The sequence below is a fragment of the Sphingopyxis sp. A083 genome, assembly GCF_001468495.1.
In the GTDB taxonomy this organism is placed as follows: Bacteria; Pseudomonadota; Alphaproteobacteria; order Sphingomonadales; family Sphingomonadaceae; genus Sphingopyxis; species Sphingopyxis terrae.
Genome location: NZ_LNSK01000015.1, coordinates 1 through 53,219, shown reverse-complemented (window position 1 = coordinate 53,219; position 53,219 = coordinate 1). Strand labels below are relative to the sequence as shown.

Here is a 53,219-nt window from a genome sequence, read left to right as displayed (position 1 = left end):
GGTCGGGGCCTCCTCGTGCCGTTCGGGCGCCTTGCTGGCGTGTTCGGGAGCTTGCTCGGCGGCTTCGCTGGCCTCCAGGCTCACCATGGTGATGCGTTCCTGCTGCTTGTCGGGCAGCGATCCCAGACCGGTGGTGAGCAGCAGCAGGAGCAGCAGCGCCGGAATCAGGACAGCGAGGCCGATCGCGAACAGCCGGCGCCCCGCCCCGATGCTGAGCTGTTCGACGTAGGGAGTGGCTGGAACAGGGTTCAGCGGACGCAATCTTCGGTGGCGGCGCGCGTTGGTCGCGGCCGGGGAGGCACGCGCGAGCGATAGGCGGGAGGGCAATTTTTGACAAGGGTGCCTGCAAGCCCGCAGCGGGCATGCGGTCAGCCGCGGTCCCGGAATCAGACCGCGCTGGCGCCGACGAAGCCCAGACCCGCAGCGAGCTGGATCGACTGGGCGCGGCCCGTTGCGCCGAGTTTCGCGGCGGCGTTGCGCAGGTGAAAGCGCACCGTCGATACCGACAATGACAGGATGATGCCGATTTCCCCGTCGGTCTTGCCCGCCGCGGCCCAGCGCAGGCACTGCACCTCGCGCCGGGTCAGCGTCTGCGGCACGGTTGCGTTGCGCGGCCGTCCGCGCGCTTCATTGTGCGTGGCGACGAGGCGAAGCGCCAGGCTGTGCAGACGGTCGGCCTGGTCAGCGAAAATATCGGCGACGCCCATCGGCTCGCGCGAGCACCAGAACACGGCGCCGACAAGTCCGCGCGGCAGATGCACCGGCGCAACGATCGCTTCGCCGAACAGCGGACTGTTCTTCGCCTGCTCGCAATCGACGGCGTCGAGCAGGCCGGTGGCCCGCCACGTCTGCAAGCGCCCGTCGCTGTAGAAAAAGGGTTCGGCGGTCAGGCGCGCGGCGGTGAGGAAGGCGACGTGCAGCGCCAGCTTGCGATCGCGCCAGTATCGATGCGTCGGATCATACCATTTGAAGCTGGTTTCGGCATAGGGACGGCCCTGTTCGTCGGCCATCGGATCGGGATCGCCAAGATCGGCTTGCGCTGCGATGAAGGGCAGGCCGATTGCGTCACCCGCCGCCTGCACCGCCTCGATCAACGCCGGAAGCTGTTGCCAGCAAACTGTCCGATAATCCGTCACGCCGCCTCTTTCCGAACCCGCATACTGACACAGATGCCAGCTTGTCGGGCGGCCCGCAATTATATCCTCTGCGGGCGTTCGGACTGCGCGCCACCCGCGATCAACGACGGGGACGCCGCGGCCGCTTGAGGGAGGATGACATGAAGGCTTTTCGCTTGTTCCTGCTTGCCGGTTCGGCCGCAAGCTTCGCCTGCGCCGCACCGGCCTTCGCCGCCGATGCCGCCGCCGAAGCGGCCGACAAGGCGCAGCCGGCCGAGGGCGAGATCATCGTCACGGCACAGCGCCGCGCCGAATCGATCAATGATGTCGGCATGGCGATCCAGGCGGTCGACGGACAGACGCTGGAGGATCTGCGGGTCACCGACGTGCGCGACCTGACCGCCGTCGCTCCCAGCTTCACCGTTTCGCAAAGCTATCAGGGCGTACCGACCTATACGCTGCGCGGCATCGGCTTCAACACGATCAACCTGTCGTCGACCTCGACCGTCGGCACCTATGTCGACGAAGTCGCCTACGCCTATCCGATCATGAACACCGGGCCGATCATGGATCTGGAACGGGTCGAGGTCTTGAAAGGGCCGCAAGGCACGCTCTATGGCCGCAACACCACCGCGGGCCTGATCAACTTCATCACCGCGAAGCCGACCGACAGCTTCGAAGGCAGCATCAGCGCCGATCTCGGCAATTATCAGACCTGGAATATCGGCGGCCACCTGTCGGGCCCGCTCGCCAACGGTATAGCGGCGCGCATCGCGTTCCGTAGCGAGAACAGCGACAAGGGCTGGCAGGTCAGCAACACGCGCGGTGAGCGGCTCGGCGAAGTCGACAAGCTGGGCATCCGCGGTTCGCTGGCGATCGATCCCGGTCCGGACACCCATTTCGACCTGTCGGTGACTTGGTGGCGCAACAAGTCCGATACCGTTGCGGGGCAGGGGATCGGCTTCACGCCGGCGACTGATCCGGTGACGGGGACAAGCAATTCGCGCTTCTTCAACGCCGCGGGGCTTGCGACCTATATCGCGGGCAACGCGCCGACCAGGGCAACGCAGGCCGACTGGGCGCCCGAGGCGGCGCGTTCGGCGGATATCGGCACCGGGCTGGGCCTCGACGGCCCGCTGCGCGAGGATAATCGCTTCTGGGGTCTGAAGCTGCGCTGGGACCAGGATATCAGCGACGGCGTCAAACTGGTGTCGCTGACCAGCTACAATGATTTCAAGCGCAACGCACTGTCCGACTGGAGCGGCGCGCCCTTTGAAATCCTGCTTCAGAATACCGTAGGGCGGATCAAGAGCTTTGCGCAAGATCTGCACGTCGAAGGCGAATCGGGCGCGGTGAACTGGCTCGTCGGTGCCTATTACGCCAATGACCGGATCATCGATTCGAACCGCACCCTGCTGGGTCAGAACGCCAATGTCGGGCTGATCCGCGCGGCGGGCGTACCGCTTCTGGCGAGTCCGATTTTCAATTCGGACGGTTATACCGCGACCGATCTTGCGCAGGCGTTCCGCACCTATGAAGATTTCGGGCGCATCCGCACGAAGACGTGGAGCGTTTTCGCGAATGCCGACTGGCAATTGTCCGACCAGCTCAAGCTGACGACCGGGCTGCGCTATACCGAGGACAAGCAACGCTACAACGGCTGTTCGCGGGACTTCAACGGCAATATGCTGCCCAACGTCAATGTCGTGAACCGCGCGCTGTACCTCCAGACCTATGGCGTGCTCGCCGATCCGATCACGCAGGGACAGTGCAACACCTTTGATCCGGCGTCAGGCACGTTCGGCGAGGTCAGTTCGCTTCTCAAGGAGAATAATCTCGCGTGGCGCCTCGCGCTCGACTGGTCGCCCAGCCCCGACACGCTGCTCTATGCGTCGGTCTCGCGCGGCTATAAATCGGGCACGACGCCGATCAACGCCGCAAATCTCGCGCGTCAGAATGCGCCGGTAAAGCAGGAAAAGCTCACCGCTTATGAAGTCGGGCTGAAGGCGACGCTCGCCGACCGCATGGTGCAGGCCAATGTTTCTGCCTTCTACTACGACTATGCCGACAAGCAGATCAGCACCTATTTCGCCGATCCGATCTACACCGCGCTGTCGCGTCTCGACAATGTGCCCAAGTCGAAGGCCTATGGCGTCGAGGGCGAGCTGATCGTGCGGCCCGCGCCGGGCGTGTCGCTGTCGACCAACGCCTTGTGGCTCAAGACACGGATCAACGGCTATGCCGGCACCAATGCGGCCGGCCAGTCGCAGAATTTCGACGGCGCCGAATTCATATATAGCCCGCGTTTTCAGGGCAGCGTCACGCTGGCCTATAATACGCCGGTCAGCGACAGTCTCGGCCTGACCGGCGCCGTCAGTGCGCGCTATCAGAGCAAGTCGAACACGATCTTCGAGGATCTGCCGCTCTACAAGATCGATGCCTATGGCACGGTCAATGCAAGCCTGGGCCTGAAGAGCGATGCGGGCTGGTCGGTTCAGCTGTGGGCCAAGAACCTGTTCGACAAATATTATTGGTCGGCGGTGGCGAGCAACGCCAATGTGGTCGTGCGTTTTCCCAATCCGCCGCGAACCTATGGGTTGACGCTGGGCTTCGATTTCTGAGCTCGCGAGAAGGGTGCAGGCAAGGCATGCAGGAAAATTATCTGGGCACGATAATCGACTTTTCCTCTCCAGTCGGCGAAGCGGCCCTGCTTGCACCCGACAGCGTCCAGTGGCGCGTCTACAAAAACCCGATCGCGCTGGGTATCGGCGGGATCGCGGCGGTTCTGCTTGAATTCGCCGAACCGCGCATCCGGTCGGGGGTATGGGATCATTCCACCTACAAGGCCGATCCGATCGGCCGGTCGCGGCGCACCGGGCTCGTGGCGATGCTCGCCTGCTATGGCCCCGCAAGCGTCGCGCGCGAGGTGATCGGCAAGGTCAACCGGATGCATGGCGCGGTGAAGGGGCAGACGCCGGCGGGGGAGGCGTATCGGGCGCTCGACCCGGTGCTGCTCGACTGGGTAGCGGCGACCGCGGCCTATGGCTTTCTGACCGCCTATGATCGCTTCGTGCGCCCGGTGAGCGATGCCGACAAGGATCGCTTCATGAGCGACGGCGCGGTGATCGGACGGGCGTTCGGCGCGCTGCATACGCCGCCGACGATCGCCGACTTCATGGACATGATGGCGCGGCTCGAGGCGCGCTTCGAACCCCATCCGATCCTTTTCGAATTTCTCGACATCATCCAGTCCGGCCGCGCCGCGCCCGGCGTGCCCCGCCTGCTGCACCGTGCGATCGCGCGGGCGGCGGTGTCGCTGCTGCCGCCGCATATCCGGGCGCGGCTCGAACTCGGACGTTCCTATGACCTGACGCGCTTCGACCGGTTCGCGCTCAAGGTGGTCGGGCGGCTCGCCGACCGCCATGTCGATCGCAGCGCGCCGGTCTGCCAGGCGAGCGAGCGGCTGGGCCTGCCGTATGATTTCGCCTTTCGCCCGGCGGGCGAACAGCGGGCGCTGCTCGCCAAGCGGACGTTCGCCGCGACCTGAGAGCGCCGACAGATGACCAACTTGTAATCCCGCCGCCATCGGCCGGGCAGGGGCCCGGCTCTATTGATCGGTCGTCGGGCAAGGCCGATCCGAACCGTTCCCCCCCTCCCTGGAACGGATCGGCCGCCCTGACAGCCCCCGATTGCGGGTGGTTGAACTGTCAAGGAGTGGAAGTCTCATGCGTAACTATAGCAAACTCGCTGCCGCCGCCGTCCTTTCGCTCGCCATGGTGAGCGGCTCGGCCTTCGCTGCCGACGCGACGCCGACCAAGGCGGCGACGTCGAAGCCAGCCAAGAAGGCGACGCACCACGCGCACAAGATAAAGAAGGCCGAAAAGAAGGCCGCAACCAAGGGCTGATCGCCAGCGTCAGTTCCCGGTTGCCGAGGCCGGCCCGCCGACGCGGGCCGGCCTTTCGGCGTCCGGCGCCGGAAGATTATCGAGCGAGCAGCGGAAGCGCGCTCAGAAAGGCGCGTGCGAGGTTCCTTGCGGCGGTGTCGATTCCGGCGCGGTCGGCTTCGTCGCCGGCTTCGTAGGTGTAGGCGGGGATGCCATAGGTCGCGTGAAACCAGTTTTTCGACGTGCCCGAGCCGGGGTTGGCGTTGCGGCGCTCGATCGTGAAGGGATAGCCGGAGAGCGCCTTCTCCTTCCCGCCAAGCCATGCCGCGAGGAACGCCTCCTCCGCGGGCGTCGTTTCGTCGGCGCCCTGCACATAGAAGAGGCTGTGCTGCGTCGAATGGAAATCGACCATGGCAATCGGGCGCACGCCTGCGGGCAGGCGATCGAGCCAGGTTTTGACCGCGCGCGTTTCGGGCTGCGAAAAGATGCCCCAGTCGCGATTGAGATCGACGCCGCCGCGGTTCGCGCGCCAGTGACCCCGCGCGACGCCGTCGGGGTTCAGCAGGGGCAGGATAAGGAATTGTGTCGCTGCGGTGTCGACGCGCCCCGCGGCGATCTCGTCCGCGAGCGCGCGCAAAAAGGCATCCATCGCGAGCGCGCCGGTAATTTCGGGCGGATGGGCACGTCCGATCAGGACGACGAGCCGCGGCGCCTTCGCGTCGCCGATATGGACCGCCGATAGCAGCCGACCGTCGAGCGACGCGCCAAGGGTCAGCCGCTCGGCTGCGGGTAGCGCGGCAAGCCGGCCGAGCAACGCATCATAGCGGTCGCTGCCGAACAATTCTTGTCCGCTGACGATCCCTTCGCCGGCGGGCAGCGAGAGCGTGGCGCTCATCCCGTCCGCCGCAACGCTGGCGGACAGGGGCGCGACGGTGCCGCCTACGGTCAATTTGGGCGCATAGCGATGCGCCGCGCCAAGATAGTCGAGTTCGACCGAAATATCGGCCGACCCGCTCGCCCGGTAGCGAAAGGCGTACCAAGGACTCGGGTTGATCGGCGGCGCATGTTCAGGGCCGATCAATATCGCGAACGACCGCTCGCCCCGGATGACGCAGCGCGATGCGGGCGCTTCGTCGAAATCGAAGTCGATCCGTACCGTGCGTGTCGCGCACCCCGAACCGCGCTCGACCGGCGCGGCGGCGAGGGACGGGGGAAGCGGGGGTGTGCCGCTGCACGCCCCCGTCCCTCCGATGACCAGCGCAAGCGCGACGCGCTGCGCCAGGGCGCTGGACAGCCGCATTGCGCTAGAACTTCTTGCGCAACTCGACATGGAACACGCGGCCGCGCGCGGTGTAGAGATTGCTGAAGAAGCCATAATCCTCGTCAGCAAGTGGCGGATCTTCGTTGAACAGATTGTTGATCGCGAAGCGCAAGCGGGTGCCGTCGAGCGGGGTGTCATTCTTGATCGTGTAGGCGATCGAGAGGTTCAGCGTAAACTGGTCGTGCACCGGGTAATAGTTTGCGTTCGGGTCGTCGGAATCGATCAGCACGTCGCGGATCACGCTCGTGTCGTAAACCTTGCCCGTATATTGGCCGAACAGGCCGATATCGACCGGGCCGCTTCCCCAGTTGATCGCGCCGGTCGCGCGCCATTTCGGCCGGCCCTCGATCTCGACCAGTTCGCCCAGACCGCCGACAGTAACGTCGAGCGGCAGGACGCCCGAGGCGATGCCATCGATGATTTCCTGACCGTCGGGACCCGCCGACTGGACGAAGCTCATCAGGTGCGCGACGTTGAGGCTCAGGCGGAATTTTCCCATGCCGAAATCAGGCACCTTGTAGAACAGGCCGAAGTCCCACCCCTTCGAGACGCGGCTGTCGAGGTTGAGATAGGGGTCGAGCACCTGGGTGATCTTGCCCGCGGGGGCGAGGCTGGTGCCGGTGAACAGCGCAACGTCCTCCGCGGTCGGATCGGCGCGGATCACGTTGGGGTTGCTGCTGCCGTTCAGGCGGCGCAGCAGGTCGAGCGCGATGGCATTGTCATCGCCGAAGGTGCCGACCAATCCGGTCTGCTTGACGCGCCAATAATCGGCAGTCAGCGTCAGCCCCGGAATGAAGCGCGGTTCGAGCACGATACCCAGGTTGATGCTGGTGCTGTCCTCGGGCTTAAGGTTCTCGGTTCCCGAACGATAGCTGATCGTGCCCGCGCCGGTGCAGGAACCGAGGCTGGAGATCAGCCCCTTTTCGAGCTGCGCCTGGCACAGGACGAAATCGTCGCGCGTGTTCGACCGCGTCGTTCCGGCGTCATTGACCTGCACCAGATTGGGCGCGCGGAAACCGCGCGACCAGGCGCCGCGGAAGGTCACGCCGGGAAAGACCGACCAGGATGCGGCGATGCGCGGCACCGCGGCGGTTGCGTCGATATCCTTGAAATGCTCGACGCGGCCGGCGAGCTGGACATCGAAGCGGTTGATCAGCGGGATATTCATTTCCGGGCTGACGACCGGCACGAGAAGTTCGGCGAAGGCCGAATAGACCTCGCGCGAGCCGCTGGTATCGGGCGAGGGGCTGGTGCCCGCAACGTCGCTGCCATTGACATCGCCGGTCACGCTGTCGGTGAAGGTGATCGTCCCGTCGAGCCGCGGATCGCGGTCATCGTAGAAGGTTTCGCGGCGCCATTCGACGCCTGCGGCGATACCCAGATCGCCGCCCGGCAGCGACAGGAGGTCGTTGCGGCTGATCTTGAAGTCGCCGAGCGCGAGGCTGGTACCGCCCTTGCGGTAGACGTCGATACGGAAGGGATCGATCGAAGAGGCCGGGTTGGGGGTGCAGTCGCCGATGCCGGGATCGGAGGTGACGCAGCCGCCGTTGAACGGATTATAGGCGTCAGGCGTCGTCAGGTTGATCTGGTTCTGCATCAGCGTGAGCGACACACGGTTGCGCGTTAGGTCGTTGAGCTTCGCTTCGGAATAAACGAAGCCGGTGTCGAAGTCCCACGCGCCGATATTGCCGCGCAGCCCGCCGACGAGGCGATAGACATTCTTGTCGACCGACACGTCGCGATTGCCGACATCGACGAAGCGATAGCGCTCCATGATGACGTCCACACCGCTCGCGGCGATGGTGGTGCCGGGCAGGCGGTTGGGACTGCCGACCGGGCCGAACGGGTTCCAATAGGCATTTTTCGAAATGCCGACCGGCACCGCGCTCAGGATGGCCGAAGCATCGAGCTGGCGGTTGTTTTCCGACCGGTAGAAGCTGCCTTCGAAATAGGCCTCGACATTGTTGCTGAGTTCGTAGCTCAGCAGCGCCATCGCATTGTAGCGACGCTTCTGGCTGATCAGGCTGTTGCCATAGATTGTGTTGTAGCGGACCGCAGTGGTCGGCGTCGTGCCGTCGCGGGCGCAGAGACCGTCGCCGAAGCTCAGCTTGCAACCGGGAAAGCTCGACGGCTGGAGGTAGAAATCATCGTCGCCGATCGGCGTCCGGCTCGACGGCGACGAACCCTGAATATCGAATTGCCCAAACGGACCGAAGGTGTTGCGATTGTTGAACGACGCGTCGCCCTCGAAGTCCGTGCCTTCGACCAGCGGCAGGCGATTATCGTCCGCGGCATAGTCGCGTGCGGCATTCGACAGGCCGTTTTCATAGAAATAGCCGCCATAGACGGTCAGGTTGCCGCGTCCGCCGCCGAAGTCGAAACCATAGCCGCCGGAAATCTGGTAGCTGTAGAGGCTGGTGCCGTCGGAGGCGCGCCAGTCGCCTTCAAGGAAGCCGCCCTTCATGTCGCCCTTGAGGACGGTGTTGATCACGCCCGCTACCGCGTCCGCGCCATAGATCGCCGACGCGCCGTCGCGCAGCACCTCGAGCCGCTTGACGCTGCCGGGCGCGATTTCATTGGTGTCGGAGCTCACCACCGGCACGAGCAGTTCGGTCTGAAAGCCGGGGTGAAGCGTCATCCGGCGGCCGTTGATCAGCAGAAGCGTGTTGCCGGTGCCGAGGTCGCGCAGGTTGATCGAGCCGACGTCGCCGCGGACATTGTTGACGGTCGACGAATTCTGTTCGTTGAACGCGACGGTGCCGGCCTGCGGGATCGCCCGGAACAGCTCGTCGCCCGACGACGCCCCGGTGTTTTCGATCGCCGTTTCGTCGAGCACGGTGACGGGCAGGACGTCGTTGATCTTCGCACCCTGAATCTGCGACCCGGTAACGACGATCGCCTCATTCGCGTCTGCGGGCGGTGCCGGCTGGTCCGCGCTCTGGTCCGCCGCGGTTTCGGCGGCGAGCGGTTCCTGTGCCTGTGCGACGGTAGCCGCAAGCAAGCTCGGTCCGCAGAGTAGCGCCAGCTTTGCGATGGTGATTGCACGCATGGATATTTCCCTTCCCCTCTTGTCTGTATTCATCGATCGAATGGCCGCCTGGTCATCCAGGCTTCGAACAGATCGGGCCATTGGCTTAGGATCTGGTCGGGCGTGCCGAGACCCCATCCGTGGCCGCCCTCCTCGAAAATGTGCAGCTCGGCCTTCGCGCCCTTGGCGAGCAGCGCCTGGAACAGTGACAGATTATGGCCGGGCGGTGCGATCGGATCGTCGGATGCCGAAAATAGGATCATCGGCGGCGCGTCGCTGTTCGCCAGCGTATCGAGCGACCAGGCGTCTTCGGCGGCTTTGGTCGGATGCTCGCCGATAATCTCGCGCCGCGTCCGCGTCGTGTCGAACGGCTTGCGCAACTGCACCACCGGAAAGAGCAGCGCCGCGAAGTCGGGGCGTGCCGGGGCGTTTTCGAAACGATCGGTGCCGTCGTAGAATTTCTGGTCGGGCCGCAGCGCGGTGAAGCCTGCGAGGTGCCCGCCAGCCGACATGCCCATGATTCCGATGCGGTCGGGCGCGATGCCGAAATCGGCGGCGCGCGTGCGCACGATCTTCATCGCTCGCTGCGCGTCGGCGAAGGGCGCGCTCGCGTCCCAGCCGTCGCGCGGAAGGCGATAGATCAACTCGAACACGGTATAGCCGTGCAGCTGGAGCCATTTCGCCGCGGGCGTGCTTTCCTTCCACAGCTGGATACGGAAATAGCCGCCGCCACCGCAGACGATGACCGCGCGGCCGTTGGCGATATTGGGCCGGTAGACGCGCAGCCGCGGGGTCGCGATATTCGATACCGCGCCATAGCCGGTCCCCGCGCCGCCGATCTTTTCGGGGCCGCTGGGGCCGTTGCTGCCCGGCGGTTTGCCGGGCCAGAGCGGAATTTCCTCGACCGCAAAGGCAAACGCCGGGGCCGATCCGGCAGCGCCGACGGCACCTGCGAGCGCCGCGCCGCCGGCAAGGATGGACCGCCGCGAGATCATGCGCTTTCTCCTGCTTTGCTCATCGCAAGGCTGTGCGGGCCGGAGCGTTCGTGGCGCTCGCTATCCTCGCTCGGTAGCGCCATCGGCGTGCCGGCCATCGCCGCCGCCAGCCGATCGGTATCGAGCGCCTTTTCCCATTTGGCGACGACGATCGTCGCCACCGCATTGCCGATGAAGTTGGTGAGCGCCCGGCATTCGCTCATGAAGCGGTCGATCCCGAGGATCAGCGCCATACCCGCAACGGGAACCGACGGGACGACCGAGAGCGTCGCGGCAAGGATCACGAAGCCCGCGCCGGTCACCCCGGCGGCGCCCTTCGAGCTGATCATCGCGACAAGGACGAGCGCGAGCTGCTCGCCGAGCGACAGGTGGATGCCCGTCGCCTGCGCAATGAACAGCGCGGCGAGCGTCATGTAAATGTTGGTACCGTCGAGGTTGAACGAATAGCCGGTCGGCACGACGAGTCCGACCACCGTCTTGCGGCAGCCGGCGACTTCGAGCTTTTCCATCAGGCTCGGCAGCGCCGCTTCGGATGACGAGGTGCCCAGCACCAGCAGCAGCTCTTCGCGGAGATAGCGGATCAGCGCGAAGATCGAAAAGCCGGTGAAGCGTGCGACCAACCCGAGCACGACGACCACGAACAGCAGCGAGGTGAGGTAGAAGGTCGCGACGAGCGTCGCGAGGCTGGCGAGCGACCCGATCCCGAACTTGCCGATGGTGAAGGCGATCGCGCCGAACGCGCCGATCGGCGCGAACTTCATCAGCATGTGAACAAGCTTGAAGATCACTTCGCTGAACGACGTCAGCAGATCGAGCACCAGGTCACTCTTGGGGCGCGTCGTGAAGATTGCGACGCCCGAAAGGATCGCGACGAGCAGAACCTGCAGGATTTCGCCGTCGGTCATCGCGCTGAACAGCGTCGTCGGGATGATGTTGAGCAGGAAGCCGGCGAGCGATTGTTCCTCGGCGGTGTGCGCGTAGGTCGCGACTGCGGTGGTATCCAGCGCGGCGGGATCGATGTTGAGGCCGGCGCCGGGCTGCACGATGTTGGCGACCGCCAGGCCGACGATGAGCGCCAGCGTCGAAAAGGTCAGGAAATAGATGAAGGCCTTGGCGGCGACGCTGCCGATTGAGGACATGTCCTTCATGCTGGCGATGCCGGTCGCGACCGTCAGGAAGATCACCGGCGCGATGATCATCTTCACCAGCTTGATGAAGCCGTCGCCCAGCGGCTTCAGCGCCTCGCCGGCATCGGGATAGAAATGCCCCAGCAGCGCGCCGAGCAAAATCGCCACGACAACCTGGAAATAGAGCTGGCGATAGAGCGGTACGCGCTTGCGTCCGCCCATGCCGTCATCTGCCGCGATGCTGATCGACCCCATGCCATCCTGTCCCCTGTCCGCCGGCTCGAACCGGCCGTTGCGGGAATTCTAGGATGGTTCGCGGCGGGCGCAACGATCGCGCTCCCTCCCTTCGGTTCTATATAAAACAACGGCTTATGATGATCTCCGATCAAATTTGTGCAGATTTCCGCATATTTCGGATATACAAAGTGCGGATATTCGCACATCAATCGAGCGATGACGGTGCTGGGAATCGATCTGCGCGCGCGGCGCTGGGCCTTGGCTGCGGGGCTATGCGCCTTGCTCGTCGTCGCGCTCGCGGTCGCGATCACCGATCGGGTGATGCACGATCGCGCGCTGTCCGAGCAGGCCGGACTTGCGCGTAACGACGCGGCGATATTGGCGTCGAGCCTGCGCAGCGAGCTCGACAAGTTCAGCCTGCTTCCGATCGCGCTCGCCGACGATCCGCAGGTGCGCGCGCTGGCTGCGGGCGACGGCGCTTCGGTGGCGGCGCTCAACGGGCGGCTCGAGGCGCTTGCGCGCCAATCGGCGGCGGCGGCGATCTATGTGATGCGCGCCGATGGCACGACGCTCGCGGCGAGCAACTGGCGACTGCCGACCAGTTTCGTCGGGTCGAAATATGCCTTTCGCCGCTATTTTCACGATGCGCTGGCCAACGGCTCGGCCACCCAGTTCGCGCTCGGGACCGTCAGCCGCGAGCCGGGGCTCTATATCGCGCGGCGCATCGGGACGCGCGCCGCGCCGCTCGGCGTCGTCGCGGTGAAGGTCGAGTTCGACGGGCTCGAGAGGAGTTGGCGCGACACGGCCCAGCGCGTCTATGTGACCGATCGCGACGGGGTAGTGCTGCTGGCAAGCGACGAGCGTTGGCGGTTTCATCTGGCCCAAGGCGCGAGCACCGACGCGCGCGATGCCGAGGCCGATCTGCGACAGTTCGGCATCCGGACGCTGCGCCCGCTCGCGATCGTTTCGCCCAATGAGGGCGAGGCGGTGCGTATCCCGCTGCTCGACACGCGGCAGCCGATCCTTCCCGACGGATGGGTGCTGCACCTGCTCGCCGATCCGGCGCAGCGCGTCGATGCGGCGGTGGCGACCGGGCGGCTGGCGCTGGCGCTCGGCTTTCTGGTGCTGGCGGTTCTTGCCGCGACGGGCGTCGTGATGCGCCGACGCCGCGATGCGCGCGCGCAGGCGCTGCTCGACGAGCGAACCCGCACGCTGCGCGAACAGCTATCGCAGGCCAACCGACTGGCGACGCTCGGCCAGATATCGGCCGGCGTCGGGCACGAGATCGGGCAGCCGGTCGCCGCGACGCGGGTTTTTGCGGAAAATGGGCAGAAGATGCTCGCGGCCGGCGAGGTCGAGCAGGCGTCGGGCAATTTTGCCCGCATCGTCGATCTGGCGGATCGGATCGGACGGATCACCGGCGAACTGCGGCGCTTCAGTCGGCGGCAGCCGGCCGACCGCCGCGAAATGCCGCTCGGCGAGGCGATCGACGGGGCGCTGCTGCTGCTGCGAGATCGCATCCGGTCGATGCACGTCGCCATCGACCTGCCGCCCGAGGAGGCAACGCAGGTCGTCGTCGCCGCCGAACATGTCCGGCTCGAACAGGTGCTGGTCAACCTGCTGCAAAATGCGCTCGATGCCGCCGGAGAAGGGGGCAGGGTGACAGTCGCCGTCGATGCGGGCGGCGATGCCGTCTGCCTGCGCGTGATCGACAGCGGGACGCCGCTTTCGCTGGTGCAGGCCGACGATCTGTTCCGGCCCTTCGCGACGACCAAGCCCGACGGCCTCGGCCTCGGCCTTGTCATCGCGCGCGACATCATGCGCGATCTTGGCGGCGAGCTTTCCTATGATGCGGATGCATCCGCGACGACCTTCGTCATGACGATCCCGCGCGCATGACCGGCGTGCGGCCAACGGTCCTTTTCGTCGAGGATGACGAGACGCTGCGCGAGGCGACGGTGCAGGCGCTGACGCTCGAAGGTTTCGAGGTCTCGGCCCATGCCGACGCCTTATCTGCGCTGCGCGCCGTCACCCCCGCCTTTGCCGGCGTGATCGTCAGCGATATCCGTATGCCCGGAATGGACGGGATCGCCTTTTTCGACCATCTGCGCGCGCTCGATCCCGAAATGCAGGTGATTTTCACGACCGCGCATGGCGATGTCGCGATGGCCGTCGAGGCGATGAAAAATGGTGCGGCGGACTTTTTCACCAAGCCCTATTCGGTCTCGCGGCTGGTGCATGCGATCGGCCGGGCGCACGACAGGCGGGCGCTGGTGCTCGAAAACCGGCGCCTGCGCGACGCGCTACGCGAACGGGAGCATCGGCGGATCGGCGGCTCGTCGCAGACCGCCGAGCGGCTGCAGCGCCTGATCGCCGAAGTCGCGCGTGCCGATGTCGACCTGATGATCTCCGGGCCGACGGGCGTGGGCAAGAATTTCGTCGCGCGGCTGGTCCACGACCTCAGCCCGCGGCGCGACAGGCCCTTCGTGACCGTCGATGCCGGCGTTCTGATGCACGACGACGCGAATCTGATCCTGTTCGGGCGCGATCCTTCGGTGGCGCTGTCACGGTCGGGCCTCGTCGAACGGGCGCAAGGCGGCACGCTGGTTCTCGACGAGATCGAGAGCATTCCCGAGCGCGCCAAAGCCCAGTTGCTGAGCCTGATCGACACGCGCCGTTTTCTTGCGATCGGTGCCGAGCGGCCGCGTTCGGTCGACGTCCGCATCATCGCCATCTCGCGCAGCGCGGGTGAAGGAGAGCGCGCGCGGCCACTCGATCCCGCGCTGCTCCACCGGCTTGGCGGCATCGCGATCGCGCTGCCCGAACTGGCGAACCGGCGCGAGGATATTCCCGATCTCTTCCGCGAATTTGTCGCCGCCTTCGAGGCCGAACTGGAGCTTGAGACGAGCGATCTCGGCGAAGCCGAGTGGCGCCATCTGCTCAGCCACGACTGGCCGGGCAATATACGCGAACTGCGCACCTTCGCGCGCAACTTCGTCACGGGCCTGACGCGCATCGCGCAAGGCTCTGCCCGCGGCGCGGAACCGCAAAGCCTGCGCGAAATGGTTGCCCGCTTCGAACGCGCGGTGATCGAGGACGCGCTGCGCGACGCAAAGGGACAGGTGGACGAGGTGCAGCAAAGATTGTCGCTGCCGCGCAAGACGCTTTACGACCGCCTGACGAAATATGGCCTCAGGGCCAAGGATTATCGGCGGTAAGGCGGCGCGATGATCGTTCACAACGGACGGCAAGTCGCGACATATGGTGTTTCGGCCGGTGTCGGCCGAAACGCCGGTGCAGAGCTTGCGGCGTGCAACAGAGGCCGGAGGGGGCTGTCATGAATCCCGATGACATAGCGCTGGACGTGAATTTCAGAAACCGACCGGCAAATGCGCGGGGCATTCGTATTGCCACGATCAGATTCGGCATCGCGTTCTGGGTTTTTGTCATGATCGTTGCGGCATTCATCATCGGCGCGACGAGCGACGTCTCACGATCATTCCTGTTTTACAGATTCGTCGATTTTGTATCGCTCTCTGCGTTGGCGCTTGCCCTGTCGTATCTCATCTTTTTGCTGCACGAGAAATCGGTACGGCGCCGCACTTCGGAAGATTCGCTACCTCTCCTCATCATAGCGTCCTTTTTTCTATCGGTTGCGCTGGCTGCATTATGGGCAGGCTCCCATGCTCTCTACCCTGTAATCGCCGCAATTCTAAGTCTCGTGCCAACGGGGACGACGAACGTCATGGTCTACTTCGGAGCTGCGTGGGGGATTCTTTTTGCGTGGGGCTGTCTGTTCGTCGCGTTGATCTATGCGTTCGAGTTGAACGACCGCAAGGTGCGTCTCGCCGCCATACGAGAAGAGGCGCTGAGTGCCCAGATGCGCGCGCTGCGCTATCAGATAAATCCGCATTTCCTGTTCAATACGCTCAATTCGATTGCCGGGCTGATCGAAGAAGGTGCCGCTACGCAAGCCGAACGCATGGTGCTTTCCCTCTCCATCTTTCTGCGGACCACATTGGCGCTTGATCCGTTCCATGACGTTCCGCTTGCCGATGAAATCGCACTGCAGCGAGAATATCTGGAGATCGAACGCGAGCGGTTTTCCGACCGCATGAGCTTTTCGATAGCCACCGACGCCGATGTGGCCGATGCGTTGGTCCCAAGCCTTATCCTGCAACCGCTCATCGAAAATGCTCTCAAGCATGGCGTGGGTGCGACCCGCGGCAGGGTTGAAATATTGGTCAGGGCCTGCCGGGCAGGGGATCGGCTGTGCATCGCGATCGAAAACGACATGCCCCGGAATGATGACGGGGATATGCCGAAGACGTCGGGTTTGGGAGTGGGCCTCAAGAATGTGGCCGAACGATTACGCGCTCGCTTCCAGGGCAATTACGCGATGAAGTCCGGGCCTGTTGGCGAGGGCCGCTTCGGTGTCTCTCTGGAACTGCCTTGGCGACTGGCGTGACCGAATGCATCGGCTTTCAATGCAAATTGCGGATGGCGCGATGAGCCTGTTATCGGGCGCGATGGTGCCGGCTGTCAGACTCGAACTGACGACCTACCGCTTACAAGGCGGTTGCTCTACCAACTGAGCTAAGCCGGCGCGTTCGCGCCCCTTGCGTCAAATTATGCCAAAGGTCCAGCCCTCGGTGCGTGCGATCGCCGGGGTGAGCGGTGCGGGGGACCAGGGTGCGGCATCGGCGGCGATCGCGCGGAGCCATGCGGCGCTGAGCAGCGCGTCGCTCGCATGGTCGCTGACCGGCCCTGCGAGCCCAGCCGGCGGCGAACCGAGCGCTGCAAGCGCGGTATCGAGTGCGGCGCCGTCGCGGATCTTGCTGCGCCCGGCGGGCACGCCCGCGGCGCGGGCGGCAAGCGCGGTGTAGATTTCGACGAGCAGCGGGCCGCGCGGGGGCGCTGGATCGAGCGGCCAGAGCGGGAGGGCGCCGCCGAGATGGTGGAGCAGCCGCATCCCCGACAGGCTGGCCTTGCCGACCTGTGCCGCGCCGACGAGGTTGAAATTGCTCACGCTAGCCGCCTGGCGGGTCGCGCGCTGATGCTGTTCGACGATACGCAGCCGTCCTGCGCCACCCTCGAACAAGTCGCCGACATCGCCCTTTGCGTGACGGAAATGGCGGCGGGCCTCCGCATGATTGAGAAAGCCATGCGCCTCGAAATGCGGATCGTCCGCCGCATGGCGCGCGACGAGCGCCCATAGCGCGCGCATATCGGGCGGACTGTCGGGCCATTGGGGGAAATAGGCGTCGCGGTCGGCAAAGGCGAAAGCAGCCGAAAAATCGAAGCCGATCAGCATGTCGGTGCCTTGTACTGCGACGTCGCAGAGCCAGTCGAATATTTCCGCGCGCGACCAGACATGCCCCGGCCGGACGAGCGCGGGCGCCGCCGCGCCGCTCGCCACGGCGAGTGCTATACCACGCTGGCGCGCGCCGCGGGCGCCCGACCAGTCGATGGCGGCAAAATGGGTGAATGGGCGCATATTTGGCGTGTAGCGCGGCGCGGCGCCTTGCACAAAGGGCCGCCCGGTCCCAAATGCGACCCATGCTGATCGAAACCGAATCGACGCCGAACCCCGCGACGCTCAAATTCCTGCCCGGCCGTCCGGTCATGGAAACGGGAACCCGCGACTTTGCCAGCCCCGAAGAGGCCGAAGCCTCGCCCTTGGCGCAGGCGTTGTTCACCCTCGGCGATGTGAGCGGCGTCTTCTTCGGGCGCGACTTCGTGTCGGTGACGATCGCGCCCGGCGCCGAATGGTCGATGGCGAAGCCCGATGTGCTGGGCATCATCATGGATCATTTCCTGGGCGATATGCCGCTGTTCAACCCGGCGAGCGCCGCGGGGATCAGTGTTCCGGGCGAGGCGGAGGGGGGCTTTGCCGACGACCCGGCCGATGCCGACATCATCGACCAGATCAAGGAACTGATCGAAACGCGCGTCCGCCCGGCGGTCGCCAACGACGGCGGCGATATCGTCTATCGCGGGTTCGACAAGGGCAATGTCTATCTGAAGATGCAGGGCGCCTGCGCCGGCTGTCCCTCGTCGACCGCGACGCTCAAGAACGGGATCGAGTCGCTGCTCAAACATTATGTTCCCGAAGTCACCGCCGTCCACGCGGTCTGATCTGATCCCAGCCACAGGAGTATGTCCCGATGAGCGAGCCGCTTTCCGACAGCGCCCTCGACCAGCTTTTCCGCACCGCGCGTACCTATAACGGCTATCTCGACAAGCCGGTGTCGGACGCGCAGCTTCGCGCGATCTGGGATCTGATGAAATTCGGCCCGACGAGCGCGAACAGTCTACCGGCGCGCATCGTCTGGTGCGTTTCGGACGATGCCAAGGAAAAGCTCGCTGCGCTGTCGATGCCCGCGAACGCCGAAAAGATATTGAAGGCGCCGGTCACCGCGATCATCGCGATGGACAATGAATTCTACGAACATCTGCCCGAGCTGTTTCCGCACACCGACGCGCGGAGCTGGTTTGCGGGCAATGCGCCGCACGCCGCGACCACCGCGTTCCGCAACTCCAGCCTGCAGGGCGGCTATTTCATCCTAGCCGCGCGGGCGCTCGGGCTCGATACCGGGCCGATGTCGGGGTTCAACAACGACGCTGTCGACGCCGCCTTTTTCGCCGATACGCCCAATGTGAAGAGCAATTTCATCTCGACGCTGGGCTATGGCGATCCGGCGAGCATCTTCGACCGCAGCCCGCGGCCGGACTTTGACCGCTTCAACCGCATCGCCTGACGCGCTCCGGCTCGTCATCGATTGTGCCAGCGAGGCCTGCACGGTCGCGCTGATCGATCGCGCGCGCGTGGTCGATGCGCGGCACGAGGTGATCGGACGCGGCCATGCCGAGCGGCTGGTTCCCCTGATCGCCGAACTGCAAGGCGGGGGACGAGCGGCCGGGATATTGGTTGGCTGCGGGCCGGGCAGCTTTGCCGGCGTGCGCATCGGCGTCGCGGCGGCGCGCGCGCTGGGACTGGCCTGGGGCGTCCCCGTGCGCGGCTTTTCGACCCCGGCCCTCGTCGCCGCGGCGGCGGCCGAGCCGATTGCGGCGGCAGGCGGCGCGCTCGTCGTCATGGAGGGCGGGCACGGCCAATGGTTCGTCCAGCCCTTCGACGCCGACCTGACGCCGCGCGGGCCGGTGCAATCGCTGTTGCCCGACGCCGCCATCGCGAACGGGGATGCGTTGATCGTCGGCAATCGCGCTGAAGCCTTTGTGGCGCGCCGCGGCTTCGGCGAGGCGCTGGCGATGCTGCCCGACGCGCGTGCGCTGCCTGCGCTGCCGGCGGAAGCCCTGTTCGACGACCCCCGTCCCATTTACGGGCGGGCACCCGACGCAAAACCGATGGCGACGCCATGAGCGAGGCGGTGCGGATCGCCACCGCGCGCGTCGCGGACCTGAACGCGGCGATGCGGATCATGGATGCGGCGTTCGATCCCGCCTATGGCGAAGCGTGGAGCGCAGGTCAGTTGCTGACGCTGTTCGCGCTCCCTTCGGCACGGATTTGTCTGGCATGGGCCGGGGAGCGGGCGTGCGGCTTTTATGCGGCGCGGATCGCCGGTCCCGAAAGCGAGTTGCTCCTGCTCGCCGTCGACCCGGCCTTTCGCGGCCGCGGCGTCGCAAAAAAACTCATGACCGACTGGCAGAATTGGGCATCGGGCGAAGGCGCCGAAGACTATTTCCTTGAAATGCGGGCCGACAATGATGCGATTCATCTTTATCGCGCAGCGGGTTTTACGGAGTGCGGACGGCGCCCTGCTTATTATCGCGGGCGCGATGGCGTAATGCGCGATGCGATTACGATGCGGCGCCCAGTCAAGGACGCCGATCATTAGCAATTGAGGCATTGCGAAATTCCCACCAAAATGGCATGAATTTCCTCGGGGTATAAACCCCCCAATAATCAAATCGCTGATTATCCGGGTCTTTATATGGGGAATGAGTTTCATGTCGGAGTCTGCCGATACAAATGAAATGCTCGTCACACTGACTGCCGACATCGTCGCGGCGCACGTCAGCAATAACAGCGTCGCGATTTCCGATCTCGCGATCCTGATCAATAACGTCCACACAGCCTTGTCGAACCTTGGCGAAAAGCCGGTCGAGGAAGAAAAGCCGGTGCCCGCGGTGTCGATCCGCGCGTCGGTGAAGCCCGATCACATCGTGTGTCTGGAAGACGGCAAAAAGCTGAAAATGCTTCGCCGCCACCTGATGACCCACTATGGCATGACCCCCGACGATTATCGCGCAAAGTGGGGCCTTCCGGCCGATTATCCGATGGTTGCGCCCAATTATGCCGAACGCCGGCGCGCGCTCGCCAAGGAGATCGGCCTGGGCACCAAGGGACGCGGCGGTGGCCGCAAGCGCAAGAAAGTCTGAGCTTTTCACGGCGCAGAATGCAGGGGCGGTGCCGGGGGGCGCCGCCCTTGTTCTATGCGCGGGGCGACCCTATACAGATTGAAGAAACAGGACGCGACCTGCGCGCTTTGCACGAAAGGCCATCATGCCCGGTTCCATCGATCTTGAAGCCCTTTGCCACGAAAAGGGCCTGCGGATTACCGAACAGCGTCGCATCATCGCGCGCGTGATTTCGGATTCCGAAGATCATCCCGACGTCGAAACGCTGTACGAGCGCGCGTCGAAGATCGACAGCGGCATTTCGATCGCGACCGTTTATCGCACCGTGCGCCTGTTCGAAGAAGCGGGCATCCTCGACCGCCATGATTTCGGCGACGGCCGTTCGCGCTACGAAGCCGCGCCTGAGGCGCATCACGATCATCTGATCGACGTCGAAACGGGCAAGGTGATCGAATTCGTCGATCCCGAACTCGAAGCGTTGCAGAAGGTGATCGCCGAACGGCTGGGCTTCCGCCTCGTCGATCACCGCATGGAGCTTTACGGTGTCGCCATCGATCGCAAGCGCGACTGATCGCGCCCGGATCACCTGGCGCTCGGTCTTTCGCCTTGCGCTGATGGTGCTGACGCTCCTTTTCCTGATCGTCCCGCACCTTTTCTACCGCGCCATCGGGCGGCCATCGCCGATGGTCATGGCCTTTCTGAATGCGGTCGGCTGGATCGCGGGATTGCGGATCACGACGACCGGCACGCGGCTGCGCCGCGATGTCCTGTTCGTGTCGAACCATGTCAGCTGGCTCGATATATTGGCGCTCGGCGGTGCGGCGCGATCGGCCTTCGTGTCCAAGGCCGAGGTGGGCACGACGCCGCTCGTCGGCTGGCTCGCCGACCAGAATCACACCATCTATGTCCAGCGCGAGGCGAAGCGCGAGATTCACAATCAGACGAACGATCTGCGCAACGCGCTCGCGCGCGGGCGCCCGGTGACGCTGTTTCCCGAGGGGACGACGGGGCCGGGCGACGGCTTGCTGCCATTCCGGCCGTCGCTGTTGCAGGCGGTGATCCCGACGCCGCCGCGGCTTCAGGTGCAGCCGGTGTTCCTCGACTATGGGGTCGATGCGCCCGATATCGCGTGGCTCGATCCCGAATCGGGCCTCGACAATTTCAAGCGTCTGCTGGCGCGCAAGCGGCCGATCACATTGACCATCCATTATCTCGATCCGCTGCCCAACGATGCGGAGGCGGACCGCAAGCTGCTGGCCGAGGCGGCGCGGGCTGCGATCGCCGGCGCCATGGCGGAGACGCCAAACCCTTCCGCGATCAGCCGCCATCGCCTATAGGGCGCCGATGACATCCGACTCCCCCGCCAAAAATCCCGCCAAGACCTTCCACGTCAAATCCTTCGGCTGCCAGATGAACGTCTATGACGGCGAACGCATGGCGGAGATGCTGGGGACGCAGGGTTATGTTCCCGCCGCCGATGGCGCCGACGCCGATCTGGTCGTGCTCAACACCTGTCACATCCGCGAAAAGGCGGCCGAGAAGGTCTATTCGGACATCGGCCGACTGAAGCGCGAGGACGGGAGCACGCCGACGATCGCGGTCGCAGGCTGCGTCGCGCAGGCCGAGGGCGCCGAGATCGCGCGTCGCGCGCCGAGCGTCGATGTCGTCGTCGGCCCGCAGGCCTATCACCGGTTGCCCGACCTGATCGCGCGCGCCGAACGCGGCGAAAAGGCGATCGACCTCGACATGCCGCTCGAAAGCAAGTTCGGCGCGCTGCCGAAGCGCGCGGGTGGTCAGCGCCCGACGGCCTTTCTGACCGTGCAGGAAGGGTGCGACAAATTCTGTACCTATTGCGTCGTGCCCTATACGCGCGGTGCCGAGATCAGCCGGCCGTTCGCCGACCTGATCGCCGAGGCGCGCGCGCTCATCGCGGGCGGGGTGCGCGAAATCACCCTGCTCGGGCAGAATGTGAACGCGTGGGACGGCGAGGATGACAAGGGCCGGGCGATCGGCCTCGACGGCCTGATCCGCGAGCTTGCGCGGGAGGACGGACTGGAGCGCATCCGCTATACCACCAGCCACCCCAACGACATGACTGACGGGCTGATCGCGGCGCATGGCGAGATCGACAAGCTGATGCCCTTCCTTCACCTGCCGGTGCAGGCGGGCAGCGATCGCATTCTGGCGGCGATGAACCGCAGCCATAGCGTCGACAGCTATTTGCGCGTCATCGAGCGCGTTCGCGCGGCGCGTCCCGATATTGCGATCTCGGGTGACTTCATCGTCGGCTTTCCCGGTGAGAGCGAGGCCGATTTCGAGGCGACGCTCGATATCGTGCGCGCGACCAATTACGCGATGGCGTACAGCTTCAAATATTCGCGCCGCCCCGGCACGCCCGCAGCGACGATGGACGAACAGATCGACGAAGCGGTGATGAACGACCGCCTCCAGCGGCTGCAGGCGCTGCTCAATCAGCAGCAACAGGCGTTCAATGAAGCGACGGTCGGGCGCGCGACGCGCCTGCTGCTCGAACGCAAGGGCAAGCATGACGGCCAGTTGATCGGCAAGTCACCCTGGCTGCAATCGGTGCATGTGACGGCGCCGGGGCTGGCGATCGGCGACATGACCGATGTGCGGATTACATCGGCCGGGCCCAACAGCCTTGGCGCCGAGCCGTTGATGGAAGCGGTTGCCTAGTGCCGGCTTTGAGTTTGGGTGTCCCCGCGAAGGCGGGGACCCATCTCTTTTCGCCGCATTCCGGTGCCACGGGAGATGGACTCCCGCCTTCGCGGGAGTACACAGGTTGTTACTGAAAGAAGGAGCCCTGCCCACGTGTCGAAACGCCCGCTGACCGCCGCATCGCCCGCCGAACCTGGCGACCGCGTCCGATTGTCGGTGGAGTTCGAGCGAACCCAGCTTCTGGGCATATTGTTCGGCGAGTTTGACCGTAATCTGGTGGCGATCGAGAACAGGCTCGGCGTTTATATTTCGGCGCGCGGCAACCGCGTGCAGATCGAAGGGGAGGCCGAAGCCGCGGCGCGGGCGCGCGATGTGCTGACCGAAATTTATACGCGGATCGAACGCGGCGAAGAGATCGACAGCGGGCTGGTTGACGCGGTGATCGCGATGACGGCGCAGCCGACGCTCGACGGCATCATCCGCCACGAAACCAGCGACGCGCCGCCGGTGATGATCCGCACGCGCAAAAAGACGATCGTCCCGCGTGCGCCCTCGCAAATTCCCTATATGCAGGCGCTGGCACGCGACGACGTGATTTTCGCGCTCGGTCCCGCGGGCACGGGCAAGACCTATCTTGCGGTTGCGCAGGCCGTCGCGCAGCTCATCACCGGCAGCGTCCAGCGCCTGATCCTGTCGCGCCCCGCGGTCGAAGCGGGCGAGAAGCTCGGCTTCCTGCCTGGCGACATGAAGGAAAAGGTCGATCCCTATCTGCGTCCGCTCTACGACGCGCTGCATGATTGCCTGCCCGCCGAGCAGGTCGAACGTCGCATCGCGAGCGGAGAGATCGAAATTGCCCCGCTTGCCTTCATGCGCGGGCGCACGCTTGCCGATGCCTTCATCATCCTCGACGAAGCGCAGAATACGACGATCCCGCAGATGAAGATGTTCCTCACCCGCTTCGGCATGAACAGCCGCATGGTGATCTGCGGCGACCCGAAACAGGTCGACCTGCCGCTGCCCGCGACATCAGGCCTCGCCGATGCGGTCGCGCGGCTCGAAGGGCTCGAAGGGATCAACATCAGCCGCTTTACGAGCGCCGACGTGGTGCGTCATCCCATCGTCGGGCGGATCGTCGAAGCCTATGAGGGGCCGGGAAGCTGAGCGCGGCGGCGCCCTGACGCGAAAGCTGTTCAGTCTTTGGAGCGGCTGGCGTCGATGCTCCATATCCCGGCGCCGCGCGTCGCGATGAACAGGAAGATGAAGGTATAGAGGATGATCGTCTCGCCGCCGTTGACGATCGGATAGAGCCCGTTCGGCGCGTGAACGACCCAATAGCCGACCGCCGACATGCCGCTGGCGATGAAGGCCGCGGGCCGCGTGAACAGGCCGATGATGATCAGCGCGCCCGCGACGAGTTCGATCGTTCCGGCGGCATAGAGCATCGGGTTGAGCGGCATCGGAAAATCGGTCGGGAAATTGAAGAATTTCTGCACCCCGTGCGCGAGGAACAGCAGGCCGGCGACGATGCGCAGCAGCGCATAGGCCTGTTCACGATATCCATCGAGAAACTTCATCACACGCCCCCTTCGGTCGTTGTCGATGCGCGACGCTATCGCAAAAGAGCGTCGTCGCGAAATTTTTTCGTGCGCCATGTCACAATCGACCGGCGCTGCCTCGTCATGTCGGCACAACCCGAACAAAGGAGTGATGACATGACCAAGGTAACCGAACCCTTCGCCGCAGCGCCGCAGTTGATGAAGCAGTGGATGGCGGTTTCGCTCGCGGTGCAGGACAGCCTCGAGAAAAGCCTGACCGAACTCGTCAAGATCCGCGCCTCGATCGTCAACGGCTGCGCCAATTGCATCAACATGCACACCGCCGAAGCCCGCGCCGGCGGCGAGAGCGAGCAGCGCATCTATCTGCTGTCGGCCTGGCGCGAGGCGCCTTGCTATACGCCCCGCGAACGCGCGGCGCTCGCCTGGACCGACGCCTTGACGCGTCTGTCGCAGGGGCACACACAGGGCGAAGCCAAGGCGGCGCTCGAGGCCGAATTCACGCCGGAGGAACAGGTGAAGCTGACGCTGATGATCAACATCATCAACGGATGGAACCGCATTGCGGTTGGTTTCGACCTTTGGCTCGAACAGCCGGCGCGCGCTGCGTGACAGCGACGATGCCTTCGCGCGCGGATGCGGCGGATGCGGCGGATGCGGCGGCGAGTTTCGATCCGCTGCGTCCGCTGCTGACGCGCGTCGCCTATCGCATGCTCGGCTCGGTTGCCGATGCCGAGGATGTGGTCCAGGATGCCTTCATCCGCTGGCTCGGCGCCGATCGTGCGTCGGTGCATGAACCTGCTGCCTTTCTGCGGCGCACCGTGACGCGGCTTTGTCTCGACCAGCTCAAATCGGCGCGGGTGCGGCGCGAAACCTATGTCGGACCGTGGCTTCCCGATCCGATTGTCGGCGAGGAGCCCGACGACGATGTTACGCTGCCGCTGATGCTTGCGCTCGAACGGCTATCACCGCTCGAACGCGCGGCCTTTCTGCTCCATGACGTCTTCGGCGTCGGGTTCGACGAAGTCGCGGCGACGATTGGCCGCGATGCGGCGGCGACGCGCCAGCTCGCGACCCGTGCCCGCGCCCACGTCCGCGACGCGCGCCCGCGCTATCTGCTCGAGCGCGAGCGCGGACTCGAAATCGCCAGCGCCTTCTTCGCGGCGTCGCGGAGCGGCGACATGAGCGCGCTCGGCAATTTGCTCGCGGCCGATGTCGGCATGTGGTCCGATGGCGGCGGCAAGCGGCCCGCGGCGATGCAGCCGGTACTCGGCTTCAACCTCGTCATGCGGGTGCATCGCAGCCTGGCGGTCCTGTTCGGAAAATATGCCTCGACGCTGGTCGAGGTCGGGACGATCAACGGATTGCCCGGCTTCGTGACGCGCGAGGCCGATGGCGAATATCAGACGACGGCGCTGGAAATCGAGGATGGGCTGGTCGTCGGCATCTATGTCATGCGCAACCCCGACAAGCTGCGCCATATGCACTAAAGACGCGCGTGACAGCACGTCGCCGCACGAGCGATTGCGCGCTCTGTATTGGGGGTGTAATACGGCGCGAAGAATGACCGCTTTTCCCTTTTCCGACGATCCGCCGCCCCCGGCGATTGAAGAGCCGCTGTTTCCGCATGCCGAAGCGCCTGCGACGCCGGCGGGCGCGAAGAAGCCGCGGCCACGATGGCTGCGCTGGCTGTCGCGCGGCTTTGCGGCCTTTGCGATCCTCTTCATCCTGCTCGTCGGCTGGCTGGCGATTACGGCGCCGCTGTCGAAATCGCTCGAGCCGATCGCGCCGCCGCAGATTACCCTGCTCGCATCGAACGGCACCCCGATCGCGCGCATCGGCGCGGTAGTCGACAAGCCGGTGAAGGTCGCCGACCTACCCGATCATGTCACGCAGGCCTTCATCGCGATCGAGGACCGCCGTTTCTACAATCATTGGGGCGTCGATCCGCGCAGCGTCGCGCGGGCCGTATGGAGCAATGTCACCGGCGGCCGCACGCAGGGCGGCAGCACGATCACGCAGCAGCTCGCCAAATTCACCTTCCTGACGCCCAAGCGCACGCTGGGCCGCAAGGCGCGCGAGGCGCTGATCGCCTTCTGGCTCGAAGCATGGCTGACCAAGGACGAGATCCTCGAGCGCTATCTGTCGAACGCCTATTTCGGCGATAACACCTATGGTTTGCGCGCCGCGTCGCTCCATTATTTCTATCGCCAGCCCGAAAAGCTGACCCCGGCGCAGGCGGCGATGCTGGCAGGGCTAGTGCAGGCGCCGTCGCGGCTCGCCCCGACCAAGAACCCCGATCTGGCCGAAAAGCGGATGCGGCTGGTCGTGCAGGCGATGGCGCGCGAGGGCTATCTGACCGCGGCTGAGGCGAAAGCGATGCGGCCGCCGCGTATCGACGTGCGCGAGCGCGACGACCTGCCCACCGGTACCTATTTCGCCGACTGGGCGCTGCCGCAGGCCCGCAAGCTCAGCGACATCGGCTATTCGCGCCAGACGATTACGACGACGCTCGACGCCCGTTTGCAGGCGGCGGCGCGGCGTGCGGTCAATCGCGCCGCGCTCGGCAAATCGCAGGTGGCGCTGGTCGCGATGCGCCCCGATGGCGAGGTCGTGGCGATGATCGGCGGGCGCGACTATGCCGCATCGCCGTTCAACCGCGCTACGCAGGCACGGCGCCAGCCGGGATCGACCTTCAAGCTGTTCGTCTATCTCGCGGCGCTACGCAAAGGCTGGCGCCCGGACGACAGCATCGCCAACGGGCCGATCGAAACCGGTACCTATCGGCCGAAAAATGCCAGCGGCACCTATTCGCCGAGCATCACGCTGGAAGACGCCTTCGCGACGTCGAGCAACGTCGCGGCGGTGCGACTGCTGCAGGAAGTGGGCGATGACCGCGTCATCGCGATGGCGCGCGATCTGGGCGTGACTGCACCGCTGGCCAAGGGCGACCCGAGCCTAGCGCTCGGCACCTCGACGATGACATTGATGGAACTGACCGCCGCCTATGCCGCAGTGGCGGCGAACGCCTATCCGGTCGTTCCGCACGCCTTCAAGAGCGAGGACAAGGGCTGGTTCGAAAATATGGTCTGGGGCCCGAGCCATTTTTCGGCGCGCGAGCATGACGGGATCGAGGATATGCTGGGCGCCGTGGTCAATCGCGGCACCGGGCGCGCGGCGCGGCTGCCGATCGCCGGCTTTGGCAAGACGGGGACGAGCCAGGACAATCGCGACGCTTATTTCATCGGCTATACCGATGGGCTGGTTGTCGGCGTGTGGGTCGGCAACGACGATAATTCGCCGCTGCACGGCGTGACTGGCGGCGGCGTGCCGGCGCGGATCTGGCGCGATTTCATGGTACAGGCCAGCGGCCGCGGCGCCGAACCGAAGAAGGCGCCGCCGGCTGTCGATCCCGCGGGGCCGGTCCAGCCGCTTGACGTACCCGACGTCGGCACGATCCCGGTCGGCGACAAGACGAGCATCGGCGTCGAGGACGGCAATGCCGTCATCAGCACCGAAATCGGCGGCACGCGCGTCGATCTGCGTCTCCCGATCGGTGACCGGCAGACGCCATCGGGGCAGGGGCCGACCCTGACACCGGCAACCCCGCCGGCGCAGCCCCAGCCGGTGCCAGCAACGCCGCCGTAACGGGGGTGGGCAAGCGATTTCGCATGGCGCACGGCGCGGCGCGGCAGTAGCGAGGGGCAATGACCACGCCGATTCTCTCCGTCGATAGGTGCAGCCGGCCAGCGGCCGCGATCCGGCCATGCTGAGCGTCGAAACGCACGAGGCCAGCCCCTGGCCCGACGATCTCGATTGGCAGGCGCGCGCTGGCGAAGCGGCCGCGGCCGCGCTCGCGCTGACCCCTTACGCCGCGCTTGCCGATGCCGCGCCGCTTGTCGAAGTGGCGATCCGCCTGACCGACGATGATGAGGTGCAGGCGCTCAACCGCGATTTCCGGGGCAAGGACAAGCCGACCAACGTCCTGTCCTTTCCGCAGGTTCAGCCCGACCTTCTCGAAACGATGAGCAACAGCGACGACGGCGAGATATTGCTCGGCGACATCGTGCTGGCGCGCGAAACCTGCGTGCGCGAAGCGGCGGAGAAGGGGGTTTCAGTCGCCGATCATGCGACCCATCTGATCGTCCACGGGACGCTGCATCTGGTCGGATACGACCATGTCGACGACCATGGCGCCGAGGCGATGGAGGCTTTGGAAGTGAAAGCCCTTGCATCGCTGGGCATCGCCAATCCATATGCGGTGCAGGATTAACGGCAAAAGCGAGAGACATGCCCGACGAGCAGGGGTCTTCGACCCGATCGGAAGAGGACAGTAGATCCGGCCTGTGGGCCGGAATACGGACGTTGCTGTTCGGCGGTAACAGCGAACCGTCGCTGCGCGAGCAGATCGAAGAGGTCATCGACGAGGCCGAGGAAGAGGGCGCGGAGCGCCGCGGCAGCAGCATCGTCGGCGATCTGTCGCCCATCGAACGCAAGATGCTGCGCAACCTGCTGCACTTCGGCGAACAGACGGTCGACGATGTGGCGGTGCCGCGCGGCGAGATCATCGCGATTTCGGAAAGCGCCAGTTTCGAGGAAATCGTCGCCATCTTTGCCGACGCGGGGCACAGCCGCTTGCCGGTCTACCGCGAAACGCTCGACGAGGTCGTCGGGATGATCCACGTCAAGGACGTGTTTGCCGTGCTCGCCGAAGGGCGCACGCCGCCGCCGCTGCTCGACCTGTTGCGCCAGCCGCTCTATGTGCCGCAATCGATGGGCGTGCTCGACCTGCTCGCCGAAATGCGCGCGAAGCGCACGCACCTTGCGATCGTCATCGACGAATATTCGGGCACCGACGGCCTGGTTACGATCGAGGATCTGGTCGAGGAAATCGTCGGCGAGATCGAGGATGAGCATGACGACGAGCCGACCGCGCTGTTCGTGCCCGACGCCGACGGCTGCTGGGACGCCGATGCGCGCGCCGAATTAGACGATATCGGCGAAGTGATCGACCCGCGCCTTGCCGAAGTCGATGAGGATGTCGACACGCTCGGCGGCCTCGCTGCGGTGCTCGCGGGGCATGTCCCGGCGGTCGGCGAGGTGCTGCACCACCCGAGCGGGTGGCGCATCGAAATCACCGAAGCCGACGAAAAGCGTGTTCATCGTCTGCGCCTGCATCCGCCGGTGGTCGTCGATCTGGAAGCCTCGGCCGATCGCGGCGCCGACTTCTGACGAATTGCCTTTGACGGGGCAAAAGACTAGCGGAAACCGGATGGACGTTTCGGACCTTCGCATCGCGCTGTTCAGCGGCAATTACAATATGACGGTCGATGGCGCGAACAAGGCGCTCAACCGCCTCGTCGGCTATCTGCTGCGCCAGGGAGCATCGGTGCGCGTCTATTCGCCGACGGTTGCCGAACCCGATTTCGAGCCGACCGGCGACCTTGTCAGCGTGCCGTCGATGGCGATCCCGAACCGCCCCGAATATCGCATCCCGCTTCACTTCTCGGCCCGCGTGCGCGAGGATATCGCGAAATTCGCGCCCAATATCCTGCATATCTCCAGCCCCGACCGTGTTTCGCGGCAGGTGGCGGCGTGGGCACGGCGGCGCAATATCCCCGTCGCCTGTTCGGTGCACACGCGCTTCGAAACCTATTTCCGCTATTACAACCTGTCCTTCCTCGAACCGATTATGGTCGCATGGCTCCGCCGGCTCTACCGGCGCTGCGACGCGCTGATCGCGCCGTCGGAAAGCTTCGCGCAGGTGCTGCGCGAACAGCGGATGAACTATGACATCGGCATCTGGACGCGCGGCGTGGAGCGCGACATTTTCCGGCCCGACCGGCGCGAGGCGAGCTGGCGGCAATCGTGGGGCATTGCCGACGACATGCCCGTCATCGCCTTCCTCGGACGGCTGGTCATGGAAAAGGGGCTCGACGTTTTCGCCGACACGATCGACGTGCTCGAACGCCGCAAGGTCCGCCATCAGGTCGTCGTGATCGGCGAAGGTCCGGCGGGCGACTGGTTTGAATCGCGGCTGCCGCAGGCAAAATTCGTCGGCTTTCAGGGCGGTCCCAATCTCGCCCGGGCGATCGCGTCGTGCGATATGCTGTTCAACCCGTCGGTCACCGAAACCTTCGGCAATGTCACGCTGGAGGCGATGGCATGCGGCCTGCCGGTGGTTGCGGCACGCGCGACGGGCAGCGCCAGCATCGTCAAGCACGGCCAGACGGGCTATCTCGTCGATCCCGGGTCAATCACCGGCTTTGCAGACGACCTTGAGCGCTATTGCACCGATGCCGGGCTGCGCGCGGCGCATGGTGCGGCGGCGCTGGCCGAAAGCATGGCCTATGAATGGGACGCGATCAATCAGTCGGTCGCCGACACCTATTTGCGGCTGATCCGCCAGAAGCAGCGGCAGCGGAGGTAGCGCGGCATGGCCGGGGATCTGTTCGGCGACGATGCGCCGGCCGGTGCGGGCGATGCCGCCGGGCCGGTTCCGCTCGCCGAACGGTTGCGCCCGCGCAGCCTCGCCGATGTCGTCGGACAGGAGCATCTGACCGGCGCCGAGGGCGCGATCGGGCGCATGGTTGCGGCGGGACAATTGTCCTCGATCATCCTGTGGGGGCCGCCGGGCACGGGCAAGACGACGATCGCGCGCCTGCTCGCCGAAGCGGTGGGGATGCGCTTCGCGCCGCTGTCGGCGGTGTTTTCGGGCGTCGCCGACCTTAAAAAGGCGTTCGCCGATGCCGAAAAGATGGCGGCGGCTGGCAAGCGGACGCTGCTTTTCGTCGACGAGATTCACCGCTTCAACCGCGCGCAGCAGGACGGCTTCCTGCCCTTTGTCGAGCGCGGGACGGTCGTGCTCGTCGGAGCGACGACCGAGAACCCCAGTTTTGCGCTGAACGCCGCGTTGCTCAGCCGCGCGCAGGTGCTGGTGCTGCAACGGCTTGATGAAGCGGCGCTCGCGCAGCTTGTCGACCGGGCCGAAGCGGATGTCGGGCGGAGCCTGCCGGTGACGGCGGACGCGCGGGCGGCGCTGATCGCCAGCGCCGATGGCGACGGGCGCTTCCTGCTCAACCAGGTCGAAACCCTGTTCGCGGCGGCGATCGCCGATCCCCTCGACGCGGCCCAGCTTGCGCAATTTCTCCACCGCCGCATGCCGGTCTACGACAAGGACCGCGACGGTCATTACAATCTGATCTCGGCGCTGCACAAATCGCTGCGCGGATCGGACCCGCAGGCGGCGCTCTATTGGCTCGCGCGCATGCTCGTCGCGGGGGAGGAGCCGCTCTATGTCCTGCGCCGTCTCGTCCGGTTTGCGAGCGAGGATATCGGGCTCGCCGACCCGCAGGCGCTGACCCAATGCCTCGCCGCCAAGGACGCCTATCAGTTTCTCGGCTCGCCCGAGGGCGAACTCGCGATCGTGCAGGCGTGCCTCTATCTCGCGACCGCGCCCAAATCGAATGCTGCCTATGCCGCGCAAAAGGCGGCCTGGACCGCAGCGCGCGAAACCGGCTCGCTTGCGCCCCCGGCGAACATTCTCAATGCGCCGACCAAGCTGATGAAGGATCTGGGCTATGGCGCAGGCTATGCCTATGACCATGACGCCCCCGACGGCTTTTCGGGCGACAATTACTGGCCCGATGCCATGGCGCCCGCGACCTTCTATCGCCCCGTCGACCGCGGTTTCGAAAAGCGCATTGCCGAGCGTATCGCCTGGTGGGACGAGCGCCGCCGTGCGGCGCGGGAAGAGGGGTGAGCGCCCCTCGTTTCGATGGCTGGGACGATGTCGTCGCCTTTGCCTGCGCATTGCCCGATGTCGAAATGGCGCCCTTCTATGGCACCCCCTGCCCGAAGGTGAACGGCAAGGCCTTCGTGTCGCCGGGCCGTGAGGCCGGCAGTTTTCACGTCATGTGCCCGATCGAGGAAAAGGAGCTTTTGCTTGAAACCGACCCCGGCATCTTCTGGCAAACCCCGCATTATGAAGGCTGGCCCGGCCTGCTCGTCCGCTTCGTGCCCGCCGATCCCGGCCGCGTCGCCGACGTCATCCGCCGCGCCTGGTGGGATCGCGCCAAAAAGGCGCAGCGCGCGGCGTTCGGGCCGCGGCCCTGACGTGCGCTGGCGGGCGTTTCTTGTCGCAGCCATGGCGCTCACGGCGATGCCGGCGCAGGCCGCGGACGCCGGGGCCGATCTCAATCGGGCTTGGGCGGCGGGCTATCGCGCCGCCTTTACCTGCTCGTCGCTATGGGACGGCGCGGGCAAGGCGATGGCCGATATCGAACGCGACGAACTGATGGGCATATATCCCGAAATCGAGGCCGATGTCCGCGCGTTGACTGCCGATGTCGATCAGACGGCGCGCCGCGTCCTTGTCCGTTATCGCGACGACATGCCGCCGCGCGTTGCGCAATGGACCGGGCGGGACGGCTGCGTGACGCTGCCGATCGGCGCCGATACTGCGTCGGGTCCCGGCGTTTCGCCGCAGAAGCGCGCCGACTTTGACGCCCGGTCATGGCCGCTCGGCGACCAGGGTGCGCGCGCGCCGATCCCGCGCGGTCTGACGCCCTATGAAGCGGCGGTGATGAACATTGCCGGTTTCGGAGGGCGGACAAGCGCGCTGCTGATCGTCAAGGACGGCCGGATCGTCGTCGAGCACTATCAGGCCGGGCACGACGTCCATACGGCGCAGCGGACCTTTTCGGTCGCAAAGTCGCTGGCGGCAACACTTATCGGCAACGCGGTGCTGCGCGGCAAGCTCGACGTGGCCGCGCCCGCAGCGATTGCCGAATGGCAATCGGCAGGCGATCCGCGCGCCGTCATCACCACAGAACAGCTCATGCGCATGGCAAGCGGGCTGACGAGCGACAGCGCCGGCAATCGCACCGATGCCATCTATATGGGCGGCGCATCGGTGCGGGCGTGGACGACGCAATGGCCGCTGCTCAACCCTCCGGGCAGCCGCTATCGCTATGCCAACAATGACACGCTGCTCGCAACGCTGTCGCTGAAGGCAGCGCTGGCGAAGGAGGGCGAGGCGCTCGATCCCGCGGCCTTTTTCGACCGGCTGGGCATGACGCGCACCTTCGTCGAACATGACAAGGATGGCGATTTCATCCTGTCGAGCCAGGTGTGGACGACCGCGCGCGATCTTGCCCGGCTCGGCCTGCTCTATCTGAACGACGGCATGGCGGACGGCGAGCGCATTCTGCCTGCCGACTGGCGGCGCTTCGTTTCGACGCCGAGCGGCCCGCAGCCGGACGGGCCATTCGGCTATGGTGCCGGTTTCTGGCTGCTCGACAAATCGGCGGGCGTGCCGTCCGATGCCTTCGGCGCTTTCGGTAATCGCGGCCAATATGTAGTCATCATTCCGTCGCGGCGACTGGTCATCGTCCGGCAGGGCTATGACGACGCGGCGCAGCGGCTCGATATTGCCAAACTCACCGCTGCGGTCGTCGCGGGCGACGACAAGGCCGGCGCCCGGAAATAAGGCCTCACTCCATGCCGGGGTAGCGCGCGAAGCTGGGCATCTCGTCCAGCTTTTCCATCCAGCCGATCCGTTCGGCGACCTGGATTTGCGCGCCCGCGGGTATCAGGTCGGGATCGTCGAGCGTCCCCGACTGTACGTCGATCTTGCCGGGGAAAATCTGGTCGTTGGTATAGAAGAGGCCGGTGCCGCAATCGCCGCAGAAATGGCGCCGTCCATGCTCTGACGAAGCGTAGATTTTCGGCGTGCCGCTGAGCTCCAGATCGGCCTCGGCAACCAGCGCCCACCCGACCATCGGCGCGCCGGCGTGGCGGCGGCAATCGCTGCAATGACACAGGGCGTGATGTTCGACCGCCGTCGGCATTGAATATCGGATCGCACCGCAATGGCACTGGCCGGAGGCGCGGGCAGGGGAATCGGTCATGTCTCTCTCCTTGGCTGGAAGGAGAACATACCATAAACATTTTTTCAAAAGCAATTACGTCGGCGGTCAGTGAAGCGCGACAAAAGCTTTTTGAGTCTTTGACAAGACAGGTTGTAGCACTCAGGCGGCGGAATAACCCACCACATGATCCGCGCGGAAGCGCCAGATGTTCGAGCTGCCCTTGATCGTCATGATGTACCCCGGCGTATCGGCGCTCTGCACGTCCATCAGCACCTTGCCGGACGCCAGCCATACTGTAACGTCCTTCCCATCTTTTGCCGCGGCGGAGATTTCGGCCGCAAGCGTTTGGGCAATCCGAACGTCGTCTTCTGTAATCATTTGGGTTCTCCTCCGCCCCCACGGATAATCAGTTCGCGTGCCGTCGTCACCTGTCCGCTGACACGATAATTGACGCCGACCTCTTCGATCGAGCTACCCACGAAAAGCTCGCGAATGTCGGGATGGTCGTTGATCGACAGGATGAAGCGACCCTGCGCGCCTTCTAAGAGGTCTCTCAGACGGGCAAAATCGGCGCGTGAGAACACGCCCTTGCCGTAGTCGGCCTCGCACCCATGGTAGGGCGGGTCGCAATAGAACAGCGCCCCTGGACGATCGTAGCGGGCAATGAGCTTCTCAAATGGCAGCCGCTCGATGTGAACCGGCGCGAGGCGCTCGTGCACAGCCTCCAGCATCGGGACCAGCTTTGTCAGGTCGAACCGCGCCGGACCGGTCCGCGTCACGCCGAAATTGCGGCCCTCGACCTTCCCGCCGAACGCGAGGCGCTGAAGATACAGGAATCGCGCCGATCGTTCGAGATCGGTCAGCGTGTCCGGATCGACCCGCATCAGCCGCTCGAACTCGGCTCGGCTTGCGAGCTGCCATTTAAGCGTGTCCAGGAATTGCTGGTAGTGGCGCTGGAGGATGCGAAAGAGCGTCGTCACGTCCGCCGAGATGTCGTTGATCACCTCGGCTGGCGGGCGACGGTCCCTGCGGAAGAAAACCCCGCCCATCCCCACGAATGGCTCGACATACAGATCATGCGGCGTGCGCCCAATCAGCTCGACGAGGCGCCGCGACAGATTGCGCTTGCCGCCAATATAGCCTGCTACCGGGCGCGTCGGCCCGACCAGTTCAAAATTCAATCCTTCGTTCACTTCTGACACCTATCGCTTGCCCCGCCGGTGCGCCGGTGGGGGAACGGAGCGATGCCGCGGCATCGCAAGGTGCGGGGTCCAACTCCCTGCGGTGACGGGCGCTGCAACGCCCGTTGCCTCCCCCTTGCGGGGACTGCGAATTACGGATGCCACCGCCCCCAGACGCAATGCGCGACCTCATGGCCGATCCATTGCGGCTGATACGAGCGGGCGGGGTCCACGACATGAACCTCGCACCCGTCGGGACGGATGATCGACCACGCCATAAGGTCGCGCCCCTCGGGCTGCTGCGCGGCCTTCGGCGCCTTGGCGCGAAGGTCGGCGATCGTCGGATGCGTGATGATCGTGATCGCGGGCTGCGTCCGGTCGAACTCCTTTTGACCGAAGCGATAGCCGTCGGCCGCGCCGCCCTGATCGCATCCAGCGGTCAGCAGGAAGATGAAGGCGAGCCGCTTCATGCCGCGGCCTCCAACGCCGACAAGCGATCGTGGAGCGCCCAGGACAGAAGCAGGTTCATTTCATCGACGCGGAACCCGAATAGATGGCCCGCGGCGCGGACAAGCTGGCGCTCGCCCGTTGGCTCGCGCTCGATACGCTCGACCTCTTCGGTGACCGGGCGCATGATCTCGGCGCCGTCGGGTCCGAACTCGCCCGTTCCCTCTTCGCCGACCTGCACCTCGTCAACATAGACGACGTCCTGATAGACATCTTCGAACTGGTCATTCCAGCCGTCGAAGCAGAGCCATGCCGGCGCCACCGGTCCGGTCCACGTGATATCGGGCAACAGAATGCCCTCGATGTCGACCAGCGGCGGCGCGAGGCCCTCGTCGGCGACGATCTGCCAGATCCGCTGCGCCCGCGCGCCGAAGTGCCAGCGCGCGCCGTCCGGGCCCTTTTCGGTCACGGCGTCGGTGAACTGATACCAGCCCAGCTCGTCGAGGATCGCTCGCGCGATGCGACGATCCTGGGCGGCGCGGTCCTCGGTAGCGCGGCCGATCCAAACCTTGTAGCGCTCGTCCGAAGTGTTGATCGTTCCGGTCGCGGCATAGATGACCGTCCAGCGGGCGGACGACCATCCAAACGCTTGAGCATTATCCGCGCCGGGGGTTACATTCCCCGAAACGTCGATCGTAACCCTGTCGACGCCGCCAGTCGCAAGGCGAAGTTCGCGGGACGAGGCGTCAGTCCAACCTTGGGCATTTATTCGATAGCCGGCCGATATCGCGAGGAATTGCAGCGACCGGTCCCATGATGTGTTCGACAGAATGAGGCTTGATGTGCCGCCACCGCTATGCTCGACATCGACATGCCCGATCGGCGCAGTCGTCCCGATCCCGACATTGCCGCTGGCGCCGATCCGCAACCGTTCTGTTGAGTTCGTCGCTAGGGTCAGCACGCCGGTCGCATTTTGCACCGCGATGCCGACGCTGTCGCCATAGCCGGTCGTCACCGCGCAGCCCACCGCGCCGATATCGTTCACCGCGGTTGAACTGAAGTTGATGAACCCGACCCCGGCAGGCCCGCCGATGCGCATCTTGCCATCGGCCCAGTAATAGCCGTCGCCGTCCTTCGTCAGGAAGAAAGCCGTATCGAACAGGCAGTCAACCTTTACCCCGCCGACCCCGAGATAATAGCCCAGAATTCGCGATCCGGCGGCGCGTGTCTGCACCACGCTTGCGGTCGGGGCGGTTGCCACGTCAGGCATCGGATTTTCCTTTCAGCTTGGCGGACCGGCGCGCGACTTCGCGCTCGATCCATTCATTGTCCTTGGCGATGACGGCCGCGGCGAGGTCGCCGAGCGCGACGCCGGTCGCCCGCGCTTCGTGCGCGAGCATCGGCGCCAGCTCGGCGGCGCCGAGGTGGAGAATGAGGCGCGCCTCCATCGCCTTGCGCATGTGCGCCTCGCGCTTGGCGCCGTCGCCGAACTCGGCGCGGTAAGCGTCGTCGACGCGTCGGGCATCGACCTCGGCCGCGATGCCGGCATCGTCGACCCAGCCGCGCGCGGTGGCATCCCAGCGCATCCGCTCCCAGCCGGGCGGGCAAGGTGCCGATCCGCGCCCGCGCATATTCTCGCCATCGAGCGAGGCCACGTTGCGCAGCAGCTTCCCCGAGCGCTGGTTGAAGATCGACATCATAGCTGTGTCGCCTTCTTCAGCCCGCTGAAGACGTTGTTCGCGGTCGGCACGCCAGCCGAGTAGGAGCCTTTCCTCGGGCGGAACTCGAAATAATAGTCGGTGCCCGATGTCAGCCCGCTCAGCGTCTGGTTGATGGAAATCGCGCCCGTTTCGAAGGTGACATCATCGGGATCATATGTCCGAAGGCGAAACGCGTTGATCGTCGAATGCACCTCGCCTGCGGGCACGTCGGTGAACGGCCCGGTCGCGGACGTCGAATAGCCCCACTTCGCATAGGCGTCGTTTTCGCCATTTGCGCTGCGATTGAACGATATCACCGCTTCCAGCTTGATCTGCCCCGAAGCCCCCGCACGCACCGGTCCGATGATGACCCCGCTCGAAAGATAGGCACTGGTGCTGTTCGACTGCGACTCGCTCGACTGCGCCGATGTCTGCGCCGTGCCGCTTGCGGGCGGCGGAGGAGGCGGCGCATCGAGAGCGGGAACAATCGCGATCTTTCCCGTCAGCGTGATGCCGTCATAGGTTGATGCGATCGAAATTTCCGCAGCGCCTGCGGCGCCGTTGAAGCCCGTGATCGTGATATCGCCGCGATCGGTGGTCGCCGATGTCGTGTCGATCGTCCCGGTAACCGAACCCGGAAAGGTGGCTGTCCAGGTCGTCGCCGCGTCGACCACGGCATTGCCGCGCTTGCGGCTGTTCAGCAGCACGCGATCGACGAGCTGGCCGGTCTTCGGCACGCCCAGATAGTCGCACAGGATCGTCTGCGTCGGCGCCAGCGTCATCGTCGCGGTCGATCGCCCCGCCTCGACCGCGATCTTGTCGAGCAGCGCCTGGCGCGCATCGTAGAAGGCATTGAAGGCGTTGTTGAACGCGACGCGGTCGATGGCCGTGTCGGCGCTGTAATCATTATAGGCGGGGACGAGGGCGGCGAGATATGCGGTCAGCGCCGCGACGGCGGCATCATAGACAGCCTTCTCGGCCACGATCGCATAATAGACCGCGTTGTTCTGGATGCCCGGCTGCTCCGACAGGATCGCGGCATAGCGCAGGGCAAGGTCGGGCTTCTCCGACTTATCGAGCGTGTTGTCGGCGACGATCGCCGCGATCTTGCTCTGCGCGCTGATCGCATCCGCCTTCGCGGCATCCGCTGCCACGCTCGCGGTCGTCGCGAGATCGAGCGCATCCACCGCGACCTGATCCTGGACGTCTTCATAGCCTGCGCCGAGCCATGACGTTCCATCGGCACCGACCCATGCCTGCCCATCCGCCCCGATCCACGGGCGGGTCGTAAAGCGGTAGGGATGACCGTCAGGTGCGAACCAGATCGTTCCCCGCGGCAGCTCCAGCGGCGGCGCAGGAGAGCGGTCGGTCGGCTCGCGGTCTTCGATCGGCGTCCCGTCGGGCAAGGTGATAGCCCCGACCGTTACCGGCCCGAGGATGCGCCGCGTGCCCCTCACACTGTCGACGACATAGGAAACCGCGGCATAATAGGTTCCGCCCGGCGCCGCGGGAATTTCCTTGCGGGTCACGTCGGGGCCGGTGACGCCGGTATCGTTCCACTGGGTGGCGCCGTCGGGAGCCGTCGCGCTCTGCACATACTCGATCCGAACGAAGCGTGCCTGGCTGTCATCGGTGGCGCCCGCAACGATCAGGATCGGGGTGGCGAGGCCGCCCGCCTCCTGATGCCCTGCCGCAAGCGTCCAGGCGCCGACCGCGGGCGCGCCGATCGCGGGCGGCGCGGGCTGCTGCGCCGCGATCGACCCGTCGTCGAGCGGCGCCGTGTCGGAATAGACCGATGCCGATATCTGGCGCAGCGTCAGCGTGTGATGCCATTTCTCGTCCGATCCCCACGCCTCGACTCGGAAGGTCAGCGTCGCGCCCTTGAACCGGCGATCGGACTGCCACTGCACCCAGTCGCCTTCTTCGATATTGGCGAAGCGCGGCGGCAGCGTGACTTCGGCGCGGCCCTTCAGCCGGCCAAAGCGACGCTGTATCTCGCCGACGCGCTGCGCCTGCTTGACCCATTGGACGAAGCCCAAAAGCACGCGGCGCTCGCGCGGACGCTTGTCGGTGACGATGTCGGCAGGATCGCGAAGCACCGGCGCCGCATGCTCCGCCCACTTCTGCGCCGGGTCGATATAGGTGACGACGACGGTGTTGATCCATTCGTCGCTGCCGGTGGAGAGCAGGCCGTTGTTCCAGCGCACGCGCGAACCGACGACCAGATCACGGTCGGTAAAGGTCGCGACAATCGCGCGCGCTTCGCCGGGGTCGATCTCGACGCAGCCTTCCGGTTGGACGATCGTCCCCGCGCAGGCCGAGGCGAAGTCTTCCTCGATCTCGATATAGGGTTCGGCCGCGCCGATCGCGCCGCCGACGCGATAGCGCTTCTCGCCGCCGACCAGCTCGTCGCAAAGGTTGGCGCGCGCAAAGACATTGGCGGGTGGCGCTTCGGTCGCACTCAGCCCGCGACCGATCAGCAGCTGGGCCGGATCACCGACTCGGTCGCAGGCGTAGAAGCCGCGCACCCATTTGTACCGCGTGACGATCGGGTTGTCGGAATATTCCCACGTCGCCGGATTGTCGATGCGGTGCGCCCCGGCGCCGCCGACGCTGCTATCCTTGCGCGCGTCATAGCAAAGCGCGCCGCGAACGATCCACTGGAAGCGCGGGCGACCGCCCGGCCACACCGGGCTGCTCGCCTCGGGATCGTCGGCCTTGTAGGCGACGACGACATAGGCGACGCCCGCGCCGTTGTCGTTGGCCGTCCACCCCGGACCGTTTGCGGTCAGGATCGCGGGAACGGCCTGCGTCTCGGTTCCCGACCGCCAGAAAACCTGAAGCTGGTTGTTATAGCCGGCGACATAGCCATCGGCCGCATAGGCGACATAGGCGTCATTGACGTAGAAGCCCTGCAATCCGGCGCAGCGATGATCGGCGAGCGCAAGCACCAGCACCTCCCAATCGGTGCCATATTTGCCGCCGTAGTTGAACGCGTCGACCAGACTTCCCGCCGTCGAAGCCGTGCCGACGATCGCCTCGCGCGGCACTTCGCCGAGCTGCACCTGCGCCGAGGCGGCGGCGCGGCGTTTGTTGCCGAGCTTCGGCTGCAACAGGGCGCCGCCGATCATCGAGACGCCGGCAATGATGAGCTGCCAGTTGCCCGTGACCGCGCCGACGACCGCCAGCGCGACGCCGGCAATGATCTTGACGACCTTACTCATCGAGCGCGCCTGCCGACATCGTGTCCCACGCGATCGTCATCGCGCTGCGCGGTTGGCGCTCCAGCCCGTGCGCGCCTGGTCCCACGAGCGTCACGCCCTCGACGACCATCAACCGTACGCCGAACAGCGGATCGGGAACGCCGGCAATATCGCCGCGCTGCGCTAATGCAGGTGGGATGCGTCGCAGGCGCCGGTCCATCGCGGCTTCGAATCCGCCTTCAGCCTCAATGATTGCGCGCGCGGCTCGTCGGCTGCTCCACCGCAGATCGCCTATGATGCTGACGCCCGTTTGCGCGACAATCGCTGCATCAGCGAAGTGAGCGCAATCGCGCCGCCCGCGCCACGAAAAAGCTCTATCGACGCGCATGTCGAGCAAGGCGATCAGCGCCTCGATTCCGCGGACTCGGTCAGTTGGCACGGACGTTCTGCCGATTGTAGAAGTTGCGGCCGCCACCGCCGTAGCTGCCGCCGACCGCAGAGCCGGCCGTCGCGGGCTTCCGCCCGCCCCAGTAGAGCGTCTTTTCGCCTGCGAAGGCGATATTGCGGAAGAAGCCGTCGTTCGCCTTGATCAGGCGTTGGTCCGCATCGCTGCGCATCCGGCCGCCGCTGCGACCGAGGCCGCGCGCAGCGGTTTCAAGGTTGGCGGTCAGGGTCGATGTGCCGCCGATCTCGTCTTCGCGGAGCAGCTCGTCGAGCCGCCCGCGTTTCCAGATATGGGCATCGAGCAGCGTCACGCCGTCGCCCTTGAAGATCATCCGCCAGAGCGTGGCCGGGGCCTGCTCGACCTCCTCCGCGTCGAGCAGCTCCAGGACATGCTCCTCAATGCCCGACAGCGAGAGGGTGATGCTCTGCTCGGACGCGCCGAGGGCGCCGCCCGCGACCTGGACGAGGCTGCGGTCGCCGATCGGATCGAAGGGTTCACCGCCAAGTTCGATAGGGCCGTGCCCGCCCCAGACGCGGATCGGCGGATCGGCGTCGATCTTGACTGCGCCGACGACGATTGCGGTCCCGTCGGCGAGCGCCTGAAGCGCGGCGGCTGATATCGCTTTCATGGCCGCAAATCCTGACCGGCGACCAGCGTGGCCCCCGAAAGCGCTCCCCCGGCGCCGGTCGAGCCGATGCGGCTGCGATCGGGGATCTGGCGCATCAGACAGGCGGGCTTGTCCAGATGCGCGATGGCGCCCACCGGGACGACCAACGGATCAAGCGGCGGTTCGACCGTCACCGTGATGCCGCCTCCGGCCGACGCGACAGCTGGAACGACGACGCGCGCCATGGTGCGCCGATCATAGCTGCCCGCCGCCGATCCGGCCGCATCCCATTTCCAGCCGATATAATCGCCGGTCGCCAGCGCCAGATTGGCGGGGAGGCCCGTCAGCCCGATCGCCGCATTGCCGTCGGCGTCGACATTCTGCGCCCAGCTAGTCGCCGAGCCGGTGAAGGCGCCGCCTCCGGCCCGCGTCATTCCGGCAAAGCCGCGCGGCGTCGATCGGGGATAAAGGCGCGTGGGGTCGCTCGCCAGGAACAGGCGCTGCCGGCCGCGCAGCCGCGCGATGAATGCGCGCCAAAGGTCGGCGCTGTCGCGATCGACCTTGTCGAGTTCGAACGTCGCGAGCCACAGCGGCCAGCCCGCCTGGACGCCGCCTTGGCGGCCGCTCGATTCGGGCGCCGCATAATCGACGCGCTCGGGTTCGAACTCGACGCGGGCAACGCCCGCGGGCAGTTCGGGCATCGGAAGGGGTTGCATCATCGCCAGCCTCGCGTCGAGATCATCCGGCGTTCACCCGCATCCTGCACGGTGCTGACGATCCTGCCGGGAAGCGATTGTTCGAGCCGGTCGAGCTGCGACTGGACGCGCCCGATCGCGGCGGGATCGGCGCCGGTGGCATCAATTGAGATCGGCATGCTGATCGACGTGCCCGCGGGTCGGAACTGCGAACTGGAGAGGGTGCTGTTCGGTCGGACCAGCGCACCCCGCGGCGTCGAGATGATCGGCTCGGGACCGCGCTCACCGACAATACCGAACTGCCCGCTCGGGATGAGGCCGCCAGTCGCGAATCCACCCGCAAACGAACTGAAGATCGAACCGAGCGCCGATCCAGCGCCGGAAAGTCCGGACCCCGATGCCCCAGCGAGCCCGCCGCCGCCCCCGAGCGCGTTGAGGAGCGGCATGATGACCATCTGCTGCACCGCGATGCGCAGCAGGTCGGCGATGATCTGGTTGGCGACATCCTTGAAAACCGACCCGAGCGACTTCGCCCCGGTGATCACGTCGACAAGTCCCTGGTTCAGCGATTGCAGACCGCTGACCTGCACCTTTTCCAGCTCGTCATTGATGTTCTTTCCGACATCGCCAACATCACGGCGGTAGCGCTCCAACGGGCTTTCATATTGCTGCTTTATCCCCTGCTGGTCACCGGCCTGCAGCTGGTCGAGAATGCGCAGCCGCTCAAGGGCGATTTTCTTCTGGGCGTCTGTCGCGGTCTGGCTGGCGATGACCGCCTCAAGCTCCGATCGTTCCTGCTGATAGGCGAGGTCGAGCAGGCGAAGCTCGATATCTCGCCGCTCGGCCCGAGTACGCGCCAAACGCAGTGCCCGGTCGCCAAGATCACGCTCATTCTGGATCGACGCTTGCGCTATCTGGAGGGCTTCACGGGCGAGTTCCTCGGCCTCTTTCCGGGCGAGCAGTTCCTTCTCAAGGCTCTCTTTTATCGCGAGCTGCGAGAGCAGCTTCGCCTTCTGCGCCGCGCTGAACTTGTCATTGTCCTGGACAGCCTGCCGCGCCTGGGCGGAGGTAATGTCGAGCGCCTGCCGTTCGAGACGATAGCGCTCCGCGATCGACGTCGCGAGGTTGCGGCGCGCCGCGATCGTCTGGAGCAGGATCGCGTTCAAATCCTGCTGATAGCGCTCTTCGGTCTTGTCGGGCTTCGCCGTGTCCGCGCCGCCCTTCTTGTCCTTCTCGTCCTTCTTCTTGCGCTCGCGGGCATTTTTGCGGGCCTGCTCGCCCACCGCGTCGAAGAACTCGCCGAGAGGGTCGCTGGACATGATCTCGGCGACGCGGGCATTGCGGCCCTGGACGGCATTGCCGAGCCGGCCAGCGGCGGGATTGGCGAAGCGGCCGATCTGCGGCGCGCTGAGTTCCGGAATCGCGCCGCTGAAGCCGAACAGCTCCAGCGCCTTTTCGCCGCCGACTGCCGCGACCGCCGAATTGACCCCGCGGATCAGCGCGTTCACGCCATTGACCCCGGCTTTCACCATCATGTTGATGCCGTCGATCACCAGATTGACGGCGCCCGTCACCGCAGCGGCCATGATGTCGGGGAAGTTCGCCCAGACGAACTTCACATCCTCGAACGCCGCGCGAAAGCTGTTGATGATCAGATTGCCGGTCCATTTGACCCCGGCGACCACCATGTCCCATGCCGCCTGGAACCAAGGCGCGACCGCATCGACGACCGGCTTCAGCACCGACGAAAGCCCGTCGGCGATCACCTGCCATGTCGCGAGCGCGACATCGCCGAAGTTCACCGACTCCTTCGACGCCTGGTTGATCTCATAGGTCATGCCGGCGACGGCCGCGCCGCCGAGCGCGATCGCGGCCGACAGCAGCGGGAAGCGCGCGATAAGCCCGCCGACCATATTGCCGGTTTCCTTCAGCGCGCGCGTGACGCCGCCCTCGCCGGCATAGATTTGCTGTATCTGGCTCCCCTGCTGCACCATGACCATCAGGGGGTTCATCCCCGATGCAAGCGAGACGCCGATGTCGTTGAGCTGGAACATCAGCAGCTTTTGCTGGAACGCCGCCTTGCGCGCGGCGTCGGTCGAGGCGGTGACCGCCGTCGTATGGTTGCGCAGCGCCGGAACCGTCGCCTGCGCTGCCTGCGCCTCGCGGCCCATCGCCGCCGCGGCGCCGTCGGCTGCTGTGCCCGCCGACCCGAGGGCGCGGCCCGTATCGATTGCGCTGTCGGCCGTGCGATCGAGCTGCGCGCCGAGGCCGCGCGCCTTTGCCTCGGCATTGTCGATGCTTCGCTCATAGCCCTGGTCGTCGGTCCGCAGGACCAGGAGGGCTTCGCCAAGTACCTCAGCCATCGACCGGCATCCCGCCGGCGCCGACGATCGTCACGCCGATGCCGATGCCGCCAAGCTGATCCGGCGATGCGACGACTGGCTTTGGCAGCTCCATGGCGACGCCATCGCGCGTGCATTCGAGCCGGGCGATGACGCGCTCGGCGTCATCCGGCTGAAGCGCGCCGAAAGAGACGGCGTTGGTGTCGATGTTCGACAACCGCTCCTCGGCATCGAGACGGGGCAGCATCACCGCGAAAGCCCGGACGATCGCTATCGGCGCTTCGTAGAACCACCAGCGGGGGTCGCCGCCGAAGAAGCGCTGGATGCGGGGGATGATGCTCCCCCAATCGTCTGGTTCGCCAGCGTCTTGCCGATCGCTCCCACCAGCTCGGCCTTCCGCGCCAGCAGGAGCATGGTAAAAACCTCGACGGCCGAGAAGCGCTGGACGCCCGACAGCTTGGCAAAGACATCGGCGGGGACGCCGACCAGCACCTTCGCGGCCAGCTCGTCGATCAGCGTTTGCAGCTCGGGGCCTTTCGCCTCGTCGGCGGTGAACTCTTGGATGTGCTGCCCCCAGAGGGCGAAGCGGTGCGTGTCGACGACCGAAAGCTCCTCGGGCGACAGCATTTGATATTTCTTGCCATCGATCTCGATGACGGGACGCTCGACGAGCGTCGACAGGTTCAGAATAGGTGTAGTGGCCATGGAGCGCTCCTTCGCCGGGTTGGTGGCCGGGCTATGCCCGGCCTGTCCCGACGTCGCGCCCCGGACGCCTGTCCGGCAGGAGGGTGAAGGCTATGCCGAGCCGCTCGCACTCGGCCTTGATCAGCGCCAGTTCGGCGGCTGCTGCCTGCGCGCCCTCGCGTGCTTGACGAGCTGCGCGCTTGTGGCTGCGCAGCTCGTCGGTCAATTGGCGCGCGCGATCGAGAAGATCGGCGCCCCGGCGCATCAGGGCAGCGCGGCCTGGTGCTGCATGATCAGCCGGCCGAAGCGTTCAAGCTCGGTCGCGGCGGCCGAATGTTCGAGCGCCATGAACTCCATTTCAAGGCCCGACGGCTTGCCCTTGGCGAATGCCGGTTTCGGGTTGGCATTCTGGAAGCAGACGGGCACTTCATATTGCGCCTTGAAATTGTCGCCATAGGCCGACTGGCCGCGCGCGAGCATCGCATAGGTCACGACATCGGGACCACGCGACAGGCCGATCTTCTTGTAGCCCGCGGTCCCGGCTCCGGCTGCGACCGTCGTCGGCTCGGCGCCGCCCAGGGCAACCGTATATTGTTCGAGCGTCATGTCCCACATCGTGACCGAAATGATCAGCCCTTCTTCGGTACGCCACGCCTTCACCGGCGCGATCGCGCCCGCCGGGGTTGCCGTGTCGATCTTCTGGGTGTGCTGCACGGCAAGACCGTCGTCGGAATAGTTGCGCTTGCCATTGGTGCCGAGCTTGGACCAGCCCGCGCCCGGCACTGCGTCGATCAGGGGAAAGGCAGTGTCGACCGGGGCGAACCACAGATCGAGCGGGCCGGCGAGAATTTCATAGGGTGCGGGCATTATTGGACCTCCTGCAATGAATAAAAGACCTGGAATGATTGGAAGGACTGCGGCCACTGGCCGTCGCGGTCGCGCGCCTGGGAAAATCCGCCTGCGCGATTGACCCAGTGGACCAGCGTGCCGGCGTGCGTTTCGCGCTCGATCGACCACAGCCGGCGCGCCGCTGTCGATCGAACCCGGTTCGCCTCCTCTGGCGTGGCGCCATAGCCGAACAGGTCGATCCGTTGCGCATCGACCTCGGCACTGCCGCGCCCGGTGAATTCGGGACCGCCCGATGCGGCAACGACGATCGCGCGCTTGGGCATCTCGGCCGCGATCCCTTCGGGCAGTTCGCCGCCGTAGATCGCGTCCCCGACCAGCGCGGTCGTCGCAGCATCGCCGGCAAGCGCCGCGACCAGCGCAGCGATGACATCAGGCTCCGCCATCGGCTTCTCCGCGCTCATAGGCTCGCCGGATATTGTCCGACAGCATGGGGTAATATTGATCGGCGGCGGGCCGCAGATAGGGGCGCTTCGGGATCGTCACGGACTTGGCGAAGCGGACGCTGCCGTCGGGCTGCGGGATTGCCAGCGCCTGTGCCTTCACTGGCCTGATCACGCCGCCCAGCTCGTGGATCAGCGCGTAGCGGACGTCCTGGACGCCCCACACGCCGCGCACCCCTTCGCCCTCGGCTTCGGCGAAGGTGACGATCGCGATGCCGCCTTCCAGCACGCCGGTGCGGTTCTGCCACGCATGGCTGCGCTTCGCCTGGTTGACGCAGGCGCCCATCGTGCGGTTCACCCCGGCGATCTGCGCCGCCTTCAGCTTTGCGGTGACCGCGGGGCCGTTCCAGGTCAGGCTCTTTTCAGCCATCAGGCGACCCGCACGAGTGCGGCCTCCTGGTGATTATGCTTATATTCGACGGCGCCTTCGATCCGCAGCGGTCCGGGGATCAAAATGGTCGAGCCAGATCGATCCGTGATCTTCGCCACCTGATCGCCCTCACGCACGTCGATTCCAAGCGCGAACATCATGCGCAAATTCTGGGCCGTCACGCTCTTCTTGCCATCGACCACGTCGGCCGACGACTTCGAATAGGCAAAACAGGGAACCTGCGCGTGCGGCGCGAAGTCGATCGCGGGCATGTTCCAGGCATCCTTGCCGGTCGCCTGGTTCCGCTCGACATGCGCGACCATGGTAAGGCGCTGTCCGATCATCGCCGAAAGAACCCACGGACCAACTGGAAGGCAAAGGCCGCGGCCCACAGCAATACCCCGCCCAGCAACACCGCGCCCAGGTTGACAAACACGGAGCCGAGGCAGGTCATGCCGGCAACGCCAAAGGAGCCAATCCGGCGCTCACACCGGAATGGAGATTAACGTCGCGACCCGCTGCAAGTCCGGCCCAATAGTCGCCGGCCACCTTGATCGCGGATAGCTTTGCGGCGCGCGGATTGAGCGGTCCACGCTCCGGATAATGCTCGGCCAGATATTGGTCCCGCAGCGGATCGGCGGGCCGTTCCGGCACCAGGGCCTCGATCTTGCGGCGAACGGCGAAGGCCCAGCCCTCGCAGAACACATCGGCGCGCAGTCTCTTCCGGGCAAGCTTTACCCGCTTCAGGGGGCCGGCAATATAAGCCTGCCGCTGGGCCTTCAGGGTGCGAAAAAGGACCGTAAAGGCATAGCTGGCAATTTCGGCAGACGGTCCGCGACCGATGAAGGTCCGCGTCCCGGTACCGTCGATGAAGCTGCAGACGTCTAGCGCCCGCTCGACGCACTTAGCCAGGATCGTTTCCCATTTGGGTGGGCGGGCCGCGCGCGAGCCGCGCGCCGTCGCCTCCTCGATCTCGGCCATGGCAAGTTGCGCATCGGTTATGCCATGCTCAGCCATCAGCACACGCGCCTTGGCGAGAGCCGCCGCGGCTTCATGCTCCGACGACCCCCTGCCAAGGGCTAGCAGCTTCCTGATCTTGTCGATGATCTTGCGGTCAATCATTGACGTCTCCGAACAGTTCTTCCGCGCACTCGCGGCAATGCTCGCCCTCCATGTCGTCAGGCAGGAAATCGCCGCCGCAATAGGCGCACTCGACAAATGCATCGAAAGGATCGTCGCCCAGGATGCTCATGCCAGCAGGAACCCACTGGCCGGGATCAGCCCGGCGATTACGGCCTCGCGATCGGCAATGGGATCGCCGCTCAGCGTGATCGAATAGTCGCCAGCGCGCTCGCTCTTCATCGCGCCGCGATACGACAGGTCGATCATCGCGATCTTGATCAGCGCCTCGTCGCGCGCGGGTTGGGTGGCGCCAGCCGGCGTATAGGTGATGCGAACCATCGGCGCCCAATAGGTGCGGCCGTTCGGGCCGCCGGTCAGGCGCTGGATGGTGCGGCCATCGTGCAGGATGCGATAGTCGCCGGGAAGCAAAATGGTCTCGGCGGTGGGGTCACCGCTATTGCCGGGATCAAGCTCGACGATCGTCACGTCTGCTCCTCCCGCCGACATGTCGATCGGCGGGGTGATGCGCAGCGAATGATTGAACCGGCTATGCGGATCGCCGGGATCGCCCAGCTCCTTCGTGACCGGCCCGACCGGGCCAAGGCGCGCGTCGAGGTCGGACGTGATCGCAATGATCATATCCTCCAACTCGCTATCGGGCAGATCAGTGCCCGAGCGCAACCTGACCCGGTCGAGCAGCGCCATGGATCAGCTTGCGCCCTGATCCGCGGCGCCGGATTCGGCTCCGCCGTCCTGAGCGCCAGCGTCTTCCTGATCAGCAGCGGGACCAGCCTTTTCGGCAACAAGCGCCTTCGCCGACTCGACGATATCGCCCCACTTGGTGGTGGCGTTCGTCCCTTCGACGGCAGGCGGCGCTGCGGGGTCGATCGCCGCGATCTGGGCGAACGTCGTCAGCCCCGCAGCCGCAAAGCCCTTTGCGACCTTCGTCCCGACATACTTGATGCGGGTCAGGTCATCGCCGGTCGCAGCCGCGCCGGCCGAACCGCCGCCAGCGCCCTTGTCACCGCCCGGCTGCTTTTCCTTGTCCTGGCCGGGCTGCTTTTCCTTGGTCGAGCCGCCGCCAGCGCTTTTGCCGCCGCTACCGTCGGGCTTTCCGCCCTTGCCAGCGATCGTGCCATCCACCAATTTGAAACGATCAACCGCCGATTGCGGAATTTCGTCACCGGCCGCGCAATAGAGAATGGCGCCTGCCTCATCGCCTTCGCGAACCAGGCGTTCCTTGTCGGTCGTCAGATACAGCCGCTCTTTGGCAATCATATTGGTCATTGCAGTTACTCCGTGCTGGCCCAGGCGACGAGCAGCCAACCGCCCGTGGTGTTGGTGGTCGTGTTCTGGATCACGCCACCCTTCGTGGCATGGATGGAAAATTCGGCCGTCCGACTGACGCCGGTCGGGGGTGTGCCCTCCGAAACATGGAGGACCGAAAGTAGGGTGTCCGTCGGCTTCAGATTGCCGGGGACTTTATGCTCGCCGACGACATTGCCCGGAATGAGGGCCGTGCCGACGCGGCGAGAGAATCCGGTGATCGTGGTCATGATCTATCTCCGCACAATGCTGGCCGGGCGCGGGGAGAGAGGTTCGCGCCCGGCCAGCTCGCCAAACCCCCTTGGCGATTAGAGGCCGGTCACCGAGGCGAAGGCGGCAGGGCGGAAGAAGACGAGCGCGGCTCGCGTATCGGCCCGCACGGTGCGCTTGCCTTCCGTGAACTGCGTCCCGACGAAGCCGATCTGGACGTCCACACCGCGGCGCTCGAATAGGCTGACCCATGCCGGCTGGAACGAGCCGGTGTAGCCGGTGCCCGCCGCGTCGGCGTCCGACTGGACGACCGGGAGGCCCCAAAGGCGTTCCGGGCCGGCTTCGCTCGGGCTGCCCCAGATGTAGACGCCATCGACCGTGCGCAGCAGGCGGATGCCCTGCCAGTCGGTTGGGTGCATTACGTGGTGCGTCGGGATCGCGCGGCCGGTCGTGCGGATTTTCGTCATCGCCTTGAAGAAGGCGTCGGGAACCGGATCGGCGCCCTTCGCCTGCGTCTGGATGCCAACGGTGTTCTTCAGGCCGCGAAGGTTCGGCGCGGTGCCGTCGCCGATCAGGCACTGGCCGTCGAGCCGCTGGCGCACGCCAAAGCTAAGGCGGCCGTTGATGTAGCTCTGCATCATCGGCACATCTTCGAGCTGCTCGTCGGTGACGGGCAGGCTGTCGGTGATCTTGCGAACGGGCGACGACTTCTCGGTGAAGGCGAAGGTCGATTCTGCAAAGGCGGCGCCTTCGGCCTTCTCGGCCGCCGCATGCGTGCGCGTCGTTTCTTCCATATAGGTGACGCTGTCGGCCCCGCAGCGCGCCATCGGAATGATGTCGAGCAGCTGGATCGGACGGGTGACGGCTTCGACGAAGCCCGGAAGGCGCATCGACTCCGGCGCGAAGCCCGCCGCCGTCGTCATGAGGGTTTTGGCGCCCACCGTTTCATATGCGCCCGACGAGGCGAGCAGGTCGGACAGATAGACGTCGTCGAAGTTGAGCGTGATGCCGCCGCCCGCGCCGCCGCTTGCGAACTCCTGGTAGGACTTCGCCTCGGCGACCAGTTCGCCGAGCGACTTGATCCGGCGCTGGCGCTGATCGCCTTTGTTGCCGTCGGCCGAACCGCCACCGGGGAGCGCCCAGTTGCGGCGGCTCTTTTCGCGGTTGGCCTGATCCTTCGCCGCCTGCTCGGCCGCTTCCAGCGTACCGATATGCTCGCCGAGTTCATTCAGCTCGGCGTTTGCGGCCTTCACATGCTGGGCAACGGCGATCGAACCCTTGACCTCACCCAGCGACGTGACCTTGTTGAAGTCATAGCCGTCGGCCGTCTTGGCCTGCTCGAACACCTTGTTCAGCTCATCCTGCCGCGTAGCCATCTTCTCGCGGGCCTGCGTCAGGGTCAAACTCTTCACCGTCATTTTGCTGCTCCCTATGGGTCGGAATGCCTGTCCCCGCGAAGGCGAGGCGTCCGGCCCATGTGGCAGCAGCGTAAAGGGGCATGCGCCCCGGACACGTGTCCGGCGCAGCGAGTGACAGCGATGCGGTGATCGGCACCTGTCTAGACGAAGGTGACCCCAGATGACAACCGGCCCGCCGCCACCTCGCAACGGAGGGGGAGACGGGCCGGTCCAATAGGCCCTAAGAAGCGCTAAGAAGGCCCATAGGGCAATGAGAGGGTCTGGCGGCGGACAGGTGGCCCCCTCGGCCTGCCCTGAAGGCCCTGTGCGCCGATCAGATACCGAAGCGGCGCAAGGTGTCCTGATATTGAAGATGATGCGCCAGCGCCGTGTCGGTCGCCACCGATTCCGCTGCCTTGCAAGGATCGACGGCGGCGCCGTCGCTCGCCAGAACCCGCTCGATCGCCTCGTTGATTTCGCGCAGCTGCTTACGCCCTGCGGCCGACACGGCCGCAGGATCCATGTCGATGGCCGAAGCCAACTCGCCGAGATTGGTGATCAGACCAGCCAGATGTTCGGGCCGAAGCTTCGCACCCTTGATCGAGATCGTGCCGGTCCGGTTGCCCGCCCCGCGCAGGACGGGGGAGAGTTCATCCACGTCGACCTTGCTCAGCACCCTGACCCGACTGCCTGCCGTGACGCGATAGGTGTATTCGGCTTCATAGCCGAACGACCACTCTTGCACCGGTTTGCCCGTCGCCATGTCGAACAGGAGCGCTTGGTGCCAGTCTTTCCCTGTCGTCGTATTGAGGTTGAGGAACATCTCGGCATAGGCGATGTCGTTCTCCTCATAGATGCGGGCCTTCCCGAACGGGGTTGCGCGGCGATTGTGCGCAGGCACCATCATCGCCCACTGATCGCCGCCTTCCTTCCAGCTGAAGGCGCCACGCTCGTAAGTATCGCCATCGCTATCGACCTCGGCCAAGCGAGCGATCAACGCCAAACCCTTGCCGCGTTCGTCCATGTCGGTGATGGACAAGCTCTTCATGTGCATGTGTCAGTCCTCTTCGAAATTGGGTGCAAAGCTGAGGGTGCCGTTCGGATGCTCGGCGTCGGCCATCACTGCCGCCTGCTGAATGCCGACGATCGACCCGTCGCGGGCGATGTGGGAAAGCAGCGACCGGCCCGGTCACCGCGCGCTTGGATTTCGGGAGGCCCGCAAGTTGCAGCTCGGCCAATTCCTCGGCCGTGAACCATACCTTGTGCTGCATCAGCATGCGCTGCGTCCCCCATTGTCAATCGCGCGGTCGATCGGCGCGGCCATTCGTTCGACGGCCCGCAGCTCGGCGCTCAGTTCCGCGATCTTCGACTTCAGATGCCCAAGTCGGGCTGTGTGGATTTCCTCACCGACCAGCACCGCCGCGCCGATTTCGCGCAGTTCGCGGTCGAGGAGGTCAAAGCGGTTGGTGACCGCGATCAGCGCGAGCATGCGCGCAAAGCTGATATTATGATCGCCCTTGCCCGGCGCCGAATAGGCGTCGAGCATCGCCTTGGTGACGCTGTCCTCCAGAAGGACGCTCATTTCGGCGGCGATGACTTCGCGCGGCCGCGCGTCGCTGTTCAGCGCTTCGCCGACCGTGCGCGCGATCCGCGCGTCCATGCCCGCGAGCGCCGCAGCGTGCGTCGCGGGACGCGGCGCCTCGAACGCGAACGCAAGCTGGTCGGTGGAACGCGCCTTGACCATCAGCCTTGCGCCTCGACGGTTTCAAGCGCGGTCACCAGCAACCCCGCTGCCACTGCGAGCGGCTGGCGGTTGATGCGGCGGGCGAGCGACAGCAGCCGCTCGATCACGTCGTCAGGCAGGCCGAGCCGGTGAAACGTCTCGATGATGTAGACCCGGTCACGATGATCGAGCGCCGACAACAGCATGTCGACGCGATGCGGCGTCAGC

59 protein-coding genes and 1 tRNA gene are annotated in these 53,219 nt (G+C 65.4%); 24 read left to right on the top strand and 36 right to left on the bottom strand.

The genetic code is table 11. The annotated features are described in order from the left end of the window. Both ATE59_RS16655 and ATE59_RS16650 read right to left on the bottom strand, forming a co-directional pair. Nucleotides 1-261: hypothetical protein (locus tag ATE59_RS16655; RefSeq protein WP_156416828.1), on the bottom strand; the 261-nt coding region annotated here is incomplete at its 3' end. 125 nt (nucleotides 262-386) lie between these two features. Further along, nucleotides 387-1,136, bottom strand: coding sequence for a helix-turn-helix transcriptional regulator (locus ATE59_RS16650; RefSeq protein ID WP_058813384.1), 750 nt, complete (start codon nucleotides 1,134-1,136; stop codon nucleotides 387-389). Nucleotides 1,137-1,276: 140 nt separating this feature from the next. Between ATE59_RS16650 and ATE59_RS16645 the strand changes: the two genes are divergently transcribed. From ATE59_RS16645 to ATE59_RS16635, 3 genes are all read left to right on the top strand, one after another. Continuing rightward, nucleotides 1,277-3,736 carry a TonB-dependent receptor gene (locus ATE59_RS16645; protein ID WP_058813383.1) on the top strand — a complete coding sequence of 820 codons (2,460 nt, stop codon included), beginning with the start codon at nucleotides 1,277-1,279 and terminating at the stop codon, nucleotides 3,734-3,736. A 26-nt stretch (nucleotides 3,737-3,762) separates the two neighbouring features. Further along, entirely contained in the window at nucleotides 3,763-4,662 is a 900-nt protein-coding gene (locus ATE59_RS16640) for an oxygenase MpaB family protein (protein WP_058813382.1), read from the top strand. A gap of 178 nt (nucleotides 4,663-4,840) precedes the next feature. Continuing rightward, nucleotides 4,841-5,020 carry a hypothetical protein gene (locus ATE59_RS16635; RefSeq protein WP_058813381.1) on the top strand — a complete coding sequence of 60 codons (180 nt, stop codon included), beginning with the start codon at nucleotides 4,841-4,843 and terminating at the stop codon, nucleotides 5,018-5,020. Nucleotides 5,021-5,096: 76 nt separating this feature from the next. On the opposite strand, the gene ATE59_RS16630 is transcribed toward ATE59_RS16635, so the two are convergent. Genes ATE59_RS16630 through ATE59_RS16615 form a run of 4 tightly spaced genes read right to left on the bottom strand, consistent with a single transcriptional unit; the run spans nucleotide 5,097 to nucleotide 11,725 of the window. Continuing rightward, nucleotides 5,097-6,299, bottom strand: coding sequence for a M14 family metallopeptidase (locus ATE59_RS16630; protein ID WP_058813380.1), 1,203 nt, complete (start codon nucleotides 6,297-6,299; stop codon nucleotides 5,097-5,099). Between the two features lie 4 nt (nucleotides 6,300-6,303). Beyond that, nucleotides 6,304-9,369, bottom strand: coding sequence for a TonB-dependent receptor domain-containing protein (locus ATE59_RS16625; protein WP_058813379.1), 3,066 nt, complete (start codon nucleotides 9,367-9,369; stop codon nucleotides 6,304-6,306). Between the two features lie 29 nt (nucleotides 9,370-9,398). Further along, nucleotides 9,399-10,343, bottom strand: coding sequence for an alpha/beta hydrolase (locus tag ATE59_RS16620; RefSeq protein ID WP_058813378.1), 945 nt, complete (start codon nucleotides 10,341-10,343; stop codon nucleotides 9,399-9,401). Then, nucleotides 10,340-11,725: a dicarboxylate/amino acid:cation symporter gene (locus tag ATE59_RS16615; RefSeq protein ID WP_003039910.1), complete on the bottom strand. Its 1,386-nt coding sequence runs from the start codon at nucleotides 11,723-11,725 to the stop codon at nucleotides 10,340-10,342. The genes ATE59_RS16620 and ATE59_RS16615 overlap by 4 nt, the downstream gene beginning before the upstream one ends. A gap of 198 nt (nucleotides 11,726-11,923) precedes the next feature. Here ATE59_RS16615 and ATE59_RS16610 point away from each other — a divergent pair, with 198 nt between their 5' ends. The 3 genes from ATE59_RS16610 (at nucleotide 11,924) to ATE59_RS16600 (ending at nucleotide 16,175) form a co-directional block, all read left to right on the top strand. Further along, nucleotides 11,924-13,606: a sensor histidine kinase gene (locus ATE59_RS16610; RefSeq protein WP_156416827.1), complete on the top strand. Its 1,683-nt coding sequence runs from the start codon at nucleotides 11,924-11,926 to the stop codon at nucleotides 13,604-13,606. Beyond that, nucleotides 13,603-14,925 carry a sigma-54-dependent transcriptional regulator gene (locus ATE59_RS16605; protein ID WP_058813377.1) on the top strand — a complete coding sequence of 441 codons (1,323 nt, stop codon included), beginning with the start codon at nucleotides 13,603-13,605 and terminating at the stop codon, nucleotides 14,923-14,925. Before ATE59_RS16610 ends, ATE59_RS16605 begins: the two co-directional genes overlap by 4 nt. 119 nt (nucleotides 14,926-15,044) lie before the next feature. After that, nucleotides 15,045-16,175 (top strand): sensor histidine kinase, encoded by a 1,131-nt coding sequence (locus ATE59_RS16600; RefSeq protein ID WP_058813376.1) that lies wholly within the window; start codon nucleotides 15,045-15,047, stop codon nucleotides 16,173-16,175. 62 nt (nucleotides 16,176-16,237) lie between these two features. Here the strand turns inward: ATE59_RS16600 and ATE59_RS16595 are convergent. Together ATE59_RS16595 and ATE59_RS16590 are read right to left on the bottom strand one after the other, a co-directional pair. Beyond that, nucleotides 16,238-16,313: transfer RNA gene (locus ATE59_RS16595), tRNA-Thr, on the bottom strand. An 18-nt stretch (nucleotides 16,314-16,331) separates the two neighbouring features. After that, nucleotides 16,332-17,204, bottom strand: a complete 873-nt coding sequence (locus ATE59_RS16590; RefSeq protein ID WP_058813375.1) for a hypothetical protein — start codon at nucleotides 17,202-17,204, stop codon at nucleotides 16,332-16,334. A 62-nt stretch (nucleotides 17,205-17,266) separates the two neighbouring features. Between ATE59_RS16590 and ATE59_RS16585 the strand changes: the two genes are divergently transcribed. The 9 genes from ATE59_RS16585 to ATE59_RS16545 all read left to right on the top strand — a co-directional run bounded on the left by ATE59_RS16585 (nucleotide 17,267) and on the right by ATE59_RS16545 (nucleotide 23,926). Continuing rightward, nucleotides 17,267-17,845 carry a NifU family protein gene (locus tag ATE59_RS16585; RefSeq protein ID WP_003039891.1) on the top strand — a complete coding sequence of 193 codons (579 nt, stop codon included), beginning with the start codon at nucleotides 17,267-17,269 and terminating at the stop codon, nucleotides 17,843-17,845. Nucleotides 17,846-17,874: 29 nt separating this feature from the next. Continuing rightward, nucleotides 17,875-18,468: a malonic semialdehyde reductase gene (locus ATE59_RS16580; protein ID WP_003039889.1), complete on the top strand. Its 594-nt coding sequence runs from the start codon at nucleotides 17,875-17,877 to the stop codon at nucleotides 18,466-18,468. Continuing rightward, nucleotides 18,443-19,087, top strand: coding sequence for a tRNA (adenosine(37)-N6)-threonylcarbamoyltransferase complex dimerization subunit type 1 TsaB (tsaB, locus tag ATE59_RS16575; RefSeq protein ID WP_003039887.1), 645 nt, complete (start codon nucleotides 18,443-18,445; stop codon nucleotides 19,085-19,087). Before ATE59_RS16580 ends, tsaB begins: the two co-directional genes overlap by 26 nt. Continuing rightward, a complete protein-coding gene (locus tag ATE59_RS16570; RefSeq protein WP_003039886.1) occupies nucleotides 19,084-19,563 on the top strand; it encodes a GNAT family N-acetyltransferase in 480 nt (159 codons plus the stop codon). Before tsaB ends, ATE59_RS16570 begins: the two co-directional genes overlap by 4 nt. 112 nt (nucleotides 19,564-19,675) lie before the next feature. Further along, nucleotides 19,676-20,107: a MucR family transcriptional regulator gene (locus tag ATE59_RS16565; RefSeq protein WP_003039884.1), complete on the top strand. Its 432-nt coding sequence runs from the start codon at nucleotides 19,676-19,678 to the stop codon at nucleotides 20,105-20,107. A 124-nt stretch (nucleotides 20,108-20,231) separates the two neighbouring features. Further along, nucleotides 20,232-20,657: a Fur family transcriptional regulator gene (locus tag ATE59_RS16560; protein WP_003039883.1), complete on the top strand. Its 426-nt coding sequence runs from the start codon at nucleotides 20,232-20,234 to the stop codon at nucleotides 20,655-20,657. Continuing rightward, entirely contained in the window at nucleotides 20,629-21,423 is a 795-nt protein-coding gene (locus ATE59_RS16555; RefSeq protein ID WP_003039881.1) for a lysophospholipid acyltransferase family protein, read from the top strand. Before ATE59_RS16560 ends, ATE59_RS16555 begins: the two co-directional genes overlap by 29 nt. A 7-nt stretch (nucleotides 21,424-21,430) precedes the next feature. Beyond that, nucleotides 21,431-22,783 (top strand): tRNA (N6-isopentenyl adenosine(37)-C2)-methylthiotransferase MiaB, encoded by a 1,353-nt coding sequence (miaB, locus tag ATE59_RS16550; protein ID WP_058813374.1) that lies wholly within the window; start codon nucleotides 21,431-21,433, stop codon nucleotides 22,781-22,783. A gap of 135 nt (nucleotides 22,784-22,918) precedes the next feature. Continuing rightward, a complete protein-coding gene (locus tag ATE59_RS16545; RefSeq protein WP_058813373.1) occupies nucleotides 22,919-23,926 on the top strand; it encodes a PhoH family protein in 1,008 nt (335 codons plus the stop codon). Nucleotides 23,927-23,955: 29 nt separating this feature from the next. Here the strand turns inward: ATE59_RS16545 and ATE59_RS16540 are convergent, their stop codons facing one another. Continuing rightward, nucleotides 23,956-24,339, bottom strand: coding sequence for a DoxX family protein (locus ATE59_RS16540; protein ID WP_058813372.1), 384 nt, complete (start codon nucleotides 24,337-24,339; stop codon nucleotides 23,956-23,958). Nucleotides 24,340-24,477: 138 nt separating this feature from the next. On the opposite strand from ATE59_RS16540, the gene ATE59_RS16535 reads away from it, so the two are divergent. The 9 genes from ATE59_RS16535 to ATE59_RS16495 all read left to right on the top strand — a co-directional run bounded on the left by ATE59_RS16535 (nucleotide 24,478) and on the right by ATE59_RS16495 (nucleotide 33,808). Further along, complete coding sequence (locus ATE59_RS16535) at nucleotides 24,478-24,930, top strand: carboxymuconolactone decarboxylase family protein (RefSeq protein WP_003039873.1); 453 nt, start codon at nucleotides 24,478-24,480, stop codon at nucleotides 24,928-24,930. Between the two features lie 8 nt (nucleotides 24,931-24,938). Then, a complete protein-coding gene (locus tag ATE59_RS16530; RefSeq protein WP_058813388.1) occupies nucleotides 24,939-25,808 on the top strand; it encodes a sigma-70 family RNA polymerase sigma factor in 870 nt (289 codons plus the stop codon). 73 nt (nucleotides 25,809-25,881) lie between these two features. Beyond that, the gene (locus ATE59_RS16525; RefSeq protein WP_058813371.1) at nucleotides 25,882-27,966 is read left to right on the top strand and encodes a transglycosylase domain-containing protein; all 2,085 of its coding nucleotides are present in this window, start codon (nucleotides 25,882-25,884) and stop codon (nucleotides 27,964-27,966) included. A 118-nt stretch (nucleotides 27,967-28,084) separates the two neighbouring features. After that, nucleotides 28,085-28,591 (top strand): rRNA maturation RNase YbeY, encoded by a 507-nt coding sequence (ybeY, locus tag ATE59_RS16520; RefSeq protein ID WP_058813387.1) that lies wholly within the window; start codon nucleotides 28,085-28,087, stop codon nucleotides 28,589-28,591. A 17-nt stretch (nucleotides 28,592-28,608) separates the two neighbouring features. Continuing rightward, nucleotides 28,609-29,550, top strand: coding sequence for a hemolysin family protein (locus ATE59_RS16515; protein ID WP_040589145.1), 942 nt, complete (start codon nucleotides 28,609-28,611; stop codon nucleotides 29,548-29,550). Between the two features lie 40 nt (nucleotides 29,551-29,590). Continuing rightward, nucleotides 29,591-30,748 (top strand): glycosyltransferase family 4 protein, encoded by a 1,158-nt coding sequence (locus tag ATE59_RS16510; protein WP_058813370.1) that lies wholly within the window; start codon nucleotides 29,591-29,593, stop codon nucleotides 30,746-30,748. 6 nt (nucleotides 30,749-30,754) lie between these two features. After that, a complete protein-coding gene (locus ATE59_RS16505; protein ID WP_058813369.1) occupies nucleotides 30,755-32,080 on the top strand; it encodes a replication-associated recombination protein A in 1,326 nt (441 codons plus the stop codon). Next, nucleotides 32,077-32,433 carry an MmcQ/YjbR family DNA-binding protein gene (locus ATE59_RS16500; protein WP_231737469.1) on the top strand — a complete coding sequence of 119 codons (357 nt, stop codon included), beginning with the start codon at nucleotides 32,077-32,079 and terminating at the stop codon, nucleotides 32,431-32,433. Before ATE59_RS16505 ends, ATE59_RS16500 begins: the two co-directional genes overlap by 4 nt. A gap of 31 nt (nucleotides 32,434-32,464) precedes the next feature. Next, on the top strand, nucleotides 32,465-33,808 hold the full coding sequence (locus tag ATE59_RS16495; RefSeq protein ID WP_058813368.1) for a serine hydrolase domain-containing protein: 1,344 nt from the start codon (nucleotides 32,465-32,467) through the stop codon (nucleotides 33,806-33,808). A 4-nt stretch (nucleotides 33,809-33,812) separates the two neighbouring features. Here ATE59_RS16495 and ATE59_RS16490 read toward each other — a convergent pair whose 3' ends face one another. The 27 genes from ATE59_RS16490 to ATE59_RS18085 all read right to left on the bottom strand — a co-directional run. Then, on the bottom strand, nucleotides 33,813-34,229 hold the full coding sequence (locus ATE59_RS16490; protein WP_058813367.1) for a GFA family protein: 417 nt from the start codon (nucleotides 34,227-34,229) through the stop codon (nucleotides 33,813-33,815). A 120-nt stretch (nucleotides 34,230-34,349) separates the two neighbouring features. Next, on the bottom strand, nucleotides 34,350-34,568 hold the full coding sequence (locus tag ATE59_RS16485) for a hypothetical protein (protein WP_058813366.1): 219 nt from the start codon (nucleotides 34,566-34,568) through the stop codon (nucleotides 34,350-34,352). Then, nucleotides 34,565-35,383 carry a DNA adenine methylase gene (locus tag ATE59_RS16480; RefSeq protein ID WP_231737468.1) on the bottom strand — a complete coding sequence of 273 codons (819 nt, stop codon included), beginning with the start codon at nucleotides 35,381-35,383 and terminating at the stop codon, nucleotides 34,565-34,567. The genes ATE59_RS16485 and ATE59_RS16480 overlap by 4 nt, the downstream gene beginning before the upstream one ends. A 140-nt stretch (nucleotides 35,384-35,523) precedes the next feature. Next, the gene (locus ATE59_RS16475; RefSeq protein ID WP_058813365.1) at nucleotides 35,524-35,841 is read right to left on the bottom strand and encodes a hypothetical protein; all 318 of its coding nucleotides are present in this window, start codon (nucleotides 35,839-35,841) and stop codon (nucleotides 35,524-35,526) included. Continuing rightward, nucleotides 35,838-37,088, bottom strand: coding sequence for a tail fiber domain-containing protein (locus ATE59_RS16470; protein WP_058813364.1), 1,251 nt, complete (start codon nucleotides 37,086-37,088; stop codon nucleotides 35,838-35,840). Before ATE59_RS16470 ends, ATE59_RS16475 begins: the two co-directional genes overlap by 4 nt. Continuing rightward, entirely contained in the window at nucleotides 37,081-37,518 is a 438-nt protein-coding gene (locus ATE59_RS16465) for a hypothetical protein (protein WP_058813363.1), read from the bottom strand. The genes ATE59_RS16470 and ATE59_RS16465 overlap by 8 nt, the downstream gene beginning before the upstream one ends. After that, nucleotides 37,515-40,742: a phage tail protein gene (locus ATE59_RS16460; protein WP_058813362.1), complete on the bottom strand. Its 3,228-nt coding sequence runs from the start codon at nucleotides 40,740-40,742 to the stop codon at nucleotides 37,515-37,517. Before ATE59_RS16460 ends, ATE59_RS16465 begins: the two co-directional genes overlap by 4 nt. After that, the gene (locus ATE59_RS16455; protein ID WP_443029284.1) at nucleotides 40,735-41,160 is read right to left on the bottom strand and encodes a DUF6950 family protein; all 426 of its coding nucleotides are present in this window, start codon (nucleotides 41,158-41,160) and stop codon (nucleotides 40,735-40,737) included. The genes ATE59_RS16460 and ATE59_RS16455 overlap by 8 nt, the downstream gene beginning before the upstream one ends. Beyond that, nucleotides 41,150-41,794 (bottom strand): hypothetical protein, encoded by a 645-nt coding sequence (locus ATE59_RS16450; protein WP_058813360.1) that lies wholly within the window; start codon nucleotides 41,792-41,794, stop codon nucleotides 41,150-41,152. The genes ATE59_RS16455 and ATE59_RS16450 overlap by 11 nt, the downstream gene beginning before the upstream one ends. Further along, entirely contained in the window at nucleotides 41,791-42,492 is a 702-nt protein-coding gene (locus ATE59_RS16445) for a hypothetical protein (RefSeq protein WP_058813359.1), read from the bottom strand. Before ATE59_RS16445 ends, ATE59_RS16450 begins: the two co-directional genes overlap by 4 nt. Then, nucleotides 42,489-44,831 (bottom strand): phage tail length tape measure family protein, encoded by a 2,343-nt coding sequence (locus tag ATE59_RS16440; protein WP_058813358.1) that lies wholly within the window; start codon nucleotides 44,829-44,831, stop codon nucleotides 42,489-42,491. The genes ATE59_RS16445 and ATE59_RS16440 overlap by 4 nt, the downstream gene beginning before the upstream one ends. Then, a complete protein-coding gene (locus ATE59_RS16435; RefSeq protein WP_197409196.1) occupies nucleotides 44,824-45,027 on the bottom strand; it encodes a hypothetical protein in 204 nt (67 codons plus the stop codon). Before ATE59_RS16435 ends, ATE59_RS16440 begins: the two co-directional genes overlap by 8 nt. A gap of 53 nt (nucleotides 45,028-45,080) precedes the next feature. Then, nucleotides 45,081-45,515, bottom strand: coding sequence for a hypothetical protein (locus ATE59_RS16430; RefSeq protein WP_058813356.1), 435 nt, complete (start codon nucleotides 45,513-45,515; stop codon nucleotides 45,081-45,083). Nucleotides 45,516-45,546: 31 nt separating this feature from the next. Then, a complete protein-coding gene (locus tag ATE59_RS16425; RefSeq protein ID WP_058813355.1) occupies nucleotides 45,547-45,759 on the bottom strand; it encodes a hypothetical protein in 213 nt (70 codons plus the stop codon). Continuing rightward, nucleotides 45,759-46,361 (bottom strand): hypothetical protein, encoded by a 603-nt coding sequence (locus ATE59_RS16420; RefSeq protein ID WP_058813354.1) that lies wholly within the window; start codon nucleotides 46,359-46,361, stop codon nucleotides 45,759-45,761. The genes ATE59_RS16425 and ATE59_RS16420 overlap by 1 nt, the downstream gene beginning before the upstream one ends. Beyond that, nucleotides 46,361-46,786: a DUF3168 domain-containing protein gene (locus ATE59_RS16415; protein WP_058813353.1), complete on the bottom strand. Its 426-nt coding sequence runs from the start codon at nucleotides 46,784-46,786 to the stop codon at nucleotides 46,361-46,363. The genes ATE59_RS16420 and ATE59_RS16415 overlap by 1 nt, the downstream gene beginning before the upstream one ends. Next, nucleotides 46,773-47,213, bottom strand: coding sequence for a hypothetical protein (locus ATE59_RS16410; protein WP_058813352.1), 441 nt, complete (start codon nucleotides 47,211-47,213; stop codon nucleotides 46,773-46,775). Before ATE59_RS16410 ends, ATE59_RS16415 begins: the two co-directional genes overlap by 14 nt. Next, on the bottom strand, nucleotides 47,213-47,557 hold the full coding sequence (locus ATE59_RS16405) for a hypothetical protein (protein WP_058813351.1): 345 nt from the start codon (nucleotides 47,555-47,557) through the stop codon (nucleotides 47,213-47,215). Before ATE59_RS16405 ends, ATE59_RS16410 begins: the two co-directional genes overlap by 1 nt. A 106-nt stretch (nucleotides 47,558-47,663) precedes the next feature. Next, on the bottom strand, nucleotides 47,664-48,335 hold the full coding sequence (locus ATE59_RS16400; RefSeq protein ID WP_058813350.1) for a DUF2786 domain-containing protein: 672 nt from the start codon (nucleotides 48,333-48,335) through the stop codon (nucleotides 47,664-47,666). Then, nucleotides 48,328-48,465, bottom strand: a complete 138-nt coding sequence (locus ATE59_RS18090) for a hypothetical protein (RefSeq protein WP_197409195.1) — start codon at nucleotides 48,463-48,465, stop codon at nucleotides 48,328-48,330. Before ATE59_RS18090 ends, ATE59_RS16400 begins: the two co-directional genes overlap by 8 nt. Further along, complete coding sequence (locus ATE59_RS16395) at nucleotides 48,462-49,040, bottom strand: hypothetical protein (RefSeq protein WP_058813349.1); 579 nt, start codon at nucleotides 49,038-49,040, stop codon at nucleotides 48,462-48,464. The genes ATE59_RS18090 and ATE59_RS16395 overlap by 4 nt, the downstream gene beginning before the upstream one ends. Before the next feature lie 3 nt (nucleotides 49,041-49,043). Then, on the bottom strand, nucleotides 49,044-49,622 hold the full coding sequence (locus ATE59_RS16390) for a hypothetical protein (RefSeq protein ID WP_058813348.1): 579 nt from the start codon (nucleotides 49,620-49,622) through the stop codon (nucleotides 49,044-49,046). Between the two features lie 5 nt (nucleotides 49,623-49,627). Further along, nucleotides 49,628-49,891 carry a hypothetical protein gene (locus tag ATE59_RS16385; protein ID WP_058813347.1) on the bottom strand — a complete coding sequence of 88 codons (264 nt, stop codon included), beginning with the start codon at nucleotides 49,889-49,891 and terminating at the stop codon, nucleotides 49,628-49,630. Between the two features lie 78 nt (nucleotides 49,892-49,969). Then, nucleotides 49,970-51,289, bottom strand: a complete 1,320-nt coding sequence (locus tag ATE59_RS16380; protein WP_058813346.1) for a phage major capsid protein — start codon at nucleotides 51,287-51,289, stop codon at nucleotides 49,970-49,972. Nucleotides 51,290-51,602: 313 nt separating this feature from the next. Then, entirely contained in the window at nucleotides 51,603-52,316 is a 714-nt protein-coding gene (locus ATE59_RS16375) for a hypothetical protein (protein WP_058813345.1), read from the bottom strand. 222 nt (nucleotides 52,317-52,538) lie between these two features. After that, nucleotides 52,539-53,012, bottom strand: coding sequence for a hypothetical protein (locus tag ATE59_RS16370; protein ID WP_058813344.1), 474 nt, complete (start codon nucleotides 53,010-53,012; stop codon nucleotides 52,539-52,541). Continuing rightward, nucleotides 53,012-53,219 (bottom strand): hypothetical protein (locus ATE59_RS18085; RefSeq protein ID WP_197409194.1); only part of this gene is annotated, 208 nt, incomplete at its 5' end. The genes ATE59_RS18085 and ATE59_RS16370, both read right to left, overlap by 1 nt.

Bases quoted from the DNA above. Each gene is read 5' to 3' on its own strand.
- ATE59_RS16645 (WP_058813383.1), top strand. From the start codon at position 1,277: ATGAAGGCTTTTCGCTTGTTCCTGCTTGCCGGTTCGGCCGCAAGCTTC.
- ATE59_RS16640 (WP_058813382.1), top strand. From the start codon at position 3,763: ATGCAGGAAAATTATCTGGGCACGATAATCGACTTTTCCTCTCCAGTC.
- ATE59_RS16635 (WP_058813381.1), top strand. From the start codon at position 4,841: ATGCGTAACTATAGCAAACTCGCTGCCGCCGCCGTCCTTTCGCTCGCC.
- ATE59_RS16630 (WP_058813380.1), bottom strand. From the start codon at position 6,299: ATGCGGCTGTCCAGCGCCCTGGCGCAGCGCGTCGCGCTTGCGCTGGTC.
- ATE59_RS16625 (WP_058813379.1), bottom strand. From the start codon at position 9,369: ATGCGTGCAATCACCATCGCAAAGCTGGCGCTACTCTGCGGACCGAGC.
- ATE59_RS16620 (WP_058813378.1), bottom strand. From the start codon at position 10,343: ATGATCTCGCGGCGGTCCATCCTTGCCGGCGGCGCGGCGCTCGCAGGT.
- ATE59_RS16615 (WP_003039910.1), bottom strand. From the start codon at position 11,725: ATGGGGTCGATCAGCATCGCGGCAGATGACGGCATGGGCGGACGCAAG.
- ATE59_RS16610 (WP_156416827.1), top strand. From the start codon at position 11,924: ATGACGGTGCTGGGAATCGATCTGCGCGCGCGGCGCTGGGCCTTGGCT.
- ATE59_RS16605 (WP_058813377.1), top strand. From the start codon at position 13,603: ATGACCGGCGTGCGGCCAACGGTCCTTTTCGTCGAGGATGACGAGACG.
- ATE59_RS16600 (WP_058813376.1), top strand. From the start codon at position 15,045: ATGAATCCCGATGACATAGCGCTGGACGTGAATTTCAGAAACCGACCG.
- ATE59_RS16590 (WP_058813375.1), bottom strand. From the start codon at position 17,204: ATGCGCCCATTCACCCATTTTGCCGCCATCGACTGGTCGGGCGCCCGC.
- ATE59_RS16585 (WP_003039891.1), top strand. From the start codon at position 17,267: ATGCTGATCGAAACCGAATCGACGCCGAACCCCGCGACGCTCAAATTC.
- ATE59_RS16580 (WP_003039889.1), top strand. From the start codon at position 17,875: ATGAGCGAGCCGCTTTCCGACAGCGCCCTCGACCAGCTTTTCCGCACC.
- ATE59_RS16570 (WP_003039886.1), top strand. From the start codon at position 19,084: ATGAGCGAGGCGGTGCGGATCGCCACCGCGCGCGTCGCGGACCTGAAC.
- ATE59_RS16565 (WP_003039884.1), top strand. From the start codon at position 19,676: ATGTCGGAGTCTGCCGATACAAATGAAATGCTCGTCACACTGACTGCC.
- ATE59_RS16560 (WP_003039883.1), top strand. From the start codon at position 20,232: ATGCCCGGTTCCATCGATCTTGAAGCCCTTTGCCACGAAAAGGGCCTG.
- miaB (WP_058813374.1), top strand. From the start codon at position 21,431: ATGACATCCGACTCCCCCGCCAAAAATCCCGCCAAGACCTTCCACGTC.
- ATE59_RS16540 (WP_058813372.1), bottom strand. From the start codon at position 24,339: ATGAAGTTTCTCGATGGATATCGTGAACAGGCCTATGCGCTGCTGCGC.
- ATE59_RS16535 (WP_003039873.1), top strand. From the start codon at position 24,478: ATGACCAAGGTAACCGAACCCTTCGCCGCAGCGCCGCAGTTGATGAAG.
- ATE59_RS16530 (WP_058813388.1), top strand. From the start codon at position 24,939: ATGCCTTCGCGCGCGGATGCGGCGGATGCGGCGGATGCGGCGGCGAGT.
- ATE59_RS16525 (WP_058813371.1), top strand. From the start codon at position 25,882: ATGACCGCTTTTCCCTTTTCCGACGATCCGCCGCCCCCGGCGATTGAA.
- ybeY (WP_058813387.1), top strand. From the start codon at position 28,085: ATGCTGAGCGTCGAAACGCACGAGGCCAGCCCCTGGCCCGACGATCTC.
- ATE59_RS16515 (WP_040589145.1), top strand. From the start codon at position 28,609: ATGCCCGACGAGCAGGGGTCTTCGACCCGATCGGAAGAGGACAGTAGA.
- ATE59_RS16510 (WP_058813370.1), top strand. From the start codon at position 29,591: ATGGACGTTTCGGACCTTCGCATCGCGCTGTTCAGCGGCAATTACAAT.
- ATE59_RS16505 (WP_058813369.1), top strand. From the start codon at position 30,755: ATGGCCGGGGATCTGTTCGGCGACGATGCGCCGGCCGGTGCGGGCGAT.
- ATE59_RS16495 (WP_058813368.1), top strand. From the start codon at position 32,465: ATGGCGCTCACGGCGATGCCGGCGCAGGCCGCGGACGCCGGGGCCGAT.
- ATE59_RS16490 (WP_058813367.1), bottom strand. From the start codon at position 34,229: ATGACCGATTCCCCTGCCCGCGCCTCCGGCCAGTGCCATTGCGGTGCG.
- ATE59_RS16485 (WP_058813366.1), bottom strand. From the start codon at position 34,568: ATGATTACAGAAGACGACGTTCGGATTGCCCAAACGCTTGCGGCCGAA.
- ATE59_RS16475 (WP_058813365.1), bottom strand. From the start codon at position 35,841: ATGAAGCGGCTCGCCTTCATCTTCCTGCTGACCGCTGGATGCGATCAG.
- ATE59_RS16470 (WP_058813364.1), bottom strand. From the start codon at position 37,088: ATGCCTGACGTGGCAACCGCCCCGACCGCAAGCGTGGTGCAGACACGC.
- ATE59_RS16465 (WP_058813363.1), bottom strand. From the start codon at position 37,518: ATGATGTCGATCTTCAACCAGCGCTCGGGGAAGCTGCTGCGCAACGTG.
- ATE59_RS16460 (WP_058813362.1), bottom strand. From the start codon at position 40,742: ATGAGTAAGGTCGTCAAGATCATTGCCGGCGTCGCGCTGGCGGTCGTC.
- ATE59_RS16450 (WP_058813360.1), bottom strand. From the start codon at position 41,794: ATGAAAGCGATATCAGCCGCCGCGCTTCAGGCGCTCGCCGACGGGACC.
- ATE59_RS16445 (WP_058813359.1), bottom strand. From the start codon at position 42,492: ATGATGCAACCCCTTCCGATGCCCGAACTGCCCGCGGGCGTTGCCCGC.
- ATE59_RS16440 (WP_058813358.1), bottom strand. From the start codon at position 44,831: ATGGCTGAGGTACTTGGCGAAGCCCTCCTGGTCCTGCGGACCGACGAC.
- ATE59_RS16430 (WP_058813356.1), bottom strand. From the start codon at position 45,515: ATGGCCACTACACCTATTCTGAACCTGTCGACGCTCGTCGAGCGTCCC.
- ATE59_RS16425 (WP_058813355.1), bottom strand. From the start codon at position 45,759: ATGCGCCGGGGCGCCGATCTTCTCGATCGCGCGCGCCAATTGACCGAC.
- ATE59_RS16420 (WP_058813354.1), bottom strand. From the start codon at position 46,361: ATGCCCGCACCCTATGAAATTCTCGCCGGCCCGCTCGATCTGTGGTTC.
- ATE59_RS16415 (WP_058813353.1), bottom strand. From the start codon at position 46,786: ATGGCGGAGCCTGATGTCATCGCTGCGCTGGTCGCGGCGCTTGCCGGC.
- ATE59_RS16410 (WP_058813352.1), bottom strand. From the start codon at position 47,213: ATGGCTGAAAAGAGCCTGACCTGGAACGGCCCCGCGGTCACCGCAAAG.
- ATE59_RS16405 (WP_058813351.1), bottom strand. From the start codon at position 47,557: ATGATCGGACAGCGCCTTACCATGGTCGCGCATGTCGAGCGGAACCAG.
- ATE59_RS16400 (WP_058813350.1), bottom strand. From the start codon at position 48,335: ATGATTGACCGCAAGATCATCGACAAGATCAGGAAGCTGCTAGCCCTT.
- ATE59_RS18090 (WP_197409195.1), bottom strand. From the start codon at position 48,465: ATGAGCATCCTGGGCGACGATCCTTTCGATGCATTTGTCGAGTGCGCC.
- ATE59_RS16395 (WP_058813349.1), bottom strand. From the start codon at position 49,040: ATGGCGCTGCTCGACCGGGTCAGGTTGCGCTCGGGCACTGATCTGCCC.
- ATE59_RS16390 (WP_058813348.1), bottom strand. From the start codon at position 49,622: ATGACCAATATGATTGCCAAAGAGCGGCTGTATCTGACGACCGACAAG.
- ATE59_RS16385 (WP_058813347.1), bottom strand. From the start codon at position 49,891: ATGACCACGATCACCGGATTCTCTCGCCGCGTCGGCACGGCCCTCATT.
- ATE59_RS16380 (WP_058813346.1), bottom strand. From the start codon at position 51,289: ATGACGGTGAAGAGTTTGACCCTGACGCAGGCCCGCGAGAAGATGGCT.
- ATE59_RS16375 (WP_058813345.1), bottom strand. From the start codon at position 52,316: ATGAAGAGCTTGTCCATCACCGACATGGACGAACGCGGCAAGGGTTTG.
- ATE59_RS16370 (WP_058813344.1), bottom strand. From the start codon at position 53,012: ATGGTCAAGGCGCGTTCCACCGACCAGCTTGCGTTCGCGTTCGAGGCG.